This window comes from Cognataquiflexum aquatile (assembly GCF_003316845.1).
GTDB lineage: Bacteria > Bacteroidota > Bacteroidia > Cytophagales > Cyclobacteriaceae > Cognataquiflexum > Cognataquiflexum aquatile.
Genome location: NZ_QMIK01000010.1, coordinates 57672 through 115342, shown reverse-complemented (window position 1 = coordinate 115342; position 57671 = coordinate 57672). Strand labels below are relative to the sequence as shown.

Below are 57671 nucleotides of genomic sequence, written 5' to 3'. Positions count from 1 at the left end.
TTATCTCCTTTGATTTCTTATCCAAAAGGAGCCGCTGCGCATTTCTTCTCCACCAGATATTGGGGTCATTAAGTTTTTCTACAAGCTGTTCTGCAGAGAAATCCCCCAATTTGATGTTGTTTGACCAGTTGAGTGGTTTGGTACCCTTTGGCGTAATCCTATAAATTCTTCCTTTATCTGTTCCATTATACAATGCGCCTGATTTGATGACTTCTTCCGCCATCCACTCCGGATGTTCGATGATCTGCCTGTAATAGTCCACCACATAGAGTGCCCCATCAGGTCCGACATACATGTTTACCGGCCGAAACCAAGAATCAGTAGAAGCCAGGAATTCCTTTTCAGCATGCTGTCTTCGGGCAGTGAACACCGTTCCTTTTTCCTCCAAAATATCTATATGGATGATATTACTTACGGGTTCGGCTACAAATACAGCTTGGTCATACTCTGAGGGAAATGAGGCGCCTAAGTAGGCCGTTATTCCACAGGCAGAAGTGATGACCCCAATATCCGTCAACAGCTGGTGTTCAGGGTTTTTTGTTATGGGAAAGACCTCAGCTGCATTGCCATGGTCGGAAATGGATTGGGTGGTTTCCGGTACATTGAGGAAGGGGTTTCGGTCAAGGTATTTTGCAGCCATCACATCCTGGATAATATGGTTGCTGTTGTTTACTACAAAGCGATGGCCCCAATTATCGAAAGTATGCCCAAATTGTGTCCTGCTGGCCAAAGCTTCCAATTGATGTGAATCAGGCAGGAAACGTACACTCCTGCCCCCTGCATTTTGAATAAGTTTTGGGCCGTCGGGTTGGGAAGGAAAATAAACTTCTGATCCCCTGTCACCAAATTCCGCCTCGTAAGTCTTTGTAGTTACCGCTTGTTCATGACCCAAATAGATCCAATTGTCCAATCCAAGCCTGGGACTATTGACGTTGTGTTGAGGATTGGAAACCGCAAATCCTGTCAACATTATCTCTTTAACATCAGCTTTTCCATCACCATCTCTGTCCTCGAGATAATAGACATGGGGAGGATCGGTTACGATTACCCCATTTTTCCATCTCATTATTCCTGTAGGCAGCATCAGACCTTCTGCAAAGACAATGCTTTGGTCCATCATTCCGTCTCCGTCAGTGTCAGATAGTAATTTGATCTTGCCGGTACCACTTTTATCCAAAGGGTAGCCATGCATTTCAACGACATAAAGCCTTCCAAATTCATCAATTTCCATGTCCACCGGATCCGAAATCAAAGGCTCACCGGCGATGAGCTCAATCTGAAATCCATCCTCCAATTCGAAAGTGGAGAGCGCATTTTCTAATGACCTTTCTTCTCCTTGATTTTTTTCGTTGCGACAGGACTGAAAGGTAATTAGGAGAAGAAAACAAAGGAAAACCGGGAGTTTTAATAGGTTCATTCTTGCTGATTTTTTGACATCCTTAGCTGATTAGCTGATCAAACCAATGTAGTAATTGTAAAGGTTATTTCAAATGTGAATTACTTACCCTTCACAAGGCTCTTTTGGGGGGAAGATTAGAGATAGAATTAATTAAAATCTTCAGCTTAAAAAGTTTGGTCCCAATAAACAAAAGCAAGATTTCAGGCATTTTCTTTTGAAAAAATTTAATTTTTGTAACTTGAAAAGGTATAGAAAAAGCACCTCAACTCCTCCTATTTATCAAATTATGAAACAAAAGTTCTCCTTTCTTCTGGTGGCGGCCACGACATATTTGTTTGGCTGTAATCCTCGCACTCCAAACCAAGAAAGTCTTTCGGAAACACAAGACTTCAAGGTACCCACTTTCAAACTGATAGAAACAGACACTTTCTTCTTCAATAATTTTGTCGACTGCAATATGGCCGAAGTGTGGGTAGGGGACACACTCAGGATTTTTCCCGGCAAATACGGAGAGGATCCTGTGTGGGGATTTGCTGAAGACCTAAAGTTTGCGAGCGGGTCCAATGCCGATGAAGTATTCAGTACTCCGGCAGCCGAATATATTGCCCCCAAATTGCCTGTCAATGCCCCTGTCGGAGAACCGGGTCTGCATGGGGCAGTATGGTTTGAGACGGTCTATCAGGATGAAAAAGATCCGAGCGGAAGGACCTTGTACGCTATCTACCACAATGAAAATTATCCTGAAACTCTCCCTTACAATGAAGCAACCGAAGAAGGATATATCGACAAGGACTGGCCCTTGGGTCTGACTGAAAGAATCACTCCTGCGGCAGTTTGTAGGATTGGAGTCATGAAATCTACGGACGGTGGATGGAGTTGGGAAAATAAAGGGCTCTTTCTCGAAGACAAGCAGCCCCGAATGATTTTGAAACCACACAATATTTCCAAGACCTTTGCCGGTGGAGTCGGTGATCCATCTGCTGTGGCGGTTGGCGAATATTTGTACCTTTTTTATGGAGAATATGGCTATCCTGGAGCTTACGATGCTGCTTCCTATGATCCCATCAAAGAATGGAGTGGGCAATGCATCAGTATCGCCCGAATCCGGATTGACGAACTCGATGACCCGCAGGGGAAAGCCAAAAGATGGGATGGGCAAGGTTTCAATGCGGATTGGGATGGAATCGGAAAACCGGTTGCCTCTCTTCAAATGTCCAAAGAAAACGGTGGCGGTCCGGCATCCTCCCCAACAGGTGGATTCCATTGGGGACCATCTGTCAGTTGGAATACTTACCTGGAATGTTGGGTAATGATGATGGGAAAAGTGGAGGGACAATCATGGGTTGGTGATGAGCTTTACATTTCGTTCAATCCCCACAAGGAATTGGGAGAGGGGAATAATTCCCAAGCTTGGACAAAACCTCAAAAGCTTCTGGAAAAACCCGGACATGTGCTTTGGTACCCTTCGCTGCAACCCCTGAATACCCCTGATGACATTGCCAACAAATACACGAGTCTGCGGCTTGGGAAGCAGGCAAGGTTGTTTTTCAAATATTCTGATCTCGGGAAATACATGTCGGAATATATCGTCGAGTTTGAAAAATAAGCCAAAATGCCATATACCAAATCGAAGATATCTTTTGTGTTAATTTTATTATTAACCACATCATTTGCCGGATATCCTCAATCCAAGAAACCGAATATCCTTTTTTTATTTGCAGATGACCAGCGGGCGGATGCCCTTGGCATCAGTGGCAATCCTTATATCCAAACTCCCAACATTGACCAATTGGCAAGGGAAGGAAGTCGATTTACAAACGCCTATGTAATGGGGGGACACCATGGTGCGATCTGCGCCCCAAGCCGGGCGATGCTCTTGAGTGGAAAAAGTCTTTTTCAAGTTTATGACCGGCTCAATGGGGTCAATACCATGCCGATGGATTTTTCAAAAGCAGGCTATACAACTTTTGGTACAGGCAAATGGCACAATGAAAAAGAGGCCTTTGAGGCGACTTTTCAGCAAGCTAAAAATGTCTTTCTGGGCGGTATGGCAGACCATTATGCCATTGCGCTTAGGGACTTTGATGAAAATGGGAAACTGGGAGATCCTCAAATCAAAGGATTTTCCACGGAGGTTTTTACAGAAGGAGCCATTGAATTCATCCAAAACCATGCAAAAAACGACGCAGGGAAGCCTTTCTTTTGCTATGTAGCATTCACAGTCCCCCACGATCCCTATTCGCCTGCTCCGAAATTCATCAACTATTATCCTGACGGAAGCCTGCCACTTCCGGGAAATTATATGGGACTTCACCCTTTTCAGTTTGATCAATTGAACGTCCGTGATGAAAACCTGACTGGCTGGCCACGAAAGCCTGAAGTGATTCAGATGATTCTCTCTGACTATTATGGATTGATCACCCACTTGGATCAGCAGATCGGGAAAATTATTTCTGTTTTGAAAGATAATGGGCAATACGATAACACGATCATTGTCTATGCTGCTGACAATGGTCTGGCTGCCGGAAGCCATGGCCTGCTTGGGAAGCAAAACCTGTACGAGCACAGTACCAAAGTCCCCCTGATCATCAAAGGACCCGGCATACCCGAAGGAAAGGAATTCGATGCGCTTACGTATCTGTTTGATTTGTATCCAACTTTGTCTCAACTGGCAGGATTGCCAAATCCCAAGGAAGTCACAGGCAAAAGTTTGGTTCCGATTCTTCAGGGAAAAGAAACCCAAGTCAGAGGGTCACTTTTTACAGCTTACAGAAATACGGTTCGGGCAGTTCGGGAAGGAGATTGGAAGCTGATCCGCTACCCTGAGCGGGATTATACACAATTATTTAATTTGAAAAGAGATCCACTGGAGTTAAATAATTTAGCTTATGAGGATGATTATGTAGAAAAGAGAGAAGCGCTTTTGAAGCTGATGAAACTTTGGCAAAAAGAAACCGGTGACACCACTGAGTTAACAGCCAAAGTCATCAAGCCTATGGAATACGATCCTAAATCAATCTTAAGGCAACCTGATCAATGGCAGCCTGATTATACTTTAAAGCGATATTTTGAAAAAAACCATTAAAATTATTCAAACCGGACTATTCTTATCCCTGCTATTTCTTGGGATTTGGAGTCAAGGATTCTCTCAAGAAAATATCGTTTTTGAAGGAGGAAAAGAAGGTCACAAGATCTACAGGATTCCAGCCATCATCGACCTTCCAAATGGGGATTTTTTAGCTTTTGCCGAAGGCCGGGTCAACGGTTCTGATGATTTTGGAGATGTCAATCTGGTATTGAAAAGGAGTGAAGATGGAGGAATGACCTGGTCAGCCCTACAAATGCTGGTGGATTATGACAAATTGCAGGCAGGAAATCCAGCGCCCGTGGTGGATTTGCATGATCCTGCTTATCCTGATGGAGTGGTTTATCTTTTTTACAACACTGGAAACAACCATGAATATGATATCCGCATGAACAGGGGAGTAAGGGAAGTTTGGATGATGAAATCTTTGGACTTGGGAAGAAGTTGGCAAGAGCCTGTCAATATCACGAGGCAAGTTCACCGTCCAAACAATCCAACATTCAATGCAGCATATGAATCAAAAGAAGATTGGAGGCATTATGCGAATACTCCCGGGCATGCTTTTCAGTTTCAAAAAGGGAAATACAAAGGAAGGATTTACGTGGCCGCCAACCATTCAGTAGGACCGCCGCAGGAGGATTTTATGGAATACCGGGCACATGGATTTTTCTCGGATGATCATGGCAAGACCTTCCAATTGTCTGAGTCCATTGAAATTCCCGGTTCGAATGAGGCTATCGCTGCAGAACTTTCAGGCGACAGGATGATCATGAGCGTCAGAAATCAACGGGGCGATATCAGAAGCAGGATCTTGGCCTATTCTTCTGATGGAGGCAAAACCTGGGATGAAGCCTATTTCGAAGAAGCGCTTCCCGATCCTGTCTGCCAAGGTTCCATCCTTCCGATAGGTGAAAGAAATGGGAAAACCATTTTGGCCCATTCCAATGCTGCAGATCCCAAAGACAGGAATAACCTTACGCTCAAGATCAGTTTTGACGAAGGAAAAACCTGGGAAAAATCAATACTAATTGACCGAACCGATGATCCAAATAAACAGGCTTGGACTGCATACAGTGATTTGGTCAGGGTGAATGATAAGAATGTAGGAGTACTATACGAACAGGATAATTACACAAAGATTATCTTCAAAAAGATCAAATGGAAGGATTGAATTATTAATCCCTCTTCAAATATTTTAATTCGACTTTATTATTTAAACCGAAAAAATGAAAAACAGAGTCCAGGAATTGGTAGAAAAGTTACACCTCAAAGCGCATCCTGAGGGAGGCTATTATTCCGAAACATACCGATCAGGCTTGGATACTGCAGGTGCTGAGCGGTCTTTGGCGACATGCATTTACTTTTTGATGACATCGGACAATGTCTCCAAATTCCACACCATCGCGGGGGATGAAATTTGGTTTTACCATGAAGGCAGTCCGCTTACGGTGCATATTCTTTCTGCAAAGGGCTATGAAAAACTCTTGGTAGGCCCAATTGATAATGAAGGCCACCGACCGCAGCAATTGGTTCCTCCAGGAGTGATTTTTGGATCTACGGTAGAACAGCCGGATTCTTATTCCCTTGTCTCCTGTATGGTCGCTCCGGGCTTTGATTTTCGGGATTTTAGGTTGTACAGTGCCGACGAACTCCTAGCCAAATGGCCGGAAGCAAAGGAGATTATTGAGAGGTTGACTTGAAACAAATTGACCTTTTGAACAGAACTCTAAATGGGTTTTTTATGATTTCTGTATTTTAATAAATCTCCACCCAAGACAAATAACGAAGGCATGGTTTGAATATGATCTTGAGACTTGCATTTGGAGGTTTTATTTTACAGATTTATAAAATTAAGATATCATCAATTGGGTTCTATGAATGTTTTCTTCTTGTATGATTTACCGCTAGGAATTTCTTTCCTTATTTTCACCGGAATTTTTGCTACAATCTCTATCCTTTCTGTTTTAGCGCTCAGACCCATTATAAAGAGGAACTGGGGAGGACGTTCATTCAATGACGAGATTTCCTATTTTTTATCTACCATAGGTGTCTTTTACGGGATCATGTTTGGTCTGCAAGCAGCAGCGGTATGGAAGAGCTACCAAGATGTATCGGATAGAGTAAGTAATGAATCTTCCGCTATTGCTGCCTTGTATCGAGATGTATCTGAATTTCCTAAGGAATCGGCCGATCAATTAAAACAAAAGCTAGGAGATTATACCTATTATGTGATTCACTATGCTTGGCCATTGCATCGCCAAGGGATTGTAAAAACAAAAGGAACCCATTATTTGAACTTGTTTCAAAAATCTTTGTACGAAATGGAGCCTACCACTCCTGCGGATATTGCCTTGTATTCAGAGGCGATCAAACAATTTAATAACCTTATTGAGTTGCGAAGAGCTCGGATGACCAGCGTCAGTACAGGAATCCCTATGGTGCTCTGGATTTTTTTTATAAGTGGGGCATTGATTACAATTGTTCTTGCTTCGCTTTTTTACATTGATAATTTAAAATTGCACATCCTATTAAATTCATTAATTGGACTAACATTAGGTTCGGTTATGTTTATTATGGTTATGATGGACCGTCCATTTAGGGGTGAACTTGCGATCGGTCCTGATTCTTACGAATCTGTATATTCAGATTTGATGGTGGGTCATGTGCCTCAAATGGAGGAGTAATAGATGAGAACAGTTTTTTTTTTCTACCCGGGGAGTGATTTTCGGATCTACGGTTGAGCAACTGGATTCCTACTCCCTTGTTTCCTGTATGGTCGCTCCGGGTTTTGATTTTCGGGATTTTAGGTTGTACCGTGCCGACGAACTCCTAGCCAAATGGCCGGAAGCAAAGGAGATTATTGAGAGGTTGACTTGAAAGTGATCAGAACTATCATACAACCGGGTTCAATGGGCTGTTTATTTCTTTTCCGATTTCTGCCCCGGGGCACCAGGTATTCCAATCGTTGATTTGGTTTTTATTTTCAGGATTTTTAAGTTTTGAAGTTGCATCCATGTAAATGACCGTCATGACTTTCCTCATTCGGTCCGTTTGGTTGGCACCGGCGCGGTGAAAAACCCAACCCGAATGGAAACTTACTTCACCCAAGTCAAACGGCTCGATGACATGTTTGAAATTATTGATGCGCAGGTTCTCTTTGATTTTTGACTCTGATTCATCCCCAATTTCTAATTCCCTTCCTGTGATGATCTGATGGCTTTTTGCTGAAAATTCCAAAGGCCCCATTTCCATAGGTGTTTCCTGTAGCGGAATCCAAGCTGTAATGGTTTTATCGGTGTCGATCGGCCAATAATACTGGTCAGCATGCCATGGCGTGATCCCTCCTCCGGATTCTTTAAACAATGCCTGATCGTGGTAGATCCGGACTTTTTCGCAACCCATCAGGTCTGCGGCAATCTGACCCAATCTTTTGCTCAGGACCAATTTGGCAACCTCTTTGTTTTCTGTCCAAAGGTTGAAAATCTGTAAAAATGCCTTGCTATAAGTATCTCTTTTTTCAATGGGTTTGGTTTGTGCATTCAGCCTGTCGACTTCTGAAGAAATGACGCTGTTGAAATAGTCGATTTCATCTTTACCAAGCACATTCTTGAGTTTGATATATCTGTTCTCTTGGTAGAAAGCTTTTGCTTCGTCACTGATAAGGTAGGTTTCTTGTAGTTTTGGGAAGTTCATAGGATTGTATTTTTTTTCAAAATTAGTTTCCCTATTAGAATTTGAATTTTCCAATCTTATTCAATCATTTGCCTATATTGCACTATATTGAATATTTAATATAATGATCATAATAATATAAGTCAATGAAGCCAGAGCTTGAGCATATTTCAGAAGTCAATAAGGGTCAATCGTTTCAATTTCTCCAACTGACGATGCCCGCATTTCCCCATATCTGGCATTACCATCCTGAGATTGAACTCACCTTTATACAAAACGGGCGGGGAATCCGGTATGTCGGTGACGACATCAGTACATTTGAAAAAGGGGATTTGGTGCTGTTGGGTGAAAACCTTCCCCACACTTGGGTGACCCAAGGGGAAAATACAGGCGAGACTCAAAAAGCTTTTGTCTTTCAATTTCCGATTTCCCTTGTAGGTGCATTTCCTGAGTTGAGGCAGGTTTCCGATTTCCTTAAAGAAGCCAAATCGGGATTTGTCTTTCCGGATATCGATCCTGAAGTCATTGCGCTGATCTGCGGATTTGGCAAATTGTCACCCCACAGACAACTTTTTTCTTTGTTTGATATTTTGGATCAACTTTCTTCCCAACCTAGGATGTCACTTTCTGCGGGTTCAAGCCACAGCTTGGCTTCCATCGAAAAAGAGCAAAGTAGGATGGACCGGATCAAACGGTTTCTTCACGAAAACTCTCAAAACCAATTGCGTCTTGGTGATGTAGCCGACTTGATGCACATGACACCGACTTATTTTTGCCGTTGGTTTAAGCAGGGGACAGGACATACATTGATTACTTACCTGAACAAACTCCGGATTGAAAATGCAACAAGGTATTTGGTCAGTACGGATAGCAATGTCTCCGAAATAGCTTTCTTAACCGGATTTGAGCATGCCACCCATTTTAACAGAATTTTTAGAAAGGAAAAAAACATTTCTCCTCAAGGCTATAGGCAGCAGTTTAGGAAGTGATTGAATCGAAGTACTTTTACGGGGAATGATTCCGGTTTAACCCCTCGCATCTATGATAATTTCGAATCCCGAAAAATCCTGATCAAAAATCCATGTTCTTTTTATTCTCTTTTCGATAATTTTCATTTTTTAAAATTGAAAATCTCCTTTTTTTCTACAAATTAAACGCTCAGGCACCTTGCCCAAAAAAACCGATATACCATGAACCCGATTATTTCCTTTTTCAAAATAAATAGAATCAGCATTGGATTGACGGTATGGGTTTTGGGTTTGTTTATGCATGAATCATTTGCCCAAAGTACCACTTTCCCAAAAATCGGCGCATGTGCCGGATTTAAGGATGGGGAAATTTTAGCCAATTCCGGGTTCTCCTTTATCGAAGAAAATGTGCAGTCTTTTCTTGTTCCGACCAAAAGTGAGGAAGAGTTTGACCAAATTTTGCAAGCATCCAAATCGTCTCCCTTGCCCATCCAAGCATTTATCATTTTCCTTCCCGGGAGCTTAAAAAGTGTGGGTCCCAATGCCGTCCACGAGGAGATTGTGGACTATGCCGAGGTGGTTTTTCGCCGTGCACAAAAAGCAGGAGGGAAGTTGGTGGTCTTTGGAAGCAGTGGATCGAGATCTATTCCAGAAGGTTTTTCAAGAGAAGAAGCTACCGCTCAAATGATTGCTTTGGGAAAACTCCTCGGACCAATCGCCGCCAAGTATGATATCACCGTGGTGTTGGAATCACTCAATACCAAAGAATGTGATTTTATCAACAGCCTCAGTGAAGCCGGGGAGATCGTCAAAGCTGTCAACCATCCCAATTACAGGTTGCTTGCGGACATCTACCATATGAAAATGGAGGGCGAAGGACCCGAAAGCATCCTGAATTATGGCCATCTCATCAAACATGTCCACGTGGCTGAGAAAGAAGGCAGGGCCGTTCCCGGAACCCACGGAGAGGATTTGAGCCTATATTACCAGGCTTTACAATTGTCAGGTTATGAGGGTTCGGTTTCTTTGGAAAGCCGATGGGAAAACATGGAAAATCAGGCGGCCAAAGCCATTGAAACGATAAAAAAGCAGTGGTAAATAATATAATGTCAAAATTTTAAATGGATTTGTTAGATTAATCATCCGTTTTGAATTTCAGCATTATTTCCAGGCTTTAAGAAGAAAAACCTTTTGCGTGGTTTTTTTTCTTTTTGACAAAACTTACCCTATGAAAAAACGCCCATTTAAATTGCAACTATACCCGATTCCAAACTTCCAGTTAACATGAAAAAACCCAAAAAAGAATCTTCTGACCAATCACGGCGGAATTTTATAAAAAACGCAGCCATAGCTTCTTCCATCTTTATTGTTCCGCGTCACGTCTTGGGAGGCGTTGGATTTACAGCTCCAAGTGACCAATTGAACCTCGCTGCTATCGGTGCCGGTGGCAAAGGAGCAAGCGACATTTTCAATGCCTCCGTGAATGGACGCGAAAGGGTCGTGGCTTTGTGTGATGTTGATTTTTCAGGTTCTGCCAAAAAATCTACAGAGAATTTTCCCAAAGCAAAACTCTATGCGGATTACAGGGAAATGCTGGAAAAAGAAAAAGACATCGATGCCGTGACCATTTCCACTCCTGACCATGTGCATGGCCCTGCGGCTGCTTTTGCCATGGCAAGGGGTAAACATGTGTATGTGCAAAAGCCAATGACACATAACATCCGGGAAGCAAGAATGCTGACCGAAATGGCAAGGACCAACAAGATTGTCACCCAAATGGGCAATCAGGGTGCCTCCAATCCCCTGCTTGACATGGTCAAAAAATGGGTTGATTCTGGGAAATTAGGAAAAATTTCCAAAGTTCAGATCTGGACCAACAGGCCGGTTTGGCCTCAGGGAGGACCTTTTCCTGCCTCTGATCCAAGCTCAAAGCCTAGCGCCCTCAATTGGGATCTTTGGCTGGGACCTGCACCTGAGATTCCATTCACTCCCAACTTACACCCATTCAACTGGCGCGGATGGTGGGATTATGGTACAGGAGCCTTGGGAGATGTGGGATGCCATTTGATCGATATTCCATTCAGGACCCTTGGACTTCATTATCCAAAAGATGCGGAATGCAGTGTAGGGTCGGTTTTCTCCAAAATGTGGACACCGGATTACAATCCTGAAGGCTGTCCTGCATCCTCTTTTATCACTTTACATTTTGCTGCTACTGCCAAAAGCCAATCTCCTATCGAAATGACCTGGAGTGACGGCGGCATCAGACCTTCGCACCCTGATATCATTCCTGCAGACCACGATATCGGCGGTGCAAACAGTGCCAATGGCGTCATGATTATCGGTGAGAAGGGAATCATCACCACCAACATCAACGACAGTTCTCCGCTGATGCCAAAGTTGTATATGAATGATGGTACAACAGAATTTGGGCCGGACAGGTTGGAAAATCAGGAACCGGAATATGGCCACCAACGCAAGTGGGTAGATGCCATCAAAGCTGGATTTGGAAGTGCCGAACACAAGGGGTTAACTTCCTCTTTTGATTATGCTGGACCGATGACCGAGACGGTTCTGATGGGAAATCTTGCCATCCGAAGCTACATGCTGAGAAGAGAAAACAGCAAAGGTCAGATGGAATTTTATGGCAGAAGGAAATTGCTTTGGGATGGGGAGAACATGAGAATCACCAATCTTGAAGAAGCCAATCAATTTGTCGGCAGAACATACAGAAAAGGTTTTGAGGTATAGCACCTCAATTCCTTTTTTGTTTTAATTTAAACCTATCCAACCCATAACCAGCCATGTTGACCCTACTGATTATTCTATTTTCATTGGCGCTCATCCTGATAGCCATTGTCAAGTATGATATCCATCCTTTTTTAGCGCTTTTTGTCGGTGCCATCCTCTATGGATTATTATCCGGGATGCCGGTGGATCTGATTCTCAAGTCCATAACAGATGGTTTTGGGGGAGTCTTGGGAAGCATAGGCTTGCTGATATTATTGGGTGTGATTATGGGTACTTTTCTGGAAAAAACAGGAGGGGCTCTTGTGATTGCCGAGAAGGTTTTATCCTGGATAGGAGAAAAATCAGTAACCATGGCAATGATGCTGAGTGGCTATATCCTTTCCATTCCGGTTTTTGGAGACAGTACATTTATCATGCTGAATCCCATCAGCAAATCCCTTTCACTCAAGGCTAAAGTCCCTTATGCGGCAACAACCATTGCCCTGGCTTTAGGAGCAACAGCCAGCCATTCACTTGTGCCACCGACGCCCGGACCGATTGCTACCGCGGGTATTCTGGAGGCTGATTTGGGGATGATTATCTTTTGGGGATTGATTGTGAGTTTGATTTCATTGGTTCCGAGTTACTATTTTGTCAAGAAAACCTGTATGAAAATTCCGCTCGAACCAAAGGTTGCTGAGGTGGAAGTTGAAATTGGAAAATTAAAAAGGCCTTCTGCTTTTTCCTCCTTTTTACCTGTTTTGGTGCCCTTGCTTCTGATCATTTTGGCTTCAATTGCCAAGTATCCGACTCTTCCTTTTGGCGAGAATATGTTTACTACAGTCATTCTGTTTGTTGGTAGTCCGGTGATTGCCCTATTAATCGGTGCATTTTTATCTTTCACTTTGCCCCCCAAATTCGACAAGAAATTCTTGTCTTCGACAGGTTGGATCGGCGAATCTATGTTGGTCGCAGCCCCTGTCATTTTGATAACAGGTGCCGGTGGGGTTTTTGGCAAAATGCTTCAAAACTCCGGTATCGGGGACATGGTCAGTTCCAATATGAGCAGCGCCAATTGGGGAATTTTTCTTCCTTTCTTGATTGCTTTTGCCCTGAAAACTGCTCAAGGCTCCTCTACTGTGGCGATGATTACAACAGCTTCGATCATTGCTCCGCTTTTGGGAAGTTTGGGCTTGGATTCGGAGACAATGCGGGTGTTTGCAGCTTTGTCCATCGGTGCAGGAGCCATTGCGATTTCCCATGCCAATGACAGTTTCTTTTGGGCAGTTACCCAATTGTCAGGGCTTTCGATCAAACAGGGAAATCAAACGCATAGTCTGGGAACGCTCATCATGTCGGTTACTGCGATTTCGGTGATTTACCTGATTACGCTTTTTGTTTGAAAATAGTAATTGAGTTATTGGGTACGTTCCTCAAAAATTATATTGTTCGTCAAATTAAAGCGACATCCTAATGACAGAAAATCAAATTGAAAATGGCTTTTGGTTATGGGACAAAAAGAATGGGTTTCCGCCAGACAGTATTACTTATCCATCACAATTTAGCGGACAGACGAAACTAAATATTGCTTGTACCCAGCGTAACGAACTGACACCAACACAACAAAAAAAATTAATTAAAGAATGGGCTGACTTTCTACCAACTTGTAAGAACATCGAATTACTTTGGTTTACTACAACGACACCTCAAACTATTTTTGACAGTGCTTGCTTATTACAAAATCTTGTTGGGCTGAATATAAAAAACAGCAACATCAAATCGTTAGACAATTTATCAAAGCTGAAAAACTTAAAGTATTTAAGAATTGGGGACTCTTCAAAAATAGAAAGTATTGAGCCATTACAAAACTTGACAAGCCTTGAGGTTTTGGTAATTGAAAATTTCAAAAACATATCAGACTTCTCTTTGCTCAAAGTACTGACAAATCTAAAATTCTTGACAATCGAAGGCGGAATGTATAAAAAGCAAAATGTTGACAGCTTCAAATTTTTAGCTGCCTTAAAAAACTTAATTTATTTAAGTACCACAATGATTAACTCGACAAACAAAAGTGTTGAAACAGTATTTAAACTTAAAAACCTTAAAACACTTAATTGGGCATTTGACATTACAAAACCTGAAATGGAAAAATTAAAGCAAGAGTTACCTAACCTTAAATACTTGCCACTCAGACACGTTGAAAGTAACTTAAACAAAATAAAATCATTATTCGGGTGACAGAAAAAACGAAAGCACAACAGCAGTTCATCGATTAGGTTTTGTGCAAAACTGAACATTTGTACTTCGATTTCCACCGCTCCACCAAGCTGAGAACCGATTTTGCTCCAAAATATATTATTCATTAAAAACCCTTATCCAAACCAAATTCGGTTTGGATTTAATTTTTCTAATTCCTAATTCTTCATTAACGTGCTGTCCAACCACCATCGACGGTCAGCATCGAACCTACCATATACGTTCCGGCATCACTTGCCAACAATAAGGCTGCACCCTGGATTTCTTTCAAATGGCCCCATCTTCCCAAGGCAGTGGCTCCTACCACAAATTTCTTTCCCTCCTCGGTATCTGCAATGGGCAAATTCATTTCTGTGAGAAATGGCCCTGGACAGATAGCATTGACCGTGATATTGAAAGGGGCCAATTCCAATGCCAAGGCGCGGGTCATTTGCACGACTGCACCTTTGCTTGAGGCATACGGGGTCCTGTTTGCAAGCCCTACCAATCCGAGCGTACTCGCCATGTTGATGATGCTGCCTTTGCCGGCTTTTTTCATAAATGGAGTCACAGCCCTGTTACATAACCATGTTCCGGTGACGTTTACATCCATTACTTTTTTGAAATCCTCCTCACTCAGTTCGTCAATTGCGCCACGGATATTGATCCCGGCGCTGTTGATCAGAATATCTATCCTGCCAAAAGCATCCATAGCGGCATTGGCCATGGCTTCTGTCTGCTCCTTGGAGGAAACATCAGCCGAAAAAGAAATGGCTTTGATGCCATAGGCTTTTTCCAGTTCCAAGGCTGACTCAGCTCCGACAGCCCCGTCTCGACTGACCAACATAACATTGGCACCTGCTGAAGCCAAACCTGCTGCCATGGCCAAACCGAGCCCTTTGGACCCTCCAGTGATGATGGCGGCTTTGCCACTCAGGTCAAAAAGTTTGATTCCGGGTAATTCACTGACTGAAGTATTCATATTTTTATCTTAAATGAATGTTGATTAATTTTTATTCCAATTTATTTGCCAAGCCCTAATTCGCTCTTGCTGTACCAGAGACTGGCGAGGACATTTGCTTCCTCAAAATCAAGCCGCTGCTCGGGTTCTAGGTTACGTGTATAAGGCAACTCACCCGAAAAGGATTTTTCCCTTACCATTTTGAGAATTCCGGCAAGTTCAGGACCCGATATGTTATCAAAGGTGGCCCAATATTCCTCTTCCAGACAAGGGATTTCCAAAGGGTCTCTTGTGATCATTTCCAGATTGAAAGTAATGTTGGGGTTATATTTCCTGCAAAGATCAATTCCTTTTTTGAGGTCGACTATCCCTTCTCCAAGCGGAACCTCAGACAGTAAAAAGCCTTTGGAATAGGATTTGACGCCCATATCCTTGATGTGGGTGGAAAATGAATAAGGAGCCAAAAGGCCGATGACATCTTCCGATTTTTCAAGAAGTGAATAATTGTTTCCAAAATCCAAAGTCACCCCGATCCATTCGCTGTCCATTCCTTTGATGATTTCGACCAATTCAGCCGCGCGCCAGTCTTTGTGGTTTTCGACTGCCAGTTTCATTTTATGCTTTCTTACTATGGGTTCTGCCAATTGAAGCGAAAGGATAGATTTTGCTTTGAAATCAAGAAATTCAGTGTCTGTTTTGAAATTTTCATACCTCCGGCCACTGAGGCATACGGTCCTCAGGATTGTCGCCCCTGCTTCCTTTGCTGTCAAGACTTCTTTCTCAAAATTGTCAATATCATCCTTTGATTTTGGTAAGCCGATGCTTCCTTCCAAGTACATTCCAAGGTTTTCTCTTTGGTCCCTGACTTTTTTGGCAAAATCCGAAGTCCAGTTATTGACGCCAACTTGTACGCCCCCGGCACCGATCTGGTGGCAGTGTTTGATGAGTTGGAGGGCATTTTCAAAACCGGGATATTTTTCACTCGGGACTTTCGAATTCCACCTTGCGCCATAGGAATGGACTACGATACCCATCGAAACCCCTTCAAAATTCATGGAAAAAGAAGTCAATGGAAAAGCCATCGCCAATGCTGCCAATCCTGTTTTTTGAATGAAATTCCTTCTTTCAGGGGAAAAGGGGGATGTGTAATTATCGGAGGATCTCATATTGGCGGAATGGGTTTTTAGGTAGGTTTGAGGACAGACAAGGAGTCGGTATGCTTGATTAGTTCCGGGGCGGTCCATGGATACACCCTTCCCTGCGAGGTATGCCGGGTAGAGGAAACAGTTCTGCCGCTAATGGCAGGAGCTTGGTTTCCCCATTCATTTCGGATATAGGTCAATATCGCTGCAATGGAAGCGTCATCCATGGTCGAATGGGCGGGCATGACGGGAAGGATTTCCGGAGCGTCATATTTTTTACCTGTTACTTCCAAAGGACCTTCCATGCCATGAAGGAGGATGAGTGAAAGCCGGATTTCATCACCGATCACCCATTCCGAAGCCGCCAACGGCGGTCCCATTCTGTTGACTCCGGCGCCGTCCGAACCGTGACACCCGGCACAGGTTACCAGGTATTTTTGCCTGCCCATCGCAAACTGCTGCATCCCTTTTTCATCAAGAGAATTGGATGACATTTCTAACACTTTTGGTGTATAGCCAGGCCAAGAAAACATGGATTTCAGCATCTCAACTCTTGCAGGTTCGATTTTAAGGTCAGTTCTTTTAAAGATTGGAGGTTCTTTTTTCAAAGTCAAAGGTCCTTTTGCTCTACTATTTGCAGCTTGGATGGCCATTCCGGTAAGGACGACCTGCTGTTTCCAATCCGAATCCTTAGGAGAATCATCCAATATTGTCAGCAGGCTTTCCAGTTCTTTTGGATCTCTTTTCTTGACAATGGAAACAGTCAGCATTTCCAGAAAAATTTCTTTGGAAGGATCTGTTATCTTCCAATTTTCAGATATCCATAACTTATCCAAGAAATCAAATTCTCGGTTACCAAGACTACTCATGACCGCATCCCTGACCAAGGCATTGTCCCCAAAACGGAAAATCACATTCTCCAATATTTCCGAAGCATCTTCCTGATTCAAGGCATAAGCACTCAAAGCCATTTGCAGAGAAACTTCAACAGGAGCATCCTTTATTTTGGATGATAATGATTGCCCGAGTTTGGTCTGAATATTATTCTCTTGGAGAGCAAAGTTTTCCAAAAGCCGCATGGATGTATTTTGCATCAAAAGAGATGGATCATCAAGTAAGTCGAAAAGCAAGTCTGTTGCTATCAAACCCAAACCTTCCAAAGTCCAAAGTCCGTGGAACCTGCCCAATTCGGTTTTTCCGTTTCGGACCAAGTCTTCCAAATCCGATTTTATGGATACATCCTCCCGCTCGACCAACAGTCTTTGGGCCATGTCCCGGTGCCAACCATCAGGATGGGAAAGTCGCTTGATTAGCTCTTGGGAGCTTTCTTTGGAAAGTTTTGGATTTGGGGAAGGTTCCCAATCTTCCGGAACTATCCTCCAGATTCTGCCCAGATGAACCGGAAAAACCAAGTCTCGCTTCAAGGTCTGCTCTCTCAAATAGGGGGTCACATAAGATCCATGTTGCACCATTCCCCTATACATGTCAGCAATATACATTGCGCCATCCGGTCCAATAGTTGAATTAACAGGCCTGAAGCGCTCATCCGTGGAGGCCAAAAATTCTTTACCCGGGTTTGGGTCATAAGCTTCCAAAAGGAGATCTTTTTGGATGATAACGTTCCTTTTTACAAGGTTTCCTGCATTTTCACAGACAAAAGCATTACCATAATATTCCTTTGGAAATAATGTGCTCCTGAATACGAGAGGAGAGCATGCTGATGTAAATTCAAGAAGTTTTCCTTCTTCATCCAAAGTACCGGGGATATAACCCCTGTTCACAGCTAGATTTGGCCTTATCGGAAATATCCGTCGGTCTATCGTTAGGCCGTGATCAATGCCCGTAGAAGGAGAGTGGTTTTTGTTTCGGGAAAGGTAATTGGCAGGAACAAGGTCGGCATGCAGTTGGGACCAATTGTAATTGTAAAACAACCTTCCCTGATCGTCATGGCTGACACCCCATTGACCCCGGGCTTCGGTGCTGTCGCGGACCCATTCTCCGCCTAGGTTTTTGTACCGCAACTTTGACTTCACATTGTAATACCAGTTGTCAATATTCCTCAAAAGGCCATTATCGGAATGCTCGGGAATGCCGTTTTGGGAATATGTAGAGTCCAAAAGTACTTTTGAATCCGCTTTGAGGTCACCATCTGTGTCTTTTGTGATCCAAAGGGAATTGTTCTCGGCGACTAGGGCACCACCTTTTATAAGTCCCAAAGCCCTTGGCATGATGAGACTGTCAAGGTAGATTGTGCTTTTGTCCATCATTCCGTCGCCATCTTCGTCCTCCAAAACAGAAATTCTACCGAGAGGTTGCTGCTCTTCAGTACCATCTATGTCGGTCATGAATCCCCTCATTTCGACAACCCAAAGCCTGCCATCTTCATCGAATGTCAGGGCTATCGGATCCTGCACCATGGGTTCAGCCGCTACCAACTGGATTTTGAATCCCTTTTCAATTTCAAAAGTCTCGAGTTCTTCTTGGGGTGATTTTGGCGGAGAGGAATCTGCCGGAATAGGAGCCTTCTTTTCTGAGCAACGGCCCAGAATCAACAGTGAAAACAGGATTAAAAATTTCCGGATAATAGGCATGAACGGGTTTATTGCTAATCGGACCAAAATTTGATTTCCAGTCAATTAAGTCCCTGAAAATCAAAATGCAGCTCAAACCCAAATTGCAATTTATTCCCCTGATACACAAGCATCTTTTATAGCGACTGAAAAAAATCTGACGGTTGGTAAAAAATGGAACCAATCAAGGAAGGACCTACTTTTTTCCGGACTTTGAATTCAGCTTACAAGCTGTTTTTATCTATCAAACACTCCACATTGGGATGCATCCAAAGGAATGATGCGGGACATTGTGTTGATATTTTTCTGTCAAAAATCTGTTTGATGGCTTCCTGTTTGCCTTTGCCTGTGATGAGAAATATTATTTTTCTTGTCTCAAGAATATCCTTCATGCCCACACACAATCCATAAGCCGGTTCCGGACCTTGTGACAATGCCGGGTCATGCTGTATGGTAGAAGGTGCCAAGGTGGCTTTATGAAAATATGGCTGCAAAAAATCAGCAGGTTCATTGAAAGCAATGTGGGCGTTTTTTCCCAATCCCAAAATACAAATGTCAAAGGGCCCTTGATCGCTGATAAAGTTTTGCATTCTCGTGCACTCGGCCGCTACCGATTCGGGTGCAGCATCAAATCCAACATACCTTTCAGCCGGGATTTCCAAAGGTTCCAAGACATGTTTTTTGATGTAGGATTCACAGGAATCAGGATGGGAGAGCGGAATGATTCCCCACTCGTCCATTTTGACGACGCGCATCCGGTCAAAGAGGGATTTATTTTTCGCCATTTCGGCGTACATTCCCGTAGGAGAATTTCCCGTAGCGGCACAAAACAAAAGGTCTCTTTTTAGCTGAACTTCATCCATGACAAGTTTTGCAGCATATTGGCTTAGGGAATCGTAATTTTCAAGATAGGTGATTTTCATAATCCAAATCTATCAAAACCATCAATGAAATCAGAAAATCCGGGCAGGTAATTGCCCATGATGGTTTCCTCTATTTTGATTTAATGTATGTACACAATTATGTCAGTAGATTGGCTATCCATTTAAATTTTTGTCTGCAGACTGAAATATCCGGTACATCGGTCTTCCGACTTCCGTCTTCCGTCTCCATGAAGAAGAATATAGCGTTACTGGCAAAGAAGCGTTTATCCATGTTTGATTTTACCATTCAGGTATAAATTCTGGCAAAATTGCTTCAATTGGATATATTTGTATAGATGGTCAAAATCCATTGTCTGATTTGGATTCCTGTTTTTGATCTTCACAGAAATCCGTTCAAGGCCTTGCTTTCTGCTTCAAATCCAACCCAAAAATCCCATGAAAACCCATGTATTCCTGCTTTCTCTCCTGGTGCTTTTTGTTTCTGAAAAAGCTACAAGCCAATCCGGATTGGTCAGGCTGACACCTGTCAGTTACTCGGAAGTGACGATCACAGATGCTTTTTGGAAACCAAAACTGGAAAAAGTAGCTTCCACCGCCTTGCAGGTTTGTATCCAACAAACGGAGGTGGAGACCGGACGGATCCGCAATTTTGAAAAAGCTGCAAGAAAATCCGGGGAGTCCCATGAAGGGATTTACTATGATGACAGTGATGTCTACAAGGCCTTGGAGGCCATTGCCTATTCCCTCAAAAACCAATCTGATCCTGCACTTGAAGCCAAGGCGGACGAATGGATCGATAAGATCGCTGCAGCTCAGGAGGCTGACGGCTACATTAGCACCTTTTATTCTTTGACGGGATTGGAAAATAGGTGGCAAAATATGGACATGCACGAGGATTATTGTGCCGGTCATCTGATAGAAGCTGGCGTAGCTTATTACCAAAGCACAGGAAAGAGAAAACTCCTGGATGTCGGTATCAGGATGGCAGACCATATTGATAAGACTTTCAGACAGGCAAACAGACCTTGGGTCTCAGGCCATCAGGAGATCGAACTGGCTTTGGTCAAATTGTACAAGTTGACCGAAGAGGAAAGGTACCTCGAACTTTCGGATTGGTTTTTGGACCAAAGGGGCCGTGGCCATGGAGTAGGAGGGATCTGGGAAAACAAGCATTGGGGGCCCAAATATGCCCAAGATGACGTGCCTGTCAAGGAACAAAAAGAAATCACTGGACATGCCGTCCGGGCTATGTATCTCTACACCGGTGCCGCAGATGTTGCCGCAGCAAAAAATGACGACGGGTACATGAATGCCATGAAAACCGTGTGGGAAGATGTGGTCTACCGCAACATGTACATCACAGGAGGCATTGGTTCCTCAGGCAGCAATGAAGGTTTTTCAGTCGATTATGACCTGCCAAACGAAAGGGCTTACAGTGAAACCTGCGCCTCAGTAGGAATGGTTTTCTGGAATCAGCGCATGAATTCCTTGGAAGGGGACTCCAAATACATCGATGTCCTGGAGAGGAGCCTTTACAATGCAGCTTTGGACGGTTTGAGCCTACAGGGCGACAGGTTTTTTTATGGAAACCCCCTTGCTTCCAATGGGCAACATTCCCGCAGGGCATGGTTTGGAACAGCTTGCTGTCCTTCGAATATTTCCCGCTTGGTGGCTTCTGTCGGTGACTATATCTATGCTACTTCGGAAGATGGTATTTGGGTTAACTTATTTATCGGAAGTCAGACCAATATCCAAATGGGAAAGGTAAATGTGCCGGTCGAAATCAAAACCAATTTCCCAATGGATGGGGTGGTGAACATCGCCATGAATCCTGAGAAAAAAACCACCTTCAGCCTCAATTTAAGGTTGCCCGGATGGGCAAAAGAACAGCCGGTACCTGGGGATTTGTATCGATTCGAAGGTACAGCCAAAGAAAAATTCACCGTGACACTCAACGGCAAGCCTGTGGAATACACCCAGGAAAATGGATACATCACCATATCAAGAAAATGGAGCAAAGGTGACATTGTCCAATATTCGTTGCCGATGGAAATCAGGAAAATAAAATCAAGAAATGAAGTGGAAGCCAATCGGGACAGGATTGCTTTGCAAAGAGGACCTTTGGTTTATTGTGTGGAGGGTGCTGATAATGCCGGAAGGGCTTGGAACATTGTGGTTCCGGCGAATACCGAATTTCAGGAAGTAGAATATCAGGTTCTGAATGAAAGGGTGATGGCCATTCAGGCAAATGTGCCGGTGGTGACCGTTTCGGAGGATGGGTCCACTGTAAAAACTGAAACCAAGAGCATCACCGCCATTCCTTATTACACTTGGGCCAACCGTGGAGCAAGTGAAATGCAGGTTTGGCTACCGACCAAAGTGAAAGAACTGAAGGTGAATTATTGAGAAAGCATTATTGCCATTTAACAATAGAATTTTCTTCCTTTCCTAAATCCAAAATGAAAAAAAGAACCTTCCTCAAAAACTCTTCTCTCCTCGTTGGAGGGGTATTGATCCAACCGATACTATCCTGTTCCCCTCAAAAACCTACTGAAACGATGACCTCCGAAACCTTGAAAAACTGGGCTGAAAATTTTGAGTTCAGCACGACCAATGTTCATTATCCCAAAACCGTGGAAGAAGTACAGGCCTTGGTTAAAAAATGTGAGAAACTGAGGGTATTGGGTTCGAGGCATTCTTTCAACAGGATTGCTGACAGCAACGATAACCTCATTTCATTCCAAAATCTGAACAAAATCATTTCCTTGGACACGGAAAAAAACCAAGTGACGGTAGAAGGTGGCATCAAGTACGGGGAACTCTGCGCCTACCTCCATCAAAACGGATATGCCCTCCATAACCTCGCCTCTCTTCCGCATATCTCTGTTGCCGGAACGATAGCCACAGCCACCCATGGTTCGGGGGTGGATAACGGCAACCTTTCCACAGGTGTTGTAGCTATCGAGTTTGTCAACGCCAAAGGTGAGTTGGTTCAGCTTTCAAAGGAAAAAGATCCGGATTTTTTTGGTGCCGTAGTTGGATTGGGAGGATTTGGCCCTGTGACCAAAGTGACTTTGGACCTGCTTCCCACTTTTGAGGTCGCTCAGGTCGTGTACATGGATATGCCAATGACCGCCCTGAAGGAGAATTTCCAAGAAATCATGGCTTCGGGGTATAGTGTGAGTTTTTTTCTTGATTGGAAAAGTGACAATGTCAACGAAGTCTGGATAAAGAGAAAAGTTGTCCCGGGCGAGACGTTGGATTTTCCGGAGGAGTTTTACGGTGCCAAACAGGCAAAAGTACATATGCATCCTGTGCAGGAAATGTCTGCCGAAAGCTGTTCTGAGCAATTGGCTATTCCCGGTCCATGGTATGAGCGCTTGCCACATTTCAAAATGGAATTTCAGCCAAGTGCAGGCAAGGAACTCCAATCAGAATATTTTGTACCAATGGCAAATGGCTACGAAGCGCTGATGGCGGTGAAGGAAATGGCAGATCAAATCTCTTCTCACCTTTTCATCTCCGAAATCAGAAGTATCAAAGCGGATGAATTGTGGATGAGTACCTGCTACCAAAGGGATTCCATCGCGGTTCATACCACTTGGAAACAAGAAATTCCTGAAGTCATGGCACTTTTACCTAAGATGGAAGCCAAGTTGGAACCGTTTAGTCCAAGACCACACTGGGCGAAGTTATTCACCATTTCCTCCCAAAAACTCCAAGAGCGGTATCCAAAAATGGAGGAATTCAAATCCCTTCTCGCCAAACACGACCCCGAAGGAAAATTCCGAAACGGGTTTTTAGATGAACATCTTTATGGCATGTAGAATGGTAAAAAGTTAAATTAGTTTTTAGGGCAGATTATACCACTGTTTAGGAAAAAAGAGGGATTCCCATCTGAGAATCCCTCTTTTTGATTGTTCAAGATTTATCCTTTTTGCCAAGAGCATATTGGACCGGCAGCCTCATTCGGGATCTGACTATTTTACCGTCTTTTTTTCCGGGAGTCCAGTTTGGCGAAGCTTTGACTACCCTCAGGGCCTCTTCGTCACAGCCTCCCCCGATTCCTCTGAGAATCTCCGCATTACTTACAGAACCATCTTTATTGATAATAAAAGTGATGTACACAGTCCCTTCAATCCCTTTGTCTTTGGCCAAGGTTGGATACTTGAGATTGTCTTTCATGAAGTTGCCCCAAGCTTCAATTCCACCTGGAAATTCGGGAACTTCATCCACCACATCAAAGACTTCATCGGATGAACTTTGTGGGGAATTCTCTCCCATCGGAATGTCCATGGTTTTTGAAAAAGCGGAATCTTTGGAGCTTTTGCAGGAGATGACAAATACCATCATGGACAGTAGAATGATGGCCAACAGGAAATTGTTTGTACTTTTTGATCTTGATGCGCTGGTGTTCATTTAGGGAAGGTGTTTGATTGGTTAAATTGATTTTACAAAAGGTGATTTATTGAAATGGTTTATGGACTTTAGGCGATTACTTCTTTGTCCCCAAGTTTGAATTGGATCGGAACCCGCATCCTGACATTGACGATATGTCCCCGCTGTTTGCCCGGTGTCCAGTTTGGTGATTCTTTGATGATGCGCAAAGCCTCCTCGTCACAGCCGGCTCCGATACCTCGGAGCAACTCTGCATTTTTGATTGATCCATCTTTCCTGATTTCAAAGACCACATACACAGTTCCCTCGATTCCCATTTCCCTGGCTTTTTCAGGATATTTGAGGTTGTTTCCCAAGAATTCTACCCAAGCTTCCATCCCTCCCGGAAACGTCGGGGATTCTTCTACAACATCAAATACCTCATCACTTTGAATGGTTTTGCTGGTGACTTCGCCATTTTCCAATACTACTTTCTCGTCATATCCTTGAAAGTCACAGGAAAAAAATACGATCATCAGTCCCATTAGCGGGAGGGCAGTGAGAAGCCTGCTTTTGTAATTTGGGTTAAAATTGTTTGCTTTCATCTTGTGGTTAGTTTATATGGTTGATTTATTTTGATTATCTGGTATGCTTTTTCGATAAGGATTTAACCCAACTGAAACCTGATCGGTATCCTCATCCTGACGTTGACCAATCTTCCCCTTTGTTTTCCCGGGGTCCATTTTGGAGACTCTCCTATCACTCGTATCGCTTCCTCATCGCAGCCACCGCCGATTCCCCTCAACAATTCGATATTGTGCACACTGCCATCGGTTCTTATTTCAAACACGGCGTAGACAGTTCCCTCGATTCCCATACTTCGGGCCTGCTTGGGATATTTGAGGTTCTTTCTCAAGAAATCATTCCATGCTTCCATCCCTCCGGGAAACTCCGGTGACTCTTCCACGACATCGAAAACTTCATCTGCACTTAAAATTTCGACTATTGGATCATCATTTTTTGGTGGGGCAAACTCCATTGTCATGGGGATATCCATGTTTTCGGAAAAGGAATTCTCGGAGGTCTTGTCACAGGCAAAAACAAAAACCATCAATCCCAAAAGCGGCAGTGCAAGCAAAAACCTTCCTTTATGTACCAACCCGGATTTGTTGGCATTCATCATCAGGATTCTTTTTTTGAGCTGAAACTGGTTGAAGTTGTTCACAAACTGCTGTTCTTTTTTGGTAACAGTCAGGTTAAAAAGCAACTGTGCATATTCCTTTTTGGGATGGACATTGGTCACTTTGGTGTCCGCCTGAAATTCATGGACTTCATGGATACTGGATTCAAAGGCTTTGATAAGCGGGTGAAACCAGAAAATCGCTTTGCTTACCTGCACAAAAATCAGATCCAATGTATGGAGCTTGGAGGCATGTTCCGATTCGTGAAGAATGATCAATTCCTGTGCTTTATTTCCTGCCTGATATGCCGGCAAAAGGATGAAGCTAAAGAAGGATGATGGTGGAAATTTTGGGTTTACGACGATAGTCAATCCATTGTGGCGGAATTTTTCTGAGGACCTGATCAAACTGAAAGTTTTGATAATCCCTGTTGCCAACCGTGTGGCAGTCCAAAGGAATCCGGCACCATAAAGAAAGATTGCCGCATATATCAGAATGGATTTTGCTGATATCCCTTCCTCAGGAGTCAGGGCAAATTCCGGCAAGTAATAGGAAAATACCTCAGGATTTAAACCCGAAACTGAACTTTGGTTGAGTTCAAAGGAAAGTAGAGGGAGTACCAATGCCGATGCCAAGGAACCCAAAAGGTATGCCCTGTTCCATCCAAAAAACGTAAGTTTGGAAAGAAACACAATGTAGAAGGCGTATAGCAAGAGCAGGATAATGCTGCCTTCCAAGAGGTAGTTGAATAATGTGGTCATGGCTGAGAGGAGTTACCCATGTTGTCGATCAATTTTTGAAGTTCTTCCATATCTTTTTCAGATAACCCTTTTTCCTTTACCATAAAGGACAATACATTCTCTACCGAGCCATCAAAATAGTCTTCCACCAATTCATTGAAGCTGTTTTTGCGGTAGTCAGATTGGGAAACCGTTGGAAAATATTCGAGTATTTTGCCGTAGGATTTGTGGTCGAGAAATCCTTTTTTTTCAAGTAGCTTGATGTTGGAGGCGAGTGTCGTGTAGGGAGGCTTAGGTTCGGGCAGTTCATTCAGAACATCCCTTACCAAAGCTCGCTTCAGCTTCCAGAATATCCGCATCAGCGTCTCTTCGTATTTTGTCAATGTTTCCATAAAATAAATGTAAAAGAAAGATTTTAGACTTCCTACGAAAAATTCGTAATTCTACGAAAAAAACATTTTTAAACCATTCCTCCTATTAGAAATTCCTTTTATTTCCTCCCAAAAACCCTGCAGGACAGTGAGATATACATCATGTTTCGGATTGATTTATGTCATGTTTTTTTGGGGTTTGATGTGGTAATATCGTGCATCAATAAACAAAAAACCTATGGATCAAACTTCCAGATTTACCTCATTGCAAACAGGCAGCCTGGTGCTGCTTCGCTTGCTGATCGGTTGGCACTTTTTGTACGAAGGTGTCATTAAATTATACAGTCCCTCCTGGACTGCTAAAGGATACTTGCTCAGTGCGAGTTATATGGAGTCTTTTTTCAGATGGATGGCCAGCGAGACCATCATTCCTGTCATCGATACGCTCAATATCGGCGCTCTGCTTTTGGTAGGATTTAGCCTTATCATCGGTGTCAAGACCAATTGGGCCTGTATCATCGGAATTGGCTTGTTGTTGCTGTACTATTTGGCACATCCGCCATTTCCCGGATATCCTCAGGGACCAAGCGAGGGAAGCTATTGGCTGGTCAACAAAAACCTCATTGAGGCCGCGGCGCTCTTTGTGATCTATTTATTCCCTACCCAATATGCCTTCGGTTTGGCTAAGCTTTTTGCCAAGCAGAAGACAGTATCCACTAACCCAATAAACTGAAGCACATGGCAACTGACAAGAATTTATTCAAAGGCTTTTCCCGAAGGGAATGGCTCAAAATACTCGGAGGTATTCCGATTTTTGGTGCAGTATGGACAGCAGGTTTCAGGTCTAATGAAAAGGCATTGAGCGAGCGTAATCTTTTGCTCGAAACCCTCAATATCAAAGCTTCAGCACCTCCCGCTTCAGGCCCTATGACCGGGGAACCGCTACGGGTCGGCCTGATTGGGTTTGGGATAAGAGGCGAGCAACTGATGCGGTCTTTGGGTTTTGCAACCACAGAATGGATCGATGACATGGTCAAATCCGCTGCAGAAAATCCTGATGACAAACGATTGGCAGAATTTCAGGCACAAGAAAGCCTCAACGTCAAGCTGACTGCAATCTGCGATATTTTTGACGTGAGGGCAGAAAAGGCGTTAAAATCATTCAATACAGAAGAGAATCCCTGCAAGCGCTACAAGACACATTTGGAATTATTCAACAGCGGTGAGGTGGATGCAGTCATCATTGCGACACCGGACCATTGGCATGCACCGATGGCCATTGCCGCCATTGAGGCCGGCCTACATGTATATGTTGAAAAACCCATGACCCATACCATTCAGGAAACCTATGACCTGAGGGAAGCTTGCCGTAAAAACCCGGATATCAAATTTGCGGTCGGACATCAGCATCGTCAAACCCAGAGTTTTCTGACTGCACAGGATGCCATTGCCAAAAATACCTTAGGCCATGTGTCTTTGGTCGTGACGGCTACCAACAGAAATGACGACAACGGTGCCTGGCAATATGACATCCATCCGGATGCTTCAACCGAGACAATTGATTGGAACGCCTTCTTAGGCACCGCTCCCCAAATCCCATTCAATGCTGAACATTTTTTCCGATGGAGAAAATGGTGGGCTTATGGTTCAGGTTTGTCAGGGGATTTATTGACCCATGATTATGATAGGATCAATTGTGTTTTGAAAATGGGAATTCCCAAATACATCACAGGTTCAGGAGGGGTTTACACCCACAGGGACGGAAGAAATGTTCCTGATGTGATGCAAATCAACATGGATTTTCCGGAATTCAGTACCGGTACGAGTCAGACCCCCGGCAAAGAAAAAGGGATGACCTTGGTCTACAGTGCTACTTTGGGCAATCAGTTTGATAGGGGCACGGTATTGATGGGACATGATGCTTCCATGGAGTTGGGAAATATGGTCACGATCTATGCCGATCCTAGGTCCACCAAGTACAAAGACCTGATCAAAGAAAACAGGGTAGATCCATCCGTTCCGATCTACCAATATGACCCAAGTGCCAATGGCGTAGATGCGGTCACTTCAGCCACAGCCAAATATTTTGCCAACAAGGGTTTACTATGGACCTACCGAGACGGCAAAAGAGTGGACTCTACATTCCTTCACCTCAGAGAATGGATGAGCTGTGTCCGTAACGGCGGTGAACCCAGCTGTGGAATCACTGAGGGATTTGAAGAAGCCATCACAGCGCATATGGGCGGCCTATCTTACAAAATCGGCAGACGCATAGAATGGGATGCCGAGAATGAACAAATCATCGCCCTTCCCGGAGAAAACCTCGATGAAATCCTTCTCAACAATGACGATGTTTTCATTTCTTGAAAAACGGGATAATTTGGATTAAACAAAAAAAGGGTTTCCGTTAATGGAAACCCTTTTTTTCTTAAATATTTTCAAATTCAATCTAAGCAAAAGGCTTATCAATCGCTGGACTCGGAGCGCTGAAGAACTTGGGGCCTGAGGCAGACATGTAAAAACAATCCTCCACCCTGACGCCAAACTCACCCACGATGTAGATCCCGGGCTCATTGCTGAAACACATTCCTTCCTGAAGCGGGGTTTTGTTGCCACGCACCAGATTGGTCCATTCGTGGACATCAAGGCCGATCCCGTGCCCAAGCCGGTGGCTAAAATATTTGTAATCAGGACCAAATCCACCTTTGCTGACAATTCCCCTTGCCACAGCATCCATTTGCTCACAGGTAGTCCCCTGTTGTGCGGCAAGCTCGATTGCTTTTTGCTGAGCCTCCCTTGCGATATTCCATACCTCAGTATGTCTGGCTGTTGGTTTTCCAAAAACAATCGTTCGGCTGATGTCTGAGGTATAGCCTTCTATCTTGCAGCCGCCGTCGGCCAAAATAAGGTCGCCTTCTTTGAGTTTCTGTGGGGTGCTGCTTCCATGTGGGAAAGCGGACCATTCCCCAAAATTAGCACCTATGGAGCCTTTTGCGCCCAAAGCCAGATGCGCCTCAGTGGCAACCCGGCTGAAATCCGCTTGGGTCATGCCTTCATAAAGCGAATCAAAAAGTACTTTGTAGGCAGCAAGCGTGATGTCATTGGCTTTTTGCATAAGCGCAATTTCAGCGGGTGATTTAAACATCCTGCACCCCGCTGTGATAGGATCCGCAAGGACAAAATTCAGCCTTCCACTTTCCTTTTTGATGCCATCATAAAGAAAAAACCTCGAACGCTCTTCAATTCCGACGGTCTGATTGGGAGTGCCTTTGTCCTTCAAGATTCCCGCAACCACCTGATAAGGGCTTTCATGCTCTTCCCAAGTGCGTATGTCGGAACCGAATTTTACCAATTCTGTTACTTTGTCTTCTTCAAACTTTGGACAGACATAAGCAATTTCTCCTTTGGCAGGAATCACGGCTGCCACCATCCTTTCGGAGAGAAAAAAGTCGAAATCCAGAAAATACGCCATGCTGGTCCCTGGTTCGAGAAACAGCGCATCTACTTTGTTTGCTATCATCAGACTTTGTGCTTTGGCTATCCTGCCCAACCTTTCCTCACGACTGATGGGAACAATGTCCGCGGTCATGGGCTTTAACCCTTTCAAAGCCTTTGGAAGGTCTTTTTCCTGGCTGTTTGCAAAACTTAATGAAGGAATAGCCAGGCCGGGGGCCAATGAGGCGAGTTTGAGGAAATTGCGTCTGTTGAATGTCATATGGATGAGGCTAATAAATTCTTACTAAAATAGGCTTTGATTGTTGAATATTGCAATCAAGTTGGATCAAATAAATGATCGCCTTTTGGGACTCGAGCCATTTTTTAGCTCCGACACCAACAATCGATTGAATTTCGGTTTAATTTAAGCCTTCCAAAAAAACCTATTATGCTTCGACTTATTGAAAACTCCAAAAGGTTTGCAACCAAATGCGCCATTGTGGACCAATTTGATTCATATTCTTTTCAAGACCTTTTGGACAGAAGTGAAGTGATTGCATTGCATCTCCTGCAGGGAAAAGAGGACCTTGGCCAAATGCGGATTGCCTTTATGATAGCGCCGGGGTTTGATTATGTGGCGGTGCAATGGGGCATTTGGCGGGCAGGAGGCATAGCGGTACCGCTTTGTGTCACTTATCCTTTGCCTTCCCTCCAATATGTGGTGGAAGATACGGTTGCGGAAATGATCATTTGTGGACCGGAATATGAAGATATCCTGTCTCCTTTTTCTATGATGCCCAACATCCGATTTATCAGGATGTCAGGTTTATCTAAAAATGAATCGGGTGAATTGCCTGAAATAGAAAACCAAAGAGGTGCGATGATTCTCTATACCAGCGGGACGACTAGTCTTCCCAAGGGAGTCCTGACCACCCATGCGAATATCGAAGCGCAGGTTAGTACCTTGGTAGATGCCTGGCAATGGAGTTCTTCGGATTACACCCTTTCGATCCTGCCCCTGCACCATGTACACGGTATTATCAACGTCAATTCCTGTGCGCTTTGGTCCGGAGCAACGGTTCAATTTTTACCAAATTTTGATGCCAAAAAGGTTTTTGAAATTTTCATGGAAGGCAAGGTCAATGTTTTTATGGCGGTTCCCACCATCTATTTCAAGTTGATCGCTTACTATGAAAACCTCTCTCAGACTGAGCAAATGAACGTTACGGAAAGATTGAAGGAATTCAGGCTGATGGTATCGGGTTCGGCGGCGTTGCCGGTATCAGTGATGGAGAAGTGGCACGGAATCTCGGGACATTACCTGCTCGAAAGGTACGGCATGACCGAAATCGGCATGGCCATCAGCAATCCCTACGAGGGTACACGGCGTGCGGGCTATATCGGAATGCCTCTCAAGGGAGTGGAGGTCAGACTATGTGATGAGGCCGACAGGGTAATTCCATCGGACCAACCCGGTGAAATCCAGGTCATGGGCGGCAATGTTTTCAAGGAATATTGGGGAAAACCAGAAGCAACAGCAAAAGCATTCACATCAGACGGTTGGTTCAAAACCGGAGATATCGCCGTCGTGGAGGAAGGGTATTTCAAGATTCTCGGAAGGGATTCTGTTGACATCATCAAATCCGGAGGATACAAAATCTCCGCTTTGGAAATCGAGGAAGTTCTTCGGAAATATCCGGGTGTCAAGGATTGTGGGGTCATAGGAATTCCGGATGAGGAATGGGGGGAATTGGTAGCCGCGGCTTTGGTGGCAGAAAAGAATATAGATGTCAATGTCCTGAATGCTTGGATAAGGGAAAGGATGCCTGCCTACAAAACCCCACGAAAGTTCCTAGTGGTGGAAGATTTACCGCGAAATGCAATGGGCAAAGTCACCAAAAATGAATTGAAAAAACTGTTTTAATCTGAAAACATGAAAATAATTTACGGAGTCGCCCTTTTGGCACTTTCCTACCTGATCGGGCAGTGGTTGGGGGAGTTTTTTGGAAACCTGCTCGGCATCAATGCCAATGTCGGGGGAGTAGGATTTGCGATGATCATCTTGAAGGTCTTGAAGGAATGGTTTATCAAAAACCGTTGGATGAGTCCTGATATAGATTCCGGCATAGACTTTTGGAACAAAATGTATATCCCCGTGGTCATTGCGATGGCGGCAAGCCTCAATGTCAAATCCGCAGTTTCGACAGGTACTTTGGCCATTGTTGCCGGGGCGGTTCCGGTGGTTGTTTCTTTTTTTGTTTTTCCCTTGATTCTCAAAAATTTTCACAAAAACTGAGATGGATATATTCCTGAATTTGGTGGAAAAAAACGGCCTTATTTTGGGCTTTTTGGTGATTGGGATCATTGTGGCCTTTTCTGAGCTTTTTTCCAAAAAAGTATTGAACTCCAAAATTCCGGGATCGGCCATCTCCATTTTCTTGGGCTTGGTTCTCGGGTATGTGGGCGGAGTATTTACCGGGGGAGAAAAAGGGTTGTCAGACATTGCCATTTTCAAGGGAGTCGGGATCTTGGGCGGCGCCATGTTCCGTGACTTTGCCATCGTCGCCACAGCGGCAGGGGCAAGTTTTTTTTTGGTGCGCAAAGCCGGTTTTTTGGGCATGATTTCTTTGATTTTTGGTATTGGGCTTTTCTTTTTGATGGGTGTTCTACTCGCCTATGCTTGGGGATATCGGGATGCTGCGAGCCTTTGCACGATCGGTGCCGGTGCTTGTACTTATATCGTGGGCCCGGTGACGGGTGCTGCTGTGGGTGCGAGTTCGGAGGTGATTGCGCTGAGCATTGCTGCAGGCGTGGTCAAGACGATCGCGGTAACCATCATTACGCCAATTGCTGCCAATAAAATAGGCCTGAACAGCCCGGAATCAGCTATGGCATTTGGAGGATTGATGGGAACATCTAGTGGTGTGGCTGCCGGATTAGCGGCAACAGATCCCAAGTTGGTGCCTTATGGAGCAGTGACTGCGACTTTCTACACGGGATTGGGTTGCCTGATCTGTCCTTCGGTGTTCTATATTTTGTTGGAAATGATTTTTTGAAAAGATAATTAAAAGATGATAATCAAAGAAGTTTCTATAGACCAAATTCTCCCCATCCGCCAACAGGTCATGTGGCCTGATAAGCCCATTGATTTTGTCCGGGTTCCGGAAGATGAAAACGGGATCCACTTTGGGTTGTTTGTGGAGGAGAATCTGATTTCGGTGGTTTCGGTTTTTATCCACGGGCAGGAAGCCCAATTCAGGAAGTTTGCCACCTTGGAACAGTTTCAGGGAAAAGGATATGGATCAAAACTCCTTCAGTACATTTTTGATTTTTTGGAAGAAAAAAACACGAACCGAATCTGGTGCAATGCAAGGATTTCAAAAGCAGCTTATTATCAAAAATTCGGAATGACCACCACCGCAGCCACTTTTGAAAAAGAAGGGATGGAATATGTGGTGATGGAAAGAGTTTTTGAAATGCACGGTTTTTGATTTTACACCCAAAAAATTTTCGCTGATTTTTGATTTTTTTTACCAAAAAACAGTGGATGTCGATTCATTTTCCGCAACCGTTATAGATCGGTTAAAAAGCGGGATTTGGGTTTGGTACTTCCTCAAAAAACGCTGTCTAAGTGCTGTTTAGCCATTTCATCGTTTTTCATTGGATGAATTTTTAGAAGATTATTTTTCTATTTTAGATTTCCCAAAATGGGGTTTCCCCATTTAAGGATAAAAACAGAATTTACCTGACCCAATTAACCTTCCCTGCATGAGCAAACCACGGCTTTCCTTTCAACAGATCATCAATATGAATGTCGGCTTTTTTGGCATTCAATACAGCTTTGGATTGCAGCAGAGTGCAGTCAACCCGATTTATGACATGCTTGGCGCACAACCGCATGAAATCCCCATCCTGAACCTTGCCGGACCGATGACCGGATTGCTGATCCAACCCATTATCGGCGCTTTGAGTGACAGGACTTGGAGTCCAAGATTTGGCAGGAGAAAGCCTTTCTTCTTCATAGGCGCAGTTTTTTGCAGTATCTGTCTTTTTTTATATCCATTCAGCAGTTCTCTTTGGATGGCAGCAGGCTTGCTTTGGGTCTTGGATGCAGCCAACAATACCGCGATGGAACCTTACCGTGCCTTGATTGCTGACAAACTTCCCGAAGAACAGTATGCCACAGGTTTTCTTTCCCAAAGTTTCTTTACCGGATTGGGGATAACCCTCGCCAATATTTCGCTATTTATCTTTCAGATGTACATTCCGGGAACTGCCGGTTCTCTCCCGGTTTGGGTGTATGCCTCCTTCTTTTTAGGTTCAATTTGTTCGATTACTTCGGTGGGATGGAGTATTTACAAAACCCCCGAGATTCCACCGACTGAGCAGGAATTGCTGGTTTTGAACGAGAAAAACAAAGGACTACCTCATCCTGCCATCCAGTTTTTTCTTTCTCTGATTACCTCATTGGTGGTGTATATTCTCTTTGCCTTGCTGTTGGTTCCTTCGATTTTTGACAGGACTTTGATTCCTCGGTTGATTACTTCGATGGAGAAAAACAAATATTCCCGAGTTCTTTTTGGCGAAAACCTGGAAATCATCCACTCCGTCGTCGATATGCCTTCGGTGATGTGGAAACTTGCATTGGTGTACCTTTTCCAATGGTATGCACTCTTTGTCTATTGGCAGAATGCCGCCAAAAGTATCGCCCAATCAGTATGGAAAACTTCTCCTGCTGAGGATATGAAACTTTTTGAAGAAGCAGTGGGATGGACCGGTCTGGTCAATGGCTGGTATAATGTCGTCACTTTTATGTCTGCTTTCGCCTTGGTTGGCGTAGCCAAAAAATTTGGTCCCCGCAAAGTCCATTTCATCTGTCTGATTCTGGCGGGACTTGGCTTGCTGGCTTTTCCCCATATCGAAAACAAATATGCATTGCTTGTTCCCATGACAGGATTTGGGATCGCTTGGGCGAGCATGATGGGAATTCCTTACCTGCTTGTAGTCAATGAAATTCCCAAAGAACGATATGGAGTCTACATGGGCATTATCAATATGATGATTGTAATCCCGATGATCCTGCAGACCTTGAGTTTTGGATTTATATCCAAATATATCCTCAGCAACAATCCCGGGTTTGCCATCACTTTTGCCGGGGCATTGTTGCTTTTGGCAGCATTGGCCACTTTGAGAATCAAAGAAACCCATGATATCGATACCGCATCAGCCCCGATGGGAGGCGGACATTGATACAGATGCTGTTTTCAATTACTTATTCAAAAAGAAAAAAATACCCTTTTCCATGGCCACAGACCATTCATTGACAGACTTCATCCGAAATATTCTTTCCGCCAACGAGCTTAAATTATCCATCAAAGACAAAGCTTTTATTGCGCGGCTGAATGCAGGAATGGCTTCCATCACCCACTTATACTATCAGATTTACAGTACCCATCCTAAAAAAGATGAACTCTTTGAGCAATTGATAGCGACTCTGGTGAGGGCCTATCAATCCCGGGAAAAAGACCTTCGCAAAAGGGATGAAGAAAAAGCCAAGAAAGATCATTGGTTTTTGAGTAATGAATTGGTGGGCATGAGTCTCTATGTGGACCGTTTTGCGGGGAATCTGCCGCAGCTAAAAACCAAACTTCCCTACCTGGAGGAACTCGGAGTAAACTTCCTGCACCTGATGCCGCTATTTGAAAGCCCTGAAGGAGAAAGTGATGGTGGATATGCTGTTTCGGATTTCCGAAAGGTGGATAAGAAGTTTGGTACATTGGAGGATTTGATTGGGTTAAGAAAAGAAATGCAGCAAAAGGGGATGTACATGATGCTGGACATTGTCCTCAACCATACTTCCCACAGGCATGAATGGGCCGAAAAAGCCAAATCCGGAGATCCTTATTTTCAGGATTTCTTTTACATGTTTGACAACAGGTGGATTCCTAATCAATATGAGGAAAAGATGCCTGAGATTTTCCCCGAAGCAGCACCCGGCAATTTTACCTATGTGGAAGAATGCCAAAAATGGGTCATGACGGTTTTTCATAATTACCAATGGGATCTCAATTACATGAATCCTCTGGTATTTAGGGAAATGTTGGACAACGTCCTGTTTTATGCCAACCTCGGCGTGGATGTGCTGCGGGTAGACGCACCGGCATTTATCTGGAAAGAAACAGGAACCACTTCTCAAAATCTCCCTCAGGTACATACACTGCTACAGTTGATCAAGGAATGCGTCCTCGTGGCCGCTCCCGGAATGGCGATATTGGGAGAAGCCATTGTCGCACCAAAGGAAATCATCAAATACTTTGGGACAGGTGATTACACTGCAAAGGAATGTGATTTTGCCTACAACGCTACCCATATGGCGTTGCAATGGGACATGCTTGCCACCGGCGAAACCGACGTGATGCTTGCCGCCCAACATGCGATTTTGGAAAAGCCATTTGGAACCTCCTGGATTTCTTATACCCGATGTCACGATGATATCGGGATGGGTTATGAAGATTATATGATTGAAATGACCGGTAAAACACCCTTCAGGCACCGCAGGTATTTGATGGATTATTATTCCGGAAACCTTCCCGGCACCCCGGCTAGAGGAGCACTATTTTCTTTCAATCCCAAAACCGGTGATGCGAGAATCAGCGGCACTTTGGCTTCTTTGTGTGGGCTTGAAAAATCACTGTATGAAAATGATTCCCACGGGCAAGACATTTCCATCCAAAAAATCATCCTGATGCAGGCGCATTCCCTATTTCTTGGCGGCATGCCAATGCTGTACTACGGAGATGAAATAGGGTATACCAATGATTACAGTTTCAGTGATGATCCGGGAAAAAGCTACGACAACAGGTGGCTGCACAGGCCTTTGATTGATTGGGGAAAAGCAAAAAGAAGAAATGAAGAAGGAACGGTCGAAAACAGGATTTTCTCCCAAATGAAGGCATTGATCAAAATCCGGAAGAACCTGCCTGTGATCGGAGATTACAAAAACCTAACTTGGATATCGCCGCACAACACCCACATCGCGGCTTTTTTAAGATCTTTTGAAGGAAAGTCATTTTATGGGGTTTTCAATTTCAGCGACAAATACCAAAACCTGACTTGGTATGCATTTAGAGAAAAGGGAGATTCACCTGAATCACTTTTCGATCATTGGTCTCAAAAAGAAATCAATGTAGGTCCTGACCATGAGTACCTTTGGCTTGAGCCTTATCAGTTTTGTTTGTTGGAGTCAAGACAGTAGGGGTGGGATTTTGTGATTTAGGTTTTTTGCAATTGTATTTGTTTAAAAGTAGTGAAACAGTATAAGGGAGTCTGAAAAATTCCGCTGATCAAAAATCAATACTTTCGGGTTTTTTAAAATAATATATTGCTTACAAATGATAGGTGAGAATATCTTTCTTATTCATTTCAAGCCTATTTGATAAACCTAATTTCAGACCTTACTTTGAATCCGTACCTGAAGCAATCAAAAACCCGATCCAAGGTTTTGGTTTTCATCCTTACCTCGATTTTCATTTTATTCTTTTCTTCCCTTGAAGCACAGCAGGGAGGCAAAGGTAAGGTGACAGGGATAATCACAGATGCCAATTCAGGAAATCCCCTTTCTTTTGCCACAGTAGCCATTTACAAAAGTCCCGAGCAACTGGTCGAAGGGAATATTACGGATGACAAAGGCGAATTCACCATTGATATTCCTTTTGGAACATACTATGCTTTGATTGAATTTATGGGTTTTGAGCCATTCAAAAGCCCAGAGTTTCAGGTTTCAAAAGAGCAGCCGGTATACCGTTTTGAATCTCTGAAGCTCAGTCCGACCATGAGCAACCTATCTGAGGTGGTGGTGGAAGGTGAGAAGGCTTTTATGGAGCTTGCTTTGGACAAAAGGGTATTCAACGTCGGTGAGGATCTGGCTAATGCCGGTCGGACGACAGCCGATATCCTGATGAACCTGCCTTCGGTGTCGGTAGATACGGAAGGAAATGTCAGCCTGAGAGGATCCGGAAATGTGCGGATCCTGATCGATGGGAAGCCTTCTGGTTTGGTCAGTTTCAAAGGCAGCCGTGGTCTGCAGCAACTACCGGCGAGTATGGTCGAAAGCGTCGAGGTCATCACCAATCCCTCAGCAAAATACGAAGCAGAAGGGATGGCAGGAGTGATCAATATCATTCTGAAAAAAGACAACAACCAAGGCTTCAACGGCTCATTTGAAGCTACAGTGGGCGATCCGCTCAATCTTGGATTGGCTGCCAACCTGAATTACAGGCACAAGAAAATCAATTGGTTTGTCAATTATGGCTTGGCCAAAAGAAGACAGCCGCGCAACGGGACCTTATTTCAGGAAGCTTTTGGAGGAGATACTCTTTTCATTTCTGACCAATCCACCACTGGTGTAGTCAACAGCCTCAACAACAATATCCGGGCGGGATTGGATTACTATTTCAATGAAAAAAGCATCCTGACAGGTTCGTATCTGTGGAGGAGAAGTGATGCGCACAGGATCACCGATATCAGGTATGACGATTACATTTTTTCCAAAGACAACCTCCAGAGCTACAGCAAAAGAAGGCAGGACGAGACCGAAATGGAACCCAATTCGGAGATCATCGTGAGCTACAAGCGCTCTTTTGAGCAGAAAGGTCACGAGTTTGTGGCAGCCTTTACTTATTTGGATTATTGGGAAAATTCCGATCAGTTGTTTACCGAGGACACTTTTTCTCCCGAGGGAGTGATGGACCCAAGCCAATCTTTGGTACAGACTTCGGTCAATGATGAGTTTGAAAAGCAATACCTCATTCAGATCGATTACACCAAACCGATTGGTACTGGCGGCGGAAAATTTGAGACAGGATTGAGGAGCAGTTTTAGGAATATGGAAAATGATTTTCTCGTGCAGGAGAAAAATGAAAACGGTGATTTTTTTCCAATTCCCGGGCTTGACAATATCTTTCTCTATGAAGAAAATATCCATGCCATCTACGGCATCTTGGGAAACAAATCCAACAAATTCAGCTATCAGGGAGGTTTGCGTGCGGAATTGACAGATGTGACGACCACTTTGGTCAAAACCAACGAAGTCAACCCGAGGAATTATATCAACTTATTCCCATCCGCGCACCTGACTTACAATGTCAATAAGGAAAACGCAATGCAGATTAGCTACAGCAGGAGGGTGAGAAGACCTGTTTACAATGACCTGAGTCCATTTGTGACTTTTTCAGATGCAAGAAATTTCTTCAGCGGAAATCCAGACCTGGAACCGGAATTTACAGACGCATTTGAACTCGGTCACATCAAGTATTTTGAGAAAGGATCACTATTTTCAACCATGTACTACCGGGATACCAAAGACAAAATCGACAGGATCAGGACAGTCGATAACCAGGGAAATGCCATTACCATCACAGAAAACCTCAATTCCGAAAGGGCTTACGGGATTGAATTCACGACTGATTATGCCATTTTCCCTTGGTGGAAAGCGGACATCAATTTTAACTTTTTCTATGCCAAAATAGACGGGAGCAACATTCAAGATGACTTTGTAGCCACGACTGTTTCTTGGTATGCCAGACAAAATTCCCGTTTCATCTTTGGAAAAGGGTACGATATCCAATTAAGGGCCAATTACCAAGCAAATCAAAAAACGGCTCAGGGGGAGCGAAAGTCAATCTTCTTTATGGATTTGTCAGGAAGCAAGGATGTCCTGAAAGGAAGGGGAAAGTTGATTTTGACGATTGCAGATATTCTAAACTCCCGTAGAGACAGGTTTATCACCGAAGGGGAGGGTTTTGTGACGGTGGGTGATTTCCAGAATGTGGTCCGGCAGGTCAATCTGACCTTAAATTATAGAATCAAATAGGTCAAATCTTCTTTGTCCTTTTTTCCAGTTTTCCGATTTTTTCCTGAAACTGTATCTCCAATTCATCGATAAATGTCAAAGGATTGTCGTAGGTTTTGAGGACGTGGTATAGGTAATTTGCTTCCAGAGATTGAAGCTTCCTAGCCAAACTCTCCTTTTTGGTCTTCAATGCCTCTAACCTGATTTTGGGATTTACAGCTACTATTTCTGTCAAATTGCTTGTTTCGCCGGAATTTCCCAAAATATTGATTCGGTAAAAGTTGAGCAGCTGTTCCAGATCCCCATTTTTATAAATATTATTGAGTTGGGCGGTAAGGTCAGTGGCTGTTTTGACAGCATCTTCTTCCTCGCTTGGCCCAAGTTTGTCGGGGTGTACCTGTACGATGGCTTCTTTGTAGAGGCGCCTCAATTCCTGCTTTTCATCTTCGCTTGATTCGGGAGTAAATTTCTTGGCAGGTTTTGGTGAAAGTACCTGGACAGGTTCCTTATAATTTTTCCCCCGCTTCTTTTGCTCCAGCCTTTTTGCTTTTTTCAATTGTTGCTTTTCCTTCATTTTTTCATTGAGGGATACCAATCTGGAAATCAGCAAACCAAGCTTTTGGCGGAGGGTATTTTCGAAGGTGGAGATTTCCCCTCCGATGATGCTGATGTTCTCTTCCAGAACGGAAATTTCCGCCAATAATTTTTGGATGGAATCCTTATTTGGAACAGAGTTTTTTTTGGTTAATTCACCCATGCTTTTTTGGAGAGAAATTGTAAAAGTAGCATTTCGTCTTTCGGGAATTTGAGTAATTTTTTTGTAAAAAAATCTGAAACGACTTTAGGTTGAAAAAAAAATTATTTTTTTTCAAAAATTTTTTTAGACCGAAATCTTTCCAAATCAAGAATTTGGGAAAAAGTCCAAAATCTGGTTTTAGCACTTTTTTGGAATTCGTCACAAGTACTTTGTACTTTATGCTCCTACTGCTCAAAAAGGGCATTTTGCCTAAAAATAATTTGAACGATTTCCTTTTTTCATAGTCCTTTTTTGATAAAATTTCCATAAATAAGATTCTTGTAAAAATATTATTATTTCCAAACTATATATGTACTTTAGCCCAACAAATGATAATCTTGTCATTTATTGGCAAATCACCCGAAGCGCCGATAGTGGGAAATTAGCCTAAAGCCCCTAGTAAAAACTCGACCTAACTCTATCTAAATCGCCTAAAGCGAAGTTTGTTTTTCTTAATTAATTTCTACTTAAAATAGATTGTTCATGAAGCAATTTTGCAAACAATCTGTATTGCTTGTCATCCTGTTTATTTCATGGTTTCAACTGCAAGCATCAGCAGATTTTTTTCATTCTTCCGCAGGGACTTCCGATTTTTCAACAAAATCCGGACCAGGAACCGATGTGCTTTCCGGTACCACTATACACAGTGCGGAAAGTAAAGGGAATTTCGATGCAGTAGCAGGACTTGAAGTATTCAAGGTTTCCAATGTCATCATTGTACAGGCTGGTGGAGAAATTTTATACACCGTAAGTGTATTCAACGGCGGCCCTGACGCGGCTACCAATGTGACTGTGACAGACGTGCTTCCGGTAGGGACTTCTTTTGTGTCTGCTACCAATGGTGGTGTTTTCCAAACAGGGACTGTGACCTGGCAATTTCCAACCATTGCCGCCGGACAGACAGAAGTACTGACTGTTAGAGTTCTGGTAAATCTTGGAGTGGTAGAAGGAACAAAACTCACCAACGTAGCACAGGCATCAAGTCCGGATGACCCTGCTTCACCTAAGACCTCTAACAATGCCGATGTAACCGTCCTCAAAGGAATCATGCCAATATTGGGCATCACCAAGATAGCTGATAAATCAAGGGTTCGATTGGGAGATGATATCACTTACACGATTTCGGTTTCCAATACCGGAAATGCCTTTGCCACAGGGGTAAACATATCAGATGTACTGCCGGCAGGAACCACGTTTGTATCTACCGACAGAGGAGGAACCCATTCCAATGGCACAGTCAATTGGTCCATAGGGCTTCTTTCTCCTGGTCAGACTCTGGTAATTCAGCTGGTAGTTCGGGTCACCGGAAGTTTTGTAGGTGGTGAAGTTATTACCAATACAGCAACTGTTGTTAGTCCTTCGGATCCGTCTACACCAAAAATTTCAACTCCAAGTCAGGTCATTGTCGAAGAAGTCAAACCTGAAATGGCAATCACAAAGAAGGCAAATGCCCCTACGGTGTTTGCCGGAGAATTAATCTCCTATACCATTCAAGTTACCAACTCCGGAACAGCTCCTGCTACCAATGTGACCGTGACAGACCAATTGCCTACCGGAACATTTTTTATCTCTGCGGACAATTCTGTAACCCATAATGCCGGGCTTGTGACCTGGACATTGGGAACTATCAATCCGGGAGTGACCCGAACCATAAACCTTGTGGTTCAGGTTGGGTTGACCGTACCAAACGGAACAGTCATCATCAATGGCGTGTCAGTACAAAGCCCGAGTATTGCTGCACCTGTGCTAAACGCTCCTGATCCAGATAATGAGGTAACAGTAGTTTCATTGCCGGAACTGACGGTTTCCAAATTGGCAGCGGCTCCAAAAGTCAATCCTGGAAACGATATCACTTATACAATTACAGTTTCTAACCTTGGTACTGCCAACGCCACGAATGTAACCGTGACAGATGTCCTGCCTACAGGGACTACTTTTGTGAGTGCCAGTAATGGTGGTGCCCATGCCAATGGGACCGTGACTTGGACAATTGCAAGTCTACCAATCGGAGAACAGGAAGATTTGGTTCTTGTAGTCAAAACTGCCACAAACCTTACCGACGGTACCCAGCTTTCTAATGTTGCTTCTGCGGTTAGTGCTCAGGATCCGACAAATATTGTCAGTTCCCCTCCAAGTATTGTCACGGTAGAAGTCATTGCTCCTGTTCTTGGTATCACCAAACTTCCGGGTGCCTTTACCGCAAATGCAGGGGAAAACATCACCTATACCATCACGATCAATAATACAGGAAATGCACCGGCAAACAACCTGATCGTTACAGATCCCCTTCCTGCAAATACGACTTTCGTATCAGCAGACAACGGAGGAACATTTGCCTCAAATCTGGTTACATGGAATTTGGGTGCATTGCAGGCAGGAAATTCGATTAACCTTGTGTTGGTAGTAAAAGCAGATCCAAGTACTCCTGCAGGCACTAGGATTAGAAACATTGCAACAGCCAATAGCCCAGGAAACCTTGCAGGACCTGTCTTAAGCAGCAATAGTCCGACTTTGGAAGTAGTAATTCAGAATTTATCCAATTTAGTAATTTCCAAAGCCGCAGACAGGCCTACCATCCGTTCAGGACAAAACATCATATATACGATTAATGTAATCAATAACGGCCCAAGTGATGCCCTTGCTGTGGTGGTAAACGATGCCCTTCCGGCTGAGACCACTTTTGTCAGTGCTACTAACAGTGGAGTCTTTGCCAATGGAAATGTCAGTTGGTTGATTGGTACCATTAAATCCGGAGAGCAGGTTAGCCTTCAGGTGACCGTAACGTCCTCAGCAGCTTTGGTTGATGGGAATGTGATCACCAATGTGGCCACAGTGGTCAGTCCATCTGACCCGGCAAGCCCAAAAACCTCTCCACCAAGTTTGGTCACAATAGACAACAGCTCTCCTATCCTTGAAATCAATAAAACACCGAATGCTACGGCTGTCAATGCAGGAGAAGAAATAGTATATACCATCAACGTCAGCAATACCGGAAATGCTCCTGCTACCAATGTGACAGTCACTGACCAATTACCTGCGGGGACTACTTTTGTCGCAACAGGGAATGGGGGCACACATGCGGCAGGAACAGTGACTTGGCTATTGGGGACAATTGCGCCGGGTGATTCCATCACATTGGTATTGGCAGTGAAAGTCGGGGAGGATGTCTTGGCGGGAACCAAAATCAAAAACATCGCCATCGCAAACAGCCCGGATGATTTTAATGATCCGGTGGAAAGCAGTCCAGATCCGAGCTTGGAAGTTAACATTACCACTCTGGCAAATTTGACCATCACGAAGTTATCTTCTGCCCCAGAAGTATTGGCAGGCGGAGAAATCGTCTATACCATTTCAGTGACCAATAATGGTCCAAGTACCGCACGAAACGTGGCAGTGACCGATGTGCTACCTGTCGAAACGACATTCGTCAGTGCAGACAATGGAGGAACCCATGCTTCAGGAACAGTTTCATGGACAATTCCTACGATCAACTCAGGTCAAAAAACTGATTTAACATTGACCGTAAAAGCGCTTGAAAGCTTGGTCGATGGGCAGGTTATCAGCAATGTCGCTACTGCGACTTCCCCTACAGATCCTACAGGCCCTAAGGTTTCTGCTCCGAGTTTGGTCACGATAAACAATTCTTTGGAAGATACCGAGGTGGCTGTGACCAAAGAAGCATCTGTTGCCTCAGCATCACCGGGTGAGATAATTGAGTACTCCATCGTAATTACCAATAATGGTGAATTCGATGCAAAAAATATAGTAGTTACCGATACTCTTCCTGAAGGGCTGATCCCTATGGAAGCTTCCAATCTAGGGGTGATCGTAGACAATATCGTTACTTGGAATATCCCTATTGTTCCGCCGGATCAATCGCTCACTTTGACCATCTCCGTGATGGTGACCCTGGAAGAAGGTTCTGTTGTCAATGAAGTATTGGTGGAAGGCACCAACTTTGATGACGTGGAAGCTGCTTCCCCTGCACTCACAGTCAATCAGGTAGACCTGAAGCTGACCAAAGAAGTTTCAGCCAACATTGTCGCCAAGGGAAGTACTTTCAAATACAAACTTACTGTTGAAAACCTGAGTGACACCAAGGCTACTGTGGTCATCCTCAGCGATACATTGCCTGCGGGTGTCCAATACAAAAGTGCAACGGCCTCCATCGGAGAGGTAAGTTTTGATATCGCAGAAAATGCCGTCATCCTTGAAATCGATGAAATCCTTCCGGGTGACATCATCACTTTGGAGATAGAAGTCACTGCGGAGTCCATCGCTGATATCACCAATATCGCCCAGGTGGTTTCCAATGAGAAAGACTCCAATCCTGTGGACAATACCGCCACGGTTTCACATCGACAGATGGAGTTTTCGATTCCAAATGCTTTCTCACCAAATGGTGATGGCATCAATGAGGAATGGATAGTCAAAGGTCTTTTGGATATATATCCAAACAACAGACTCGTCATCGTCAACCGTTGGGGTGTTGAAATATTCAGAGCAAGCAATTACCAGAATGATTGGAATGGGCAAGGAGTGGGTGAAGGGACTTACTTCTACCAATTGACCCTAACCACACAAGATGGCCAAGAGGAAGTGTTCACCGGTTATCTGACCGTAATCAAGTAGAATTATGAAAAAATTATCCATTCTATTTTTCTTTGGGCTGCTGCTTTCCCAAGATCTTTTTGGTCAGCAGGTACCTCAGTTTAGCCAATACATGTTCAACCCACTGTTTATCAATCCTGCATATACGGGATACAAGGAGCAGCTTTACCTTCAGACCTATTACCGAAAGCAATGGACAGGCGTCGAAGGAAGCCCGGAGACATTTGCCATAGGTGCCGACGGGTATTTGCCTGAGTCCAGGATCGGAGTTGGGCTAGTAGGTGTTTCGGACAAAATCGGTGCACAGCGTACCAATGCTGTCTATGGTAATATTGCTTACCACCTCCATATTGCACAGTCAAGTTATCTGAGTTTTGGGATGGGAATAGGACTGATCAATTCGATGATTGACGGATTGGCACTATCCACCAGCAATCCCAATGACCCTAGCATCCCGGCAGTAAAAAACCAAATTTCTTATCCGGATCTCAAATTGGGAATGTTCTATTACGATGACAGCAAATTTTTTGGAATTGCGATAGACAATATGATCTCCCCTAGGAACCAATCTGAAAACACAGATATCTTTGTGGAACCAAGAACGCATTTTTACCTTACAGGTGGTGGATTAGTAGAATTATCTCCTGATATTGCGCTCCGCCCAACTTTCATGATGATTGAGGATTTCAATGCCCCTGCAAGGCTTGACTTGACTGCATCCATGGTTTATAAGGAAAAATTGTGGTTCGGAACCACTTATAGGACTGCCTTGGATTACGCCAACAGGGCAACTTCTGACAATTTGAAAAAAGGAACAGCCGTAGTTTTATTATTTGAGTTTTTTGTTAAAAACGGACTCAGGGTAGGCTACGCATACGATCATAATATTTCAGGCTTTGATGTCAGGAATTTCTCCACACACGATATCTCTATCGGGTACATGTTTGCCCCAAACCGTGTCAGGGTAGTCTCTCCTAGACATTTTTAAATACCAATACAATGAATAAACGATACATACACCTCCTATTTTTAGTCCCGATCATGGTTGGGACCTCCTGCTCTTCATACAACAGTAGTATCAAAAGGGCTAACCAACAGCTGGAATTATTCAATTTCAAGGATGCTTCTTATGAATTTGGAGAAGCTTGGGAAAAAAAGGAAGACAGTGAAACTGCCCGCGGTCTTGCCTATTCCAATTACAAAATGCGGGACTTTGGCAAAGCAGCGGCATGGTACAGGTTTTTGGAAGACAAAGACGAACTGACTACAGAGGATTCCTACCAATATGCCGAATCACTGATCGCCAATTCCAAATTTGACGAGTCTGCCAAGATCCTCGACAAGATGATCCTCAAAGACGGTGAAGTAAGCAAACAACCAAAATGGATGATGCTGAGGAAATCCGCAGGTGAGGCAAAAGAGATTTTGAACACCCCAACAAAATACCAGATCAAACCTCTGAAATCCCTGAATACAACCTATTCGGAATTTGGTCTTACAATAGACGAAGGAGTGATTTTCTTCAGTTCGGATAGGCTGTCTGACAAAAAAGGAGCAGTTGGACTGACTGATAACCAAAGGTATGGCTGGACCGGCAATGGCTTCCTTACAGTATATGAAGCCAATTTGAATAAAACCAACGATGACCTGGAGAATATCGCTTCTTCCAAAGTTTTCCAAAACGAAAACCATATCGGCCCGATCCATAAGTCGGGTAGCATGATGTTTTATACCGTGACCGAAGCGGGAAACGAAACCAACAAGCGGGAAGGAAGGAAGTTTGGATTGACCCTATACCCTGAAATACTATACAAGGAAAAGAAGGCAGACGGAACATTTACTGAAGCCAAGTCGCTTAGCATCAATTCCAATTTGAAATATGGTGTCGCTGATCCTTTCTGGGATGAAAGCAAAAAGAGATTGTACTTCTCCTCCAATATGCCCGGCGGATTTGGAGGAAGTGATATTTATTATCAGGATTATTTGGGAAATGACAAATGGTCCAATGCTGTCAACCTAGGAAAAGATATCAATACCTTTGGCAATGACAGATCGCCTTTTATTTATGATGACATCTTTTACTTTTCTTCCGAAGGATTGGGAGGATTGGGAGGATTGGATATTTATAAGTCAAGTATGGTAGAGACTTCATTTTCTACTCCCGAAAACCTCGGTGTCCCTTTCAATTCGAATAAAGATGATTTCTTCTTTTTCAAAGACAAATCACGAAATGGGCAGGTTTTCCTAACCTCAGATAGGAATGGAAGTGTGGGGTTGGATGATATCTATTTCGTAGAGGAATTGGAAGAGGAGTTCTTTACAGTCACAGGAGTTGTCAAAGACAAAGAAACAGGAGTTCCGATCGAAAATACCGTAGTGACACTTACCGACGCAGCTTCAGGAGTCAATACCTCTGTGGTGAGTGATGATGAAGGAAGGTTCACGTTCTTTTTGCCACTCAACAATACTTACACAATTGAAACCGTAACTTCAGGCTATTTCAATCAGGTGAAAGAAGGGTTTTCTACAAAGCCAAACCAAAACAACAAACTGGATCTGAATGTATTTTCCGAGAAAGTATCCTTCGACAAAGGCATCAGGATTTTTGATATCTATTATGATTACAACAGTGCTGACATCAGGTCTGACGCTTCCGTAGAGCTGAGGAAAATCATTGAAGTGATGCGGGATAATCCGCAGTTCAGACTTCAGATGTATTCCCATACTGATTCCAGGGGCAAGGCAGAATACAATGTGAAGCTATCTGAAACAAGAGGCCTTTCAGTGTTGAATTACCTCAATACCGAAGGGATTGTTTCCCGTAGGGTGAGGTCAGAGGGAATGGGAGAATCAAGGTTGGTCAATGACTGTGTGGATGTAGTGGAGTGTGATGAAGAAGAGCACCAAAGAAACAGAAGGACAGAATTTGTCATCATGAACCTCGCTTCTTTCGAAAAGAACCTTCCTTATGAATCTTTCAAATTTGAAGATCCGGACCAAAAAGAAAGGATTGAGACCCTTGCTGTTCCTGAACTCCAAGCTGTACCGGTCAATGTAGAAGTGGTCGTTTCTGAAGTGGAGGATGAGGAAATTGATCCTACGATCAATGGGGCATTTACTGTCACGCCGTCCAATAACTTCAACCATTATATCATTATCGAAAGCTGGCAGACAGAGTATATGGCAAGTTTGAGAGCTAAGGAACTTTCCGGCACTTACAAAGTCAACGTGGTGCCTCCAACAGACGGAACTTCCAATTACAGACTTTCAGTGGCTGTGTATCCAAGCATGGAAGAAGCCGCAAGGAATGTAAACAGATTCAGAAAAGAATTCAATGACGAAACGATCTGGATTTTGGCTTATTGACGAGGAAATAATTCCATCCTAAGCATTATCTAAAAAAATAATTTCCCGCAGTTCCCGGATCTAAAAATTGGATTTTGGAACTGCGGGATTTTTTTTTGGAAGGGGACGTATTCGCCATCCTTCATTGATAGCATAGTTGGCCTTTTTGCAGAAATCACTTTTTAAAAGTTTGCAAATTTTGACATTCTTGCAATATCACTTAATAACTTTTCAAATGATTTGTCACTCCAAAATCTAGAGTGCATATAGCCATGAAGGACACTATTTCTATTATCGTCTGAATCAAATTTGGTTGAAAATGAAAAATAACCCTTTAATTCTTCTAAAAGACTTAAGAATTCTTGGCTTTTGTCTTTATTTTCTTCAAGGGCTAGATTTATTAAATTAACACCAACTTTCCGTTTTTTCGGTGTTCCATCCTCCCTTAAAATTTCAATTCCATATTCACTAGTAGTTGTTCTAATTAATTCTTCTAAATATGAATATGCAAATGGTGTTAATACTGAATATGAATTTGGGAAAGACGTATAAATATCCTTTGCAACCTGCCAGTCAGGTGACCAATTCCAAAAATGCGAATATTGGATAATCTCTTCAAATAACTCAGGTATATTCATTTTACTTATTTTAAATATTCAATGGAACATATTTTATTTATTTTAATCGAAACCATTTTGACTTTTTGTTAACCGGAAATAGAAATTTTAAAAAATAAAAAGGTGTAATTTCAAATTACACCTTGTCCTACCATTAAATTTTAACTACACTCAGAGGGGTCTGAATCTTTCCTACTTTACTACCTCAAACATATCCTTTAATCATGTGAACCGAGTATAGTATTTAACTTAATCGCTGTAGGACAGGCACGCTTTCGACATATTATCTAGTTTTTCTACTCCTTTGCCAGCTGTAATTCTATTCGTTCTCATCATTAATTTCATCTTCGATATCACGGTTATCTAACTCCCTTTCCTCGCAAATATTTGGTAATAACCATTTTGATAGATTAATTAAAAATTTATGTTCGGACTCAGTGACAGCAGCTCTCTCAGGGTGACTAACTTTTTTTCTAATTTCATTTAGTAATGAAAACCAATGAGTTGCTTTTTCTTTTTGACTATTACCATAAGTTGTTCCTTTGTAAACCTCCTTATTTGGATCAGAATATATATCTTTAAATAAAGACCAATTTGCAGTTATGATTTTTAAATAATCAAGAAGATATACAAAATGCCAATGGGGTTCAGTACTTCCCTTTTCTATAGCTTCAGCAGCAGATCTTTTTTGGGTTTCTTTAGGCACTCCATCATACCACCAACGATCGTTAAATTCATTTTTCAATTCACTAAATAAATTATCTCGTATAGCTAATTGAATTTTGTCAACAATTAATTTTGATTCATTGTTGAATTTCCCTGAGTTATCCCTAACCCATTCTGATAATCCTTTGGGTTCAAAATTTTTAAATCTTTCATTTATCGTTTTCTGAAATTCACGAATAACATTTTCTCTTCCTACATTACCTGTACCAGCATTTCTAAAATCTTTTATTTTTTGGTTATTTAAGGCATTTATTAATTCTGTTATTGGAGCTAAATATTTAATTGTCAAATCTGCTAATTCTTTTGCATCGGTAAGTTGAGCTTCCAATTCTTCATTTTGTCTTAAATGATTCAAAATTGTATCACTTATTCTGACAATAGCCATTATTCCGACATTCATTGAAATAAACCCCCCTTCATTATTTCCTCTTTGCCAAATTTCAAGATTTTCATTTTTAACGTAGGAAAAAATGAATTTGAAATATTGATATGACTTATTCAACATTTCAGAGTAATTGTCAACCCATAAATGTCCTGTTGATACCAATTTGTTTTTTTGAGTTCTAGCAAAGAAATTTGACTTGTTGAAACCATAGGAAATGATATAATCAAGTGTTACACAAGTTAGATCGCTTTTTTTACTTTCTCCGACTATGACCCTTCTATACAAGGGACTATCATCTCTTTCTCCCAGCCTTTGTAATAATTTTGACTGTACAGCAAATATTGCATCGTTATAAATGGGTGAACCCCATTTCAAATCAGCCATAATTGTTGTTAATAAGTTTTTAGAAACACTTTTTTGTTTGTGATTTATATCAACAAACATTTTGACTTGAGATTCAATAGGGAGATTTTCAAAAGCGACAACGGGTATGCTGTTTTTATACTTCCATTCGGTATTTGAATAACCATAGAGTCTGTGTTGACCATCAATAATAAACGCCGATTGGTAATTTTTAGGAAGGTGTAAAACGCATAAATCGGAAATTTCACTGTCATGTGTAGCTTTTATCGGATCAGAATAAAGAGGGTTTTCTTTGTGTGTAACAACATTAATAATTACTGAATTAGGAAAAAATCCGTTGTTATTTAAATATAACTCTATTTCTTTTAATCTTGATTTTGAAACCATCCGCTGATATGCACCCTCTGATTCCTCGGATGTTACAGTACTATGCAAGATATATGATAACTTCAATAATGTGTCAGGTTCAATTGAAAATGAATAAAACGTGTGCCCTCCCATTTTCCCTTTTATCGCAGGAACTTTGTTTTTAAGTTCAGGTATTTCCTGATTTTTAAAAATTCGACCCAAAAATTGATATTTTGCTGCTTGGCTGAGATAAGCCGTTAACTGTTCGAAATAGTTTATATCGTCTTGGTTAAAATATTCAATTTGATGTTCATTCAACCTTTTTCTATCGTTGTCATTAATTATTATGTTATTGGTTGCGAGAATAAATTTAATCTTCCTTCTACTACCAAAATATTCTTTTAAAAATGAATAACTACCTCTTTTTATAGTTTCAAAATCATTAATTACTGATTGCAAAGATTTGGTTTTTAATTCAACTGAGCTTTTACATTCAATTACAAGGATAGATTCTTTATCAGCAGCAAAAACATCAATTTGTCTTCCGGGTATATTTTTATCTTTTGTGTATGGTAATTTTAAATTCGAGTTTGCATTTAAGGTTTCAAACCCCATGTTTGCTAAGATTGACCAAACTTTATCTTCAAATAGTATATCATGATCCTTATTTTTTTTTATTCTTGAAGTAGTTGCATTATCTCGAATAAGTTCCCAACCATCTTGAAAATATTTTGCTTTAAGTTCTTGATCAATTGACTTTACAATATAATTTTTATTTTTTTTAGCAAGGATAGTCTTGATGTCAGGGCCCTCAGCTAACGAATTTTTAAAATTTTCAATTTCATAAGTAATTATATCTTCCATATTTTAAATTATTCTGACTATTTCAGGATTAAGTACAATCTAATCTTTTTCAAGATAATTATAACTTCGTTAGGAGAAGAAATCAACTTTTTTTAGGTACAGAGAATGCCCGCTAACTATTTTAACCACGCGCTCAATTTTACACTGAATATTTAAATGATAGGCCCTTTGGCGGTATTTCAAATATCTAAACATAAAACTAATATTCTAAATATCCAATCCGTCCATTTGGTTTTTTATTTGGGTTTATATAAAGTCTTGTAAAAGTCAGGTATGAGAGATCAAGAGCCTTTGAAGAATAATCACAGATTTTTGCCAAAATAAAAAAAGCCAGGTTCTTACCTGACTTTCAATTCTTCTTTTTAGCATTTTCAATTTCTTATCCCAATCAAAACCAAACAAGCCCTGCAGTTCAAGAGAAGCTGCTTTTCAGCAGACAGGTGGTGACTTTTATCTGATCCCAAAGTTTTTGGCAGAGTTGTGTGTCGAAAGAATATCTGCGGTGATTTGAGAGGAAAAACATTGGATTAATGTTCATATTTCTAATCGATTAGCGGTGTTGGCTTGTTGTCCAGTTATTAAATGTCATTTCAAATTTGATTTCTTTTGTTCCGTGTGTTCCAACTTCTTTCCAACCTGCTTTTCTGTAGAATTTTTCTGCTCTCGTGTCAAAACCTGTTCCTAACCAAACTTTTTCTTTTGTCTGGGTAAAATACCAATCCAACATTGTCTTGTGTAATATTTGTCCAATTCCTTTTCTCTCAAATTTAGGGTCTAAAAATAAAGCCCAAATGTTATTCTCTTTCAAGTCAACTATTGCAAATCCAACAATTTGTTTCTCAATTTCACAAACCCAACCTTTCCCTCTTACTGTAATAAATACTTCACAATCCTTGTCTGTCACTAAATCAGGATTAGACAAAGTATTTTCTTTGACAGAATTTCTTACGATTTGGATCTGTTTTATGTCATTAATCCTAGCTTCTCTAATATTCATTATTTAATTTTTCTGGCAGTCGGTTCATTTAAATTACCCAATAATTATCTTTTCAATTAGTCTATCAAGATATAAGCAAGATAAAAAAAACCTTAAGTTCAAGTGAATCCACAGTCGACGGTGGACTGTGGTCTGTCAAACTATCCCTCAATCATCCACCAAAGTGAATATCATCTGACGGAATTTCCAGCCTGTTTCCTCGCTGATTTGTTGGGTTTGTTTCATGAGGATGCCGATGATTTTTTCCTCGGGATCGGCAAAATATTGGGTGTTGAAATAGCCTCCCCAATCGAATGTTCCCACACTTCCTGCACCTCCTTCGGCGATTCCTTTCTCATTGACCACACCAAAAGCCAACCCGTAATGCTTTCCTCCGCCCCAAAGATTTCCGGTCTGATTTTGCATCATGGTTTCGATGGTAGTTCGGCTAAGGATTCTGACACCATTGAGTTCTCCACCATTGAGATACATCTGAAGGAAAGTGGCGTAATCTTTGGCAGTGCTGGAAAGTCCAGCCCCTCCCGAGAAGAATCTTTTTGCTCCGGTAATGGGGTAATTGGGATCATAGAAAGTGGTCGGAAAACCTTCCCATTTGCCATTTGCTTTGCGGTGGATGGTAACCAATCTTGAAGCTTTTGCCTCAGGAAGGTAAAACCAGGTATCCTGCATGCCCAAAGGCTCAAATAATCGCTCTCTCAAAAACTGATCGAATGGCTTGCCTGACACGATTTCGACCAAATATCCCAATACATCCAATCCTTCGGAATAAGTGAATTTTTCTCCCGGATTGTGATGGAGTGGCAGTTTGGCCAACTTCTTCACATTATCCCCGATGCTGATATTTTCTGTCGTGTAGAGGTCTATGATCCCGGCTTTGTTGTAAATCATCCGCATCCTCTCGTCTCCATCGATCACGCCATAGCCCAAACCTGAAGTATGGGTCAACAGGTGGCGGATGGTGATTTCCTTATTGGCGGCAACAGCCGTGTAGGAAGTGTCGCCAAAGCGGAAATTCTGCAAAACCTGAGGGTTTTTGAATTCAGGGATAAATTTCGATATCGGATCGTCCAACCTGAATTTCCCTTCTTCCCACAGCATCATGACAGCTGTTGAGGTGATGGCTTTTGTCTGGGACGCGATCCTGAAAATCGCATCTTTTTGCATTGCCTTGCCGGATTCCACATCTGCAAATCCTTTCGCCGAGTGATAGACGATTTTACCGTTGCGGACGATAAGCGCTACCAAACCGGGCAATTCTTCATTTTTGATGGACTCCTCCAACATGGCATCTAATTTCTTTAACCGCTCGGGAGAAATCCCCACACTTTGCGCTGCAGCCTCAGATAGAGGAGGAGATTTTTTGATGGAAGTGGTTTGGGCTATTCCAAGTATGCACACAAACTGGAATACAAAAACAAAAATGATTTTTTTGATCAATGAGGTCATTTGGATTTAGTGTTTAAGGGTATAATTATTTGTTTTGGTCAAAGGGCAGATTCAGTTTTCCAAGAGGGAATATACTCTTTGTTTAAAGTTTCCTCCTATAATTTCGTCTACGCCAAGTGTTTGTTTCATGATTATGCCTATCAGGTTTTCTTTCGGATCGGCAAAATACTGGGTATTGAAAGCACCTCCCCATTGAAAAGTCCCGACACTTCCAGATCCACCTATTGAAATCGTTTTTTCGGAAGCGACCGCAAAGGCAAGACCATGATATATTCCTTCATCTCCACTTAAATCGACCGATTGGTGAGCCATCATGGTCTCAATTGTTTTCCTGCTCAAAATCCGAACACCGTTATATTCTCCTCCATTAAGGTACATCTGTAAAAAAATAGCATAATCCATGGAAGTACTACTTAATCCTCCCCCTCCGGAAAAGAGGCTTTTTGAACCTGAAATGGGATAAGATGTGTCCCACATAAATCCTTTAGGCGTTGTGATCCAAGAGCCATTCTCAGAAAAATAAAGATTCACCAATCTAGGGGCTAAGTTCTCAGGCAGGTAAAACCAGGAATCCTTCATCCCCAAAGGTGAAAAAATACGATCCCTGAAAAATCTGTCCAATGGCATCCCTGAAACAATTTCCACCAAATACCCCAAAACGTCAATGCTCATAGAATAAATAAATTTCTCGCCCGGATTCTGATGAAGAGGTAGTTTTGCTAATTTCTTAATGTTTATCTCATTCGTCATACCCTTGGTATCAAAAGCATCAACGATTCCTGCTTTTTGATAAATCATCCTCATCCGCTCATCCTGATCGATACCACCATAACCTATCCCTGCACTATGTGTCAACAAATGTCTTATCGTGATATCCTGATTTGCAGGTACTGTACTAAAGCTAGTGTCAGCATAATGAAAACCTTTAAGAACCTGCGGGTTTTTGAATTCAGGGATAAACTTAGAAATCGGATCGTCCAACCTGAATTTTCCTTCTTCCCAAAGCATCATGACCGCAGTGGAGGTGATGGCTTTTGTCTGGGAGGCAATTCTAAAAATCGCATCTTTCTGCATGGGTTTGCCGGATTCAACATCTGCAAAGCCTTTTGCAGAGTGGTACACGATTTTACCGTTACGGACGATGAGCGCTACTAATCCAGGCAATTCTTCATTTTTGATGGATTCCTCCAACATCGCATCCAATTTCTTTAACCTTTCGGGAGAAATGCCCACGTTTTGGGCTGCAGCTTCGGAAAGGGGAGGAGATTTTTTGATGGAAGTGGTTTGGGCCAATAAGCTTGAACTGACCAAAAAGCAGATCAAGAATTGGAAGATTGATCTTGGGTTGATGTTCATAGGGACGGGATTGGAAATGAATTTTTAAGATAATCAAAAAGTCTATTTTATGCTGTCAATGATATTTGTACGGTCGTTTATTTTGGTTTTTTATTCAAAAAAATAGTCGAACCGATGATCATCTTTGAAATCCTGTTTCCTGGTCGGCGAATTCTTCTTGAAAGAATTAATTTGAAAGTAAAGAGGAAAGGGAAAAAAAACTTAGGGGAATTTTTTATAAACATCTTTTCTATGGAGAAACCTTGTTAGGATGAGATTTCCATTTTCAAAGAAAAGCCCGAGTCTATAATCACCCATCCTAATTCTATATGCGGTTTTATGACCCTTTAATTTTTTAAGGTTATTGATAGAATCAAATGATTTTATCTCTTCCAAAAGATTGATTATTTCAATCACTTCCAGTTTGATGTCATCATTTTTGAGTTTTTCAACATCCTTTAAAAAAGATTTTTCAAAAAGTAAATTCATTTTTTGCCTAAAGCTTTTAAAACCTCTGATTTAGAAACATAATCGCCTTTTTTTTCTTTAACCATCATGTCCAAAAGTGAAATGTCCTCAGCTTCTTCCAAATCAATCTCGACAGATTCATAGCCAAGTTTTTGAAGTAATTCTTTCAAAAATGCCTTTTCTTTTTCGGTTCCGGGATTAATGACTAAGTGACTCATGGTTTTTATAAATCTAAAATGGAAATGAACATCAATTTAATACCGATAAGCAAATAACAAAACTATTCAGTTCCAATTTTGCTATTTTCAATCTTGAATCCACTTGAAAATCTCCATTCATCAATTACCCAAAATTGAAAGAGCATGTTGCTAAATTTTAAGACATTGTCGGTTTTTCTGATTTTACTGAATAATCTCTTTTCCAATGAAGAGACCCACATCCGCATCAACCAACTAGGTTACCTGCCTTCCGATACCAAAGTTGCGGTCGTTTTCAGTAAGAATACTGTCAAAGAAAACTTCCAACTTATCAACCAAGCCACAGGAAAAGTAGCTTTGGAAATCAAGCCCGAAAGACTCCAAACCAACGAATGGGGAGGTTTCCTGTATTGGGAAGCTGATTTTTCCCAAGTCACCGAACCCGGAGCCTATTTTCTCCAAGGGAAAAAAAGCAAAAGCCAATCATCGGTTTTTCCGATCGGAGAGGAGGCCTACACCGGACAACAGGAATCTCTATTAGAATTTATGCGGCAGCAGCGATGTGGTTACAATCCCACTTTGGACATGGTCTGCCATGCAAAAGACGGACGGACATTTTTTGGCCCGAAGGCAGATAGCACCTATGTGGACCTGAGTGGCGGTTGGCACGATGCCGGCGACCAACTCAAGTACCTCATCACTTCCAGCTATGCGACTGCGCACATGCTGATGGCGTATGAACTGTACCCTGACAGGTTTGAGGACAAGGTAAATGCCTTGGGACAATCCGGTCCAAACGGAATTGCAGACGTATTGGACGAAGCTAAGTGGGGCCTTGATTGGATTCTAAAAATGCATCCGGCACCTGACCAACTTTTCCATCAGGTAGCTGACGACAGGGACCACAGGGGTTTTAAGATTCCAAACAAAGACAATGCGGATTATGGTTGGGGTGCCAATTCCTACCGGGCAGCATACTTTGCTACAGGAAAGCCACAGGGCCTGATGAAGTACCAAAGTGAAGCAACCGGAGTGGCCAACCTTGCCGGAAGAAGTGCTGCGGCTTTGGCTTTGGCGTCAAGGATCTGGGAAAAGGATTTGAAAGATCCGGAGTTTGCCGGGACATGTCGGAAAGCGGCCATTTCACTCTACCAAATGGGCAGGAAGCAGGAAGGCTACCAACAGGGGAACTCCTACGGTGCGCCTTACCGCTACAATGAAGAAACATGGGCGGATGACATGGAGTGGGCGGCTGCCGAATTGTATAAAACCACCAAGGACAAAAACTACCTGGAACAAGCCAAAAAATATGCTGTACTGAGCAACACATCTGACAGTTGGACGGTCAAAGATTCTGCTTCCCATTACCAGTTGTATCCCTTTATCAACATGGGACATTTTGCACTTCATGGCGTTGTGGATGCTGATTTCAAAAAAACTTTGGAGGGATATTACTTTGACGGAATCAAATATACATTGAAGCGGGCGCAGCAAAACCCTTTTCACGTGGGAGTTCCTTTCATTTGGTGCAGCAATAATCTCTTGACAAGCTTGGCCACACAGGTGATATTGT

The 57671-nt window shown here is 42.7% G+C and carries 45 protein-coding genes (2 of these 45 cut by a window edge); 26 read left to right on the top strand and 19 right to left on the bottom strand.

What is annotated here, in order from left to right; all coding sequences use genetic code 11:
* On the bottom strand, positions 1–1417 hold the 5' end (the start) of the coding sequence (locus DQW11_RS21775; protein WP_113926248.1) for a PVC-type heme-binding CxxCH protein. 1616 nt of this gene lie to the left of the window's left edge; 1417 of the gene's 3033 nt are visible here — the first part of the coding sequence; its start codon is at positions 1415–1417; its stop codon lies beyond the left edge, outside the window.
* A gap of 268 nt (positions 1418–1685) precedes the next feature.
* Here DQW11_RS21775 and DQW11_RS21770 point away from each other — a divergent pair, with 268 nt between their 5' ends.
* The 6 genes from DQW11_RS21770 (at position 1686) to DQW11_RS21745 (ending at position 7361) form a co-directional block, all read left to right on the top strand.
* Positions 1686–3005: a hypothetical protein gene (locus DQW11_RS21770; protein WP_113926247.1), complete on the top strand. Its 1320-nt coding sequence runs from the start codon at positions 1686–1688 to the stop codon at positions 3003–3005.
* A 36-nt stretch (positions 3006–3041) separates the two neighbouring features.
* Positions 3042–4484 carry a sulfatase-like hydrolase/transferase gene (locus tag DQW11_RS21765; RefSeq protein ID WP_232826825.1) on the top strand — a complete coding sequence of 481 codons (1443 nt, stop codon included), beginning with the start codon at positions 3042–3044 and terminating at the stop codon, positions 4482–4484.
* Entirely contained in the window at positions 4468–5655 is a 1188-nt protein-coding gene (locus DQW11_RS21760) for a sialidase family protein (protein WP_113926245.1), read from the top strand. The genes DQW11_RS21765 and DQW11_RS21760 overlap by 17 nt, the downstream gene beginning before the upstream one ends.
* 55 nt (positions 5656–5710) lie before the next feature.
* The gene (locus tag DQW11_RS21755) at positions 5711–6184 is read left to right on the top strand and encodes a cupin domain-containing protein (protein ID WP_113926244.1); all 474 of its coding nucleotides are present in this window, start codon (positions 5711–5713) and stop codon (positions 6182–6184) included.
* A 174-nt stretch (positions 6185–6358) separates the two neighbouring features.
* Positions 6359–7168 carry a bestrophin-like domain gene (locus DQW11_RS21750; protein ID WP_113926243.1) on the top strand — a complete coding sequence of 270 codons (810 nt, stop codon included), beginning with the start codon at positions 6359–6361 and terminating at the stop codon, positions 7166–7168.
* A gap of 34 nt (positions 7169–7202) precedes the next feature.
* The gene (locus tag DQW11_RS21745) at positions 7203–7361 is read left to right on the top strand and encodes a cupin domain-containing protein (RefSeq protein WP_113926242.1); all 159 of its coding nucleotides are present in this window, start codon (positions 7203–7205) and stop codon (positions 7359–7361) included.
* 15 nt (positions 7362–7376) lie between these two features.
* Here DQW11_RS21745 and DQW11_RS21740 read toward each other — a convergent pair whose 3' ends face one another.
* Positions 7377–8177 (bottom strand): phytanoyl-CoA dioxygenase family protein, encoded by an 801-nt coding sequence (locus DQW11_RS21740; RefSeq protein ID WP_113926264.1) that lies wholly within the window; start codon positions 8175–8177, stop codon positions 7377–7379.
* A gap of 125 nt (positions 8178–8302) precedes the next feature.
* Here DQW11_RS21740 and DQW11_RS21735 point away from each other — a divergent pair, with 125 nt between their 5' ends.
* From DQW11_RS21735 to DQW11_RS21715, 5 genes are all read left to right on the top strand, one after another.
* On the top strand, positions 8303–9145 hold the full coding sequence (locus DQW11_RS21735; RefSeq protein ID WP_113926241.1) for an AraC family transcriptional regulator: 843 nt from the start codon (positions 8303–8305) through the stop codon (positions 9143–9145).
* Positions 9146–9346: 201 nt separating this feature from the next.
* A complete protein-coding gene (locus tag DQW11_RS21730) occupies positions 9347–10222 on the top strand; it encodes a sugar phosphate isomerase/epimerase family protein (protein WP_113926240.1) in 876 nt (291 codons plus the stop codon).
* Positions 10223–10408: 186 nt separating this feature from the next.
* Positions 10409–11875 carry a Gfo/Idh/MocA family protein gene (locus tag DQW11_RS21725; protein WP_113926239.1) on the top strand — a complete coding sequence of 489 codons (1467 nt, stop codon included), beginning with the start codon at positions 10409–10411 and terminating at the stop codon, positions 11873–11875.
* 53 nt (positions 11876–11928) lie between these two features.
* Entirely contained in the window at positions 11929–13257 is a 1329-nt protein-coding gene (locus tag DQW11_RS21720) for a GntP family permease (RefSeq protein ID WP_113926238.1), read from the top strand.
* Positions 13258–13327: 70 nt separating this feature from the next.
* Positions 13328–14092: a leucine-rich repeat domain-containing protein gene (locus DQW11_RS21715; RefSeq protein ID WP_113926237.1), complete on the top strand. Its 765-nt coding sequence runs from the start codon at positions 13328–13330 to the stop codon at positions 14090–14092.
* A 187-nt stretch (positions 14093–14279) separates the two neighbouring features.
* Here DQW11_RS21715 and DQW11_RS21710 read toward each other — a convergent pair whose 3' ends face one another.
* The 4 genes from DQW11_RS21710 to DQW11_RS21695 form a co-directional block, all read right to left on the bottom strand.
* Positions 14280–15071, bottom strand: a complete 792-nt coding sequence (locus DQW11_RS21710; protein ID WP_113926236.1) for an SDR family NAD(P)-dependent oxidoreductase — start codon at positions 15069–15071, stop codon at positions 14280–14282.
* Positions 15072–15112: 41 nt separating this feature from the next.
* Positions 15113–16216, bottom strand: a complete 1104-nt coding sequence (locus DQW11_RS21705) for a sugar phosphate isomerase/epimerase family protein (RefSeq protein ID WP_113926235.1) — start codon at positions 16214–16216, stop codon at positions 15113–15115.
* 17 nt (positions 16217–16233) lie between these two features.
* The gene (locus DQW11_RS21700) at positions 16234–18783 is read right to left on the bottom strand and encodes a DUF7133 domain-containing protein (protein WP_113926234.1); all 2550 of its coding nucleotides are present in this window, start codon (positions 18781–18783) and stop codon (positions 16234–16236) included.
* A 203-nt stretch (positions 18784–18986) separates the two neighbouring features.
* Positions 18987–19685: a 6-phosphogluconolactonase gene (locus tag DQW11_RS21695; RefSeq protein ID WP_113926233.1), complete on the bottom strand. Its 699-nt coding sequence runs from the start codon at positions 19683–19685 to the stop codon at positions 18987–18989.
* Between the two features lie 396 nt (positions 19686–20081).
* On the opposite strand from DQW11_RS21695, the gene DQW11_RS21690 reads away from it, so the two are divergent.
* A complete protein-coding gene (locus DQW11_RS21690) occupies positions 20082–22052 on the top strand; it encodes a glycoside hydrolase family 127 protein (protein WP_113926263.1) in 1971 nt (656 codons plus the stop codon).
* A gap of 53 nt (positions 22053–22105) precedes the next feature.
* On the top strand, positions 22106–23473 hold the full coding sequence (locus DQW11_RS21685) for an FAD-binding protein (protein WP_113926262.1): 1368 nt from the start codon (positions 22106–22108) through the stop codon (positions 23471–23473).
* Positions 23474–23567: 94 nt separating this feature from the next.
* Here the strand turns inward: DQW11_RS21685 and DQW11_RS21680 are convergent, their stop codons facing one another.
* The 4 genes from DQW11_RS21680 to DQW11_RS21665 form a co-directional block, all read right to left on the bottom strand.
* Positions 23568–24065 (bottom strand): energy transducer TonB, encoded by a 498-nt coding sequence (locus DQW11_RS21680; RefSeq protein ID WP_113926232.1) that lies wholly within the window; start codon positions 24063–24065, stop codon positions 23568–23570.
* Positions 24066–24133: 68 nt separating this feature from the next.
* Positions 24134–24628: an energy transducer TonB gene (locus tag DQW11_RS21675; RefSeq protein ID WP_113926231.1), complete on the bottom strand. Its 495-nt coding sequence runs from the start codon at positions 24626–24628 to the stop codon at positions 24134–24136.
* A 62-nt stretch (positions 24629–24690) separates the two neighbouring features.
* The gene (locus tag DQW11_RS22680) at positions 24691–25965 is read right to left on the bottom strand and encodes a TonB family protein (protein ID WP_113926230.1); all 1275 of its coding nucleotides are present in this window, start codon (positions 25963–25965) and stop codon (positions 24691–24693) included.
* Positions 25962–26336 (bottom strand): BlaI/MecI/CopY family transcriptional regulator, encoded by a 375-nt coding sequence (locus DQW11_RS21665; RefSeq protein WP_113926229.1) that lies wholly within the window; start codon positions 26334–26336, stop codon positions 25962–25964. Before DQW11_RS21665 ends, DQW11_RS22680 begins: the two co-directional genes overlap by 4 nt.
* A gap of 217 nt (positions 26337–26553) precedes the next feature.
* Here DQW11_RS21665 and DQW11_RS21660 point away from each other — a divergent pair, with 217 nt between their 5' ends.
* Positions 26554–27048 (top strand): DoxX family membrane protein, encoded by a 495-nt coding sequence (locus DQW11_RS21660; protein WP_113926228.1) that lies wholly within the window; start codon positions 26554–26556, stop codon positions 27046–27048.
* A gap of 5 nt (positions 27049–27053) precedes the next feature.
* The gene (locus DQW11_RS21655; protein WP_113926227.1) at positions 27054–28682 is read left to right on the top strand and encodes a Gfo/Idh/MocA family protein; all 1629 of its coding nucleotides are present in this window, start codon (positions 27054–27056) and stop codon (positions 28680–28682) included.
* An 82-nt stretch (positions 28683–28764) separates the two neighbouring features.
* Here the strand turns inward: DQW11_RS21655 and DQW11_RS21650 are convergent, their stop codons facing one another.
* Positions 28765–30030, bottom strand: coding sequence for a M24 family metallopeptidase (locus DQW11_RS21650; protein ID WP_113926226.1), 1266 nt, complete (start codon positions 30028–30030; stop codon positions 28765–28767).
* 168 nt (positions 30031–30198) lie between these two features.
* On the opposite strand from DQW11_RS21650, the gene DQW11_RS21645 reads away from it, so the two are divergent.
* The 7 genes from DQW11_RS21645 to DQW11_RS21615 all read left to right on the top strand — a co-directional run bounded on the left by DQW11_RS21645 (position 30199) and on the right by DQW11_RS21615 (position 39621).
* Positions 30199–31674 (top strand): acyl-CoA synthetase, encoded by a 1476-nt coding sequence (locus DQW11_RS21645; protein WP_113926225.1) that lies wholly within the window; start codon positions 30199–30201, stop codon positions 31672–31674.
* 9 nt (positions 31675–31683) lie between these two features.
* Positions 31684–32046: a malonate transporter subunit MadL gene (madL, locus tag DQW11_RS21640; protein WP_113926224.1), complete on the top strand. Its 363-nt coding sequence runs from the start codon at positions 31684–31686 to the stop codon at positions 32044–32046.
* 1 nt (position 32047) lies between these two features.
* Entirely contained in the window at positions 32048–32806 is a 759-nt protein-coding gene (gene madM / locus DQW11_RS21635; protein ID WP_113926223.1) for a malonate transporter subunit MadM, read from the top strand.
* Positions 32807–32821: 15 nt separating this feature from the next.
* A complete protein-coding gene (locus tag DQW11_RS21630; RefSeq protein WP_113926222.1) occupies positions 32822–33241 on the top strand; it encodes a GNAT family N-acetyltransferase in 420 nt (139 codons plus the stop codon).
* 277 nt (positions 33242–33518) lie between these two features.
* A complete protein-coding gene (locus DQW11_RS21625; protein ID WP_113926221.1) occupies positions 33519–35000 on the top strand; it encodes an MFS transporter in 1482 nt (493 codons plus the stop codon).
* Entirely contained in the window at positions 34957–37005 is a 2049-nt protein-coding gene (locus tag DQW11_RS21620; RefSeq protein WP_113926220.1) for an amylosucrase, read from the top strand. Before DQW11_RS21625 ends, DQW11_RS21620 begins: the two co-directional genes overlap by 44 nt.
* Before the next feature lie 255 nt (positions 37006–37260).
* Positions 37261–39621 (top strand): TonB-dependent receptor domain-containing protein, encoded by a 2361-nt coding sequence (locus DQW11_RS21615; RefSeq protein ID WP_394337153.1) that lies wholly within the window; start codon positions 37261–37263, stop codon positions 39619–39621.
* A 1-nt stretch (position 39622) separates the two neighbouring features.
* Here the strand turns inward: DQW11_RS21615 and DQW11_RS21610 are convergent, their stop codons facing one another.
* A complete protein-coding gene (locus DQW11_RS21610; RefSeq protein ID WP_113926219.1) occupies positions 39623–40357 on the bottom strand; it encodes a hypothetical protein in 735 nt (244 codons plus the stop codon).
* A 522-nt stretch (positions 40358–40879) separates the two neighbouring features.
* On the opposite strand from DQW11_RS21610, the gene DQW11_RS21600 reads away from it, so the two are divergent.
* From DQW11_RS21600 to DQW11_RS21590, 3 genes are read left to right on the top strand one after another with little or no spacing between them, the layout of a single operon-like run.
* Positions 40880–45028: a DUF7507 domain-containing protein gene (locus tag DQW11_RS21600; protein ID WP_113926217.1), complete on the top strand. Its 4149-nt coding sequence runs from the start codon at positions 40880–40882 to the stop codon at positions 45026–45028.
* Between the two features lie 4 nt (positions 45029–45032).
* Positions 45033–45995, top strand: a complete 963-nt coding sequence (locus tag DQW11_RS21595) for a PorP/SprF family type IX secretion system membrane protein (protein WP_113926216.1) — start codon at positions 45033–45035, stop codon at positions 45993–45995.
* 11 nt (positions 45996–46006) lie between these two features.
* The gene (locus DQW11_RS21590; protein WP_113926215.1) at positions 46007–48373 is read left to right on the top strand and encodes an OmpA family protein; all 2367 of its coding nucleotides are present in this window, start codon (positions 46007–46009) and stop codon (positions 48371–48373) included.
* 161 nt (positions 48374–48534) lie between these two features.
* Here DQW11_RS21590 and DQW11_RS21585 read toward each other — a convergent pair whose 3' ends face one another.
* From DQW11_RS21585 to DQW11_RS21555, 7 genes are all read right to left on the bottom strand, one after another.
* Complete coding sequence (locus tag DQW11_RS21585; protein ID WP_113926214.1) at positions 48535–48990, bottom strand: hypothetical protein; 456 nt, start codon at positions 48988–48990, stop codon at positions 48535–48537.
* A gap of 298 nt (positions 48991–49288) precedes the next feature.
* Positions 49289–51655 (bottom strand): DGQHR domain-containing protein, encoded by a 2367-nt coding sequence (locus tag DQW11_RS21580; protein WP_113926213.1) that lies wholly within the window; start codon positions 51653–51655, stop codon positions 49289–49291.
* 550 nt (positions 51656–52205) lie between these two features.
* Entirely contained in the window at positions 52206–52652 is a 447-nt protein-coding gene (locus DQW11_RS21575; RefSeq protein ID WP_113926212.1) for a GNAT family N-acetyltransferase, read from the bottom strand.
* A 147-nt stretch (positions 52653–52799) separates the two neighbouring features.
* Positions 52800–54098: a serine hydrolase domain-containing protein gene (locus DQW11_RS21570; RefSeq protein WP_113926211.1), complete on the bottom strand. Its 1299-nt coding sequence runs from the start codon at positions 54096–54098 to the stop codon at positions 52800–52802.
* 51 nt (positions 54099–54149) lie between these two features.
* Entirely contained in the window at positions 54150–55454 is a 1305-nt protein-coding gene (locus DQW11_RS21565; RefSeq protein ID WP_113926210.1) for a serine hydrolase domain-containing protein, read from the bottom strand.
* Between the two features lie 201 nt (positions 55455–55655).
* On the bottom strand, positions 55656–55922 hold the full coding sequence (locus DQW11_RS21560) for a type II toxin-antitoxin system RelE family toxin (protein WP_113926209.1): 267 nt from the start codon (positions 55920–55922) through the stop codon (positions 55656–55658).
* Positions 55919–56119 (bottom strand): hypothetical protein, encoded by a 201-nt coding sequence (locus DQW11_RS21555; protein WP_113926208.1) that lies wholly within the window; start codon positions 56117–56119, stop codon positions 55919–55921. Before DQW11_RS21555 ends, DQW11_RS21560 begins: the two co-directional genes overlap by 4 nt.
* 144 nt (positions 56120–56263) lie before the next feature.
* Between DQW11_RS21555 and DQW11_RS21550 the strand changes: the two genes are divergently transcribed.
* Positions 56264–57671, top strand: the 5' portion of a protein-coding gene (locus DQW11_RS21550; RefSeq protein WP_113926207.1) for a glycoside hydrolase family 9 protein. The gene runs 380 nt beyond the window's last position; only the first 1408 of its 1788 coding nucleotides appear in the window; the start codon lies at positions 56264–56266; the stop codon falls past the right edge of the window.

Excerpts from the sequence above, each read along its gene's own strand:
- DQW11_RS21570 (WP_113926211.1), bottom strand. The coding sequence starts at position 54,098 with ATGACCTCATTGATCAAAAAAATCATTTTTGTTTTTGTATTCCAGTTT.
- DQW11_RS21655 (WP_113926227.1), top strand. The coding sequence starts at position 27,054 with ATGGCAACTGACAAGAATTTATTCAAAGGCTTTTCCCGAAGGGAATGG.
- DQW11_RS21695 (WP_113926233.1), bottom strand. The coding sequence starts at position 19,685 with ATGAAAATCACCTATCTTGAAAATTACGATTCCCTAAGCCAATATGCT.
- DQW11_RS21560 (WP_113926209.1), bottom strand. The coding sequence starts at position 55,922 with ATGAATTTACTTTTTGAAAAATCTTTTTTAAAGGATGTTGAAAAACTC.
- DQW11_RS21675 (WP_113926231.1), bottom strand. The coding sequence starts at position 24,628 with ATGAAAGCAAACAATTTTAACCCAAATTACAAAAGCAGGCTTCTCACT.
- DQW11_RS21630 (WP_113926222.1), top strand. The coding sequence starts at position 32,822 with ATGATAATCAAAGAAGTTTCTATAGACCAAATTCTCCCCATCCGCCAA.
- DQW11_RS21750 (WP_113926243.1), top strand. The coding sequence starts at position 6,359 with ATGAATGTTTTCTTCTTGTATGATTTACCGCTAGGAATTTCTTTCCTT.
- DQW11_RS21690 (WP_113926263.1), top strand. The coding sequence starts at position 20,082 with ATGAAAACCCATGTATTCCTGCTTTCTCTCCTGGTGCTTTTTGTTTCT.
- DQW11_RS21660 (WP_113926228.1), top strand. The coding sequence starts at position 26,554 with ATGGATCAAACTTCCAGATTTACCTCATTGCAAACAGGCAGCCTGGTG.
- DQW11_RS21710 (WP_113926236.1), bottom strand. The coding sequence starts at position 15,071 with ATGAATACTTCAGTCAGTGAATTACCCGGAATCAAACTTTTTGACCTG.
- madM (WP_113926223.1), top strand. The coding sequence starts at position 32,048 with ATGGATATATTCCTGAATTTGGTGGAAAAAAACGGCCTTATTTTGGGC.
- DQW11_RS21650 (WP_113926226.1), bottom strand. The coding sequence starts at position 30,030 with ATGACATTCAACAGACGCAATTTCCTCAAACTCGCCTCATTGGCCCCC.
- DQW11_RS21590 (WP_113926215.1), top strand. The coding sequence starts at position 46,007 with ATGAATAAACGATACATACACCTCCTATTTTTAGTCCCGATCATGGTT.
- DQW11_RS21565 (WP_113926210.1), bottom strand. The coding sequence starts at position 55,454 with ATGAACATCAACCCAAGATCAATCTTCCAATTCTTGATCTGCTTTTTG.
- DQW11_RS21595 (WP_113926216.1), top strand. The coding sequence starts at position 45,033 with ATGAAAAAATTATCCATTCTATTTTTCTTTGGGCTGCTGCTTTCCCAA.
- DQW11_RS21665 (WP_113926229.1), bottom strand. The coding sequence starts at position 26,336 with ATGGAAACATTGACAAAATACGAAGAGACGCTGATGCGGATATTCTGG.
- DQW11_RS21600 (WP_113926217.1), top strand. The coding sequence starts at position 40,880 with ATGAAGCAATTTTGCAAACAATCTGTATTGCTTGTCATCCTGTTTATT.
- DQW11_RS21680 (WP_113926232.1), bottom strand. The coding sequence starts at position 24,065 with ATGAACACCAGCGCATCAAGATCAAAAAGTACAAACAATTTCCTGTTG.
- DQW11_RS21575 (WP_113926212.1), bottom strand. The coding sequence starts at position 52,652 with ATGAATATTAGAGAAGCTAGGATTAATGACATAAAACAGATCCAAATC.
- DQW11_RS21730 (WP_113926240.1), top strand. The coding sequence starts at position 9,347 with ATGAACCCGATTATTTCCTTTTTCAAAATAAATAGAATCAGCATTGGA.
- DQW11_RS21700 (WP_113926234.1), bottom strand. The coding sequence starts at position 18,783 with ATGCCTATTATCCGGAAATTTTTAATCCTGTTTTCACTGTTGATTCTG.
- madL (WP_113926224.1), top strand. The coding sequence starts at position 31,684 with ATGAAAATAATTTACGGAGTCGCCCTTTTGGCACTTTCCTACCTGATC.
- DQW11_RS21610 (WP_113926219.1), bottom strand. The coding sequence starts at position 40,357 with ATGGGTGAATTAACCAAAAAAAACTCTGTTCCAAATAAGGATTCCATC.
- DQW11_RS21770 (WP_113926247.1), top strand. The coding sequence starts at position 1,686 with ATGAAACAAAAGTTCTCCTTTCTTCTGGTGGCGGCCACGACATATTTG.
- DQW11_RS21585 (WP_113926214.1), bottom strand. The coding sequence starts at position 48,990 with ATGAATATACCTGAGTTATTTGAAGAGATTATCCAATATTCGCATTTT.
- DQW11_RS21620 (WP_113926220.1), top strand. The coding sequence starts at position 34,957 with ATGATATCGATACCGCATCAGCCCCGATGGGAGGCGGACATTGATACA.
- DQW11_RS21645 (WP_113926225.1), top strand. The coding sequence starts at position 30,199 with ATGCTTCGACTTATTGAAAACTCCAAAAGGTTTGCAACCAAATGCGCC.
- DQW11_RS21580 (WP_113926213.1), bottom strand. The coding sequence starts at position 51,655 with ATGGAAGATATAATTACTTATGAAATTGAAAATTTTAAAAATTCGTTA.
- DQW11_RS21705 (WP_113926235.1), bottom strand. The coding sequence starts at position 16,216 with ATGAGATCCTCCGATAATTACACATCCCCCTTTTCCCCTGAAAGAAGG.
- DQW11_RS21725 (WP_113926239.1), top strand. The coding sequence starts at position 10,409 with ATGAAAAAACCCAAAAAAGAATCTTCTGACCAATCACGGCGGAATTTT.
- DQW11_RS21715 (WP_113926237.1), top strand. The coding sequence starts at position 13,328 with ATGACAGAAAATCAAATTGAAAATGGCTTTTGGTTATGGGACAAAAAG.
- DQW11_RS21685 (WP_113926262.1), top strand. The coding sequence starts at position 22,106 with ATGAAAAAAAGAACCTTCCTCAAAAACTCTTCTCTCCTCGTTGGAGGG.
- DQW11_RS21740 (WP_113926264.1), bottom strand. The coding sequence starts at position 8,177 with ATGAACTTCCCAAAACTACAAGAAACCTACCTTATCAGTGACGAAGCA.
- DQW11_RS21555 (WP_113926208.1), bottom strand. The coding sequence starts at position 56,119 with ATGAGTCACTTAGTCATTAATCCCGGAACCGAAAAAGAAAAGGCATTT.
- DQW11_RS21625 (WP_113926221.1), top strand. The coding sequence starts at position 33,519 with ATGAGCAAACCACGGCTTTCCTTTCAACAGATCATCAATATGAATGTC.
- DQW11_RS22680 (WP_113926230.1), bottom strand. The coding sequence starts at position 25,965 with ATGACCACATTATTCAACTACCTCTTGGAAGGCAGCATTATCCTGCTC.
- DQW11_RS21735 (WP_113926241.1), top strand. The coding sequence starts at position 8,303 with ATGAAGCCAGAGCTTGAGCATATTTCAGAAGTCAATAAGGGTCAATCG.
- DQW11_RS21755 (WP_113926244.1), top strand. The coding sequence starts at position 5,711 with ATGAAAAACAGAGTCCAGGAATTGGTAGAAAAGTTACACCTCAAAGCG.
- DQW11_RS21720 (WP_113926238.1), top strand. The coding sequence starts at position 11,929 with ATGTTGACCCTACTGATTATTCTATTTTCATTGGCGCTCATCCTGATA.